The organism is Bradyrhizobium acaciae (genome assembly GCF_020889785.1).
Classification (GTDB): domain Bacteria; phylum Pseudomonadota; class Alphaproteobacteria; order Rhizobiales; family Xanthobacteraceae; genus Bradyrhizobium; species Bradyrhizobium acaciae.
This window is the reverse complement of record NZ_JACMYK010000052.1, coordinates 1-46,176: the sequence shown is the minus strand read 5'-3', so window position 1 is coordinate 46,176 and position 46,176 is coordinate 1. Positions and strand designations below refer to the sequence as shown.

General features: G+C 64.4%; 37 protein-coding genes and 3 pseudogenes. 21 read left to right on the top strand and 19 right to left on the bottom strand.

What is annotated here, in order from left to right:
- A pseudogene (locus H8A92_RS41040) lies at positions 1–68 on the bottom strand (heat-shock protein); the annotation flags it as partial.
- A 592-nt stretch (positions 69–660) separates the two neighbouring features.
- On the opposite strand from H8A92_RS41040, the gene H8A92_RS41035 reads away from it, so the two are divergent.
- Positions 661–984 (top strand): hypothetical protein, encoded by a 324-nt coding sequence (locus H8A92_RS41035; RefSeq protein WP_338026573.1) that lies wholly within the window; start codon positions 661–663, stop codon positions 982–984.
- Here H8A92_RS41035 and H8A92_RS20520 read toward each other — a convergent pair.
- The 3 genes from H8A92_RS20520 to H8A92_RS20510 form a co-directional block, all read right to left on the bottom strand.
- Positions 950–2,533, bottom strand: a complete 1,584-nt coding sequence (locus H8A92_RS20520) for a solute symporter family protein (protein ID WP_229197439.1) — start codon at positions 2,531–2,533, stop codon at positions 950–952. The two genes, H8A92_RS41035 and H8A92_RS20520, sit on opposite strands and share 35 nt — an antisense overlap.
- Before the next feature lie 13 nt (positions 2,534–2,546).
- Entirely contained in the window at positions 2,547–2,846 is a 300-nt protein-coding gene (locus H8A92_RS20515; RefSeq protein WP_229197438.1) for a DUF485 domain-containing protein, read from the bottom strand.
- 78 nt (positions 2,847–2,924) lie between these two features.
- Positions 2,925–3,875, bottom strand: a complete 951-nt coding sequence (locus H8A92_RS20510) for a LysR family transcriptional regulator (RefSeq protein ID WP_229197437.1) — start codon at positions 3,873–3,875, stop codon at positions 2,925–2,927.
- 160 nt (positions 3,876–4,035) lie between these two features.
- Between H8A92_RS20510 and H8A92_RS20505 the strand changes: the two genes are divergently transcribed.
- Both H8A92_RS20505 and H8A92_RS20500 read left to right on the top strand, forming a co-directional pair.
- Positions 4,036–5,100, top strand: a complete 1,065-nt coding sequence (locus H8A92_RS20505) for a carbon-nitrogen hydrolase family protein (protein WP_229197436.1) — start codon at positions 4,036–4,038, stop codon at positions 5,098–5,100.
- A gap of 139 nt (positions 5,101–5,239) precedes the next feature.
- Positions 5,240–6,034 carry an adenylate/guanylate cyclase domain-containing protein gene (locus H8A92_RS20500; protein WP_229197435.1) on the top strand — a complete coding sequence of 265 codons (795 nt, stop codon included), beginning with the start codon at positions 5,240–5,242 and terminating at the stop codon, positions 6,032–6,034.
- 120 nt (positions 6,035–6,154) lie between these two features.
- On the opposite strand, the pseudogene H8A92_RS20495 reads toward H8A92_RS20500, so the two are convergent.
- Both H8A92_RS20495 and H8A92_RS20490 read right to left on the bottom strand, forming a co-directional pair.
- Positions 6,155–8,088 (bottom strand): annotated as a pseudogene (locus H8A92_RS20495) (oleate hydratase); the annotation flags it as partial.
- 244 nt (positions 8,089–8,332) lie between these two features.
- Positions 8,333–8,617 (bottom strand): hypothetical protein, encoded by a 285-nt coding sequence (locus H8A92_RS20490; protein ID WP_229197434.1) that lies wholly within the window; start codon positions 8,615–8,617, stop codon positions 8,333–8,335.
- Positions 8,618–8,872: 255 nt separating this feature from the next.
- Here H8A92_RS20490 and glmS point away from each other — a divergent pair, with 255 nt between their 5' ends.
- Entirely contained in the window at positions 8,873–10,699 is a 1,827-nt protein-coding gene (gene glmS / locus H8A92_RS20485; protein ID WP_229197433.1) for a glutamine--fructose-6-phosphate transaminase (isomerizing), read from the top strand.
- Positions 10,700–10,795: 96 nt separating this feature from the next.
- Positions 10,796–11,584, top strand: a complete 789-nt coding sequence (locus tag H8A92_RS20480; protein WP_229197432.1) for a DUF502 domain-containing protein — start codon at positions 10,796–10,798, stop codon at positions 11,582–11,584.
- Positions 11,585–11,799: 215 nt separating this feature from the next.
- Here the strand turns inward: H8A92_RS20480 and recG are convergent, their stop codons facing one another.
- Entirely contained in the window at positions 11,800–13,908 is a 2,109-nt protein-coding gene (gene recG, locus H8A92_RS20475) for an ATP-dependent DNA helicase RecG (RefSeq protein WP_229197431.1), read from the bottom strand.
- A 144-nt stretch (positions 13,909–14,052) separates the two neighbouring features.
- Here recG and H8A92_RS20470 point away from each other — a divergent pair, with 144 nt between their 5' ends.
- Positions 14,053–14,343: an FAD assembly factor SdhE gene (locus H8A92_RS20470; protein WP_229197430.1), complete on the top strand. Its 291-nt coding sequence runs from the start codon at positions 14,053–14,055 to the stop codon at positions 14,341–14,343.
- The gene (mfd, locus tag H8A92_RS20465) at positions 14,340–17,858 is read left to right on the top strand and encodes a transcription-repair coupling factor (RefSeq protein WP_229197429.1); all 3,519 of its coding nucleotides are present in this window, start codon (positions 14,340–14,342) and stop codon (positions 17,856–17,858) included. The genes H8A92_RS20470 and mfd overlap by 4 nt, the downstream gene beginning before the upstream one ends.
- Before the next feature lie 785 nt (positions 17,859–18,643).
- On the opposite strand, the gene H8A92_RS20460 is transcribed toward mfd, so the two are convergent.
- From H8A92_RS20460 to H8A92_RS20450, 3 genes are all read right to left on the bottom strand, one after another.
- Positions 18,644–19,870: a GGDEF domain-containing protein gene (locus H8A92_RS20460; RefSeq protein ID WP_229197428.1), complete on the bottom strand. Its 1,227-nt coding sequence runs from the start codon at positions 19,868–19,870 to the stop codon at positions 18,644–18,646.
- A 107-nt stretch (positions 19,871–19,977) separates the two neighbouring features.
- The gene (locus H8A92_RS20455; protein ID WP_420831344.1) at positions 19,978–21,489 is read right to left on the bottom strand and encodes an AMP-binding protein; all 1,512 of its coding nucleotides are present in this window, start codon (positions 21,487–21,489) and stop codon (positions 19,978–19,980) included.
- An 83-nt stretch (positions 21,490–21,572) separates the two neighbouring features.
- Positions 21,573–23,306 (bottom strand): extracellular solute-binding protein, encoded by a 1,734-nt coding sequence (locus tag H8A92_RS20450; RefSeq protein ID WP_229197441.1) that lies wholly within the window; start codon positions 23,304–23,306, stop codon positions 21,573–21,575.
- A gap of 397 nt (positions 23,307–23,703) precedes the next feature.
- Here H8A92_RS20450 and H8A92_RS20445 point away from each other — a divergent pair, with 397 nt between their 5' ends.
- Together H8A92_RS20445 and H8A92_RS20440 are read left to right on the top strand one after the other, a co-directional pair.
- A complete protein-coding gene (locus tag H8A92_RS20445) occupies positions 23,704–24,534 on the top strand; it encodes an invasion associated locus B family protein (RefSeq protein ID WP_229197426.1) in 831 nt (276 codons plus the stop codon).
- 346 nt (positions 24,535–24,880) lie between these two features.
- Complete coding sequence (locus H8A92_RS20440; RefSeq protein ID WP_229197425.1) at positions 24,881–26,155, top strand: MFS transporter; 1,275 nt, start codon at positions 24,881–24,883, stop codon at positions 26,153–26,155.
- Between the two features lie 55 nt (positions 26,156–26,210).
- Here H8A92_RS20440 and hspQ read toward each other — a convergent pair whose 3' ends face one another.
- Positions 26,211–26,543 (bottom strand): heat shock protein HspQ, encoded by a 333-nt coding sequence (gene hspQ, locus H8A92_RS20435; RefSeq protein WP_021081543.1) that lies wholly within the window; start codon positions 26,541–26,543, stop codon positions 26,211–26,213.
- A 121-nt stretch (positions 26,544–26,664) separates the two neighbouring features.
- Between hspQ and H8A92_RS20430 the strand changes: the two genes are divergently transcribed.
- A complete protein-coding gene (locus H8A92_RS20430) occupies positions 26,665–27,618 on the top strand; it encodes an AEC family transporter (RefSeq protein ID WP_229197424.1) in 954 nt (317 codons plus the stop codon).
- 13 nt (positions 27,619–27,631) lie between these two features.
- On the opposite strand, the gene H8A92_RS20425 is transcribed toward H8A92_RS20430, so the two are convergent.
- The gene (locus H8A92_RS20425) at positions 27,632–28,816 is read right to left on the bottom strand and encodes a UbiH/UbiF family hydroxylase (protein ID WP_229197423.1); all 1,185 of its coding nucleotides are present in this window, start codon (positions 28,814–28,816) and stop codon (positions 27,632–27,634) included.
- 133 nt (positions 28,817–28,949) lie between these two features.
- Here H8A92_RS20425 and pcsA point away from each other — a divergent pair, with 133 nt between their 5' ends.
- The 3 genes from pcsA to H8A92_RS20410 all read left to right on the top strand — a co-directional run bounded on the left by pcsA (position 28,950) and on the right by H8A92_RS20410 (position 31,511).
- A complete protein-coding gene (pcsA, locus tag H8A92_RS20420) occupies positions 28,950–29,678 on the top strand; it encodes a phosphatidylcholine synthase (protein WP_163160281.1) in 729 nt (242 codons plus the stop codon).
- Entirely contained in the window at positions 29,675–30,400 is a 726-nt protein-coding gene (locus H8A92_RS20415; RefSeq protein ID WP_229197422.1) for a TerC family protein, read from the top strand. Before pcsA ends, H8A92_RS20415 begins: the two co-directional genes overlap by 4 nt.
- A gap of 136 nt (positions 30,401–30,536) precedes the next feature.
- The gene (locus tag H8A92_RS20410) at positions 30,537–31,511 is read left to right on the top strand and encodes a quinone oxidoreductase family protein (RefSeq protein WP_229197421.1); all 975 of its coding nucleotides are present in this window, start codon (positions 30,537–30,539) and stop codon (positions 31,509–31,511) included.
- 100 nt (positions 31,512–31,611) lie between these two features.
- On the opposite strand, the gene H8A92_RS20405 is transcribed toward H8A92_RS20410, so the two are convergent.
- Positions 31,612–32,808: an acetylornithine transaminase gene (locus tag H8A92_RS20405; protein WP_229197420.1), complete on the bottom strand. Its 1,197-nt coding sequence runs from the start codon at positions 32,806–32,808 to the stop codon at positions 31,612–31,614.
- Positions 32,809–33,422: 614 nt separating this feature from the next.
- On the opposite strand from H8A92_RS20405, the gene H8A92_RS20400 reads away from it, so the two are divergent.
- The 4 genes from H8A92_RS20400 to H8A92_RS20385 all read left to right on the top strand — a co-directional run bounded on the left by H8A92_RS20400 (position 33,423) and on the right by H8A92_RS20385 (position 37,213).
- Positions 33,423–33,803 carry a hypothetical protein gene (locus H8A92_RS20400; RefSeq protein ID WP_229197419.1) on the top strand — a complete coding sequence of 127 codons (381 nt, stop codon included), beginning with the start codon at positions 33,423–33,425 and terminating at the stop codon, positions 33,801–33,803.
- A 155-nt stretch (positions 33,804–33,958) separates the two neighbouring features.
- On the top strand, positions 33,959–34,789 hold the full coding sequence (locus H8A92_RS20395; protein ID WP_229197418.1) for an LssY C-terminal domain-containing protein: 831 nt from the start codon (positions 33,959–33,961) through the stop codon (positions 34,787–34,789).
- Between the two features lie 218 nt (positions 34,790–35,007).
- Positions 35,008–36,360, top strand: coding sequence for a transposase (locus H8A92_RS20390; protein ID WP_229197417.1), 1,353 nt, complete (start codon positions 35,008–35,010; stop codon positions 36,358–36,360).
- 634 nt (positions 36,361–36,994) lie between these two features.
- A complete protein-coding gene (locus H8A92_RS20385) occupies positions 36,995–37,213 on the top strand; it encodes a hypothetical protein (RefSeq protein WP_229197416.1) in 219 nt (72 codons plus the stop codon).
- 124 nt (positions 37,214–37,337) lie between these two features.
- Here the strand turns inward: H8A92_RS20385 and H8A92_RS20380 are convergent, their stop codons facing one another.
- Entirely contained in the window at positions 37,338–38,036 is a 699-nt protein-coding gene (locus H8A92_RS20380; protein ID WP_229197415.1) for a hotdog family protein, read from the bottom strand.
- A gap of 232 nt (positions 38,037–38,268) precedes the next feature.
- Entirely contained in the window at positions 38,269–39,594 is a 1,326-nt protein-coding gene (gene rimO, locus H8A92_RS20375) for a 30S ribosomal protein S12 methylthiotransferase RimO (protein WP_229197414.1), read from the bottom strand.
- Positions 39,595–39,713: 119 nt separating this feature from the next.
- Between rimO and H8A92_RS20370 the strand changes: the two genes are divergently transcribed.
- From H8A92_RS20370 to H8A92_RS20360, 3 genes are all read left to right on the top strand, one after another.
- Entirely contained in the window at positions 39,714–40,304 is a 591-nt protein-coding gene (locus H8A92_RS20370; RefSeq protein ID WP_229197413.1) for an ANTAR domain-containing response regulator, read from the top strand.
- A complete protein-coding gene (locus tag H8A92_RS20365) occupies positions 40,301–41,458 on the top strand; it encodes a CmpA/NrtA family ABC transporter substrate-binding protein (protein ID WP_229197412.1) in 1,158 nt (385 codons plus the stop codon). Before H8A92_RS20370 ends, H8A92_RS20365 begins: the two co-directional genes overlap by 4 nt.
- 264 nt (positions 41,459–41,722) lie before the next feature.
- Positions 41,723–41,875: a hypothetical protein gene (locus H8A92_RS20360; protein ID WP_229197411.1), complete on the top strand. Its 153-nt coding sequence runs from the start codon at positions 41,723–41,725 to the stop codon at positions 41,873–41,875.
- Between the two features lie 74 nt (positions 41,876–41,949).
- Here the strand turns inward: H8A92_RS20360 and H8A92_RS20355 are convergent, their stop codons facing one another.
- From H8A92_RS20355 to pxpB, 4 genes and pseudogenes are all read right to left on the bottom strand, one after another.
- Positions 41,950–42,372 carry a hypothetical protein gene (locus H8A92_RS20355; protein ID WP_229197410.1) on the bottom strand — a complete coding sequence of 141 codons (423 nt, stop codon included), beginning with the start codon at positions 42,370–42,372 and terminating at the stop codon, positions 41,950–41,952.
- 151 nt (positions 42,373–42,523) lie between these two features.
- The gene (locus tag H8A92_RS20350; protein WP_229197409.1) at positions 42,524–43,297 is read right to left on the bottom strand and encodes a LamB/YcsF family protein; all 774 of its coding nucleotides are present in this window, start codon (positions 43,295–43,297) and stop codon (positions 42,524–42,526) included.
- Between the two features lie 86 nt (positions 43,298–43,383).
- Positions 43,384–44,417: pseudogene (locus H8A92_RS20345) on the bottom strand (5-oxoprolinase subunit C family protein).
- Positions 44,414–45,145 (bottom strand): 5-oxoprolinase subunit PxpB, encoded by a 732-nt coding sequence (gene pxpB, locus H8A92_RS20340; protein ID WP_229197408.1) that lies wholly within the window; start codon positions 45,143–45,145, stop codon positions 44,414–44,416. The pseudogene H8A92_RS20345 and the gene pxpB overlap by 4 nt, the downstream one beginning before the upstream one ends.
- 213 nt (positions 45,146–45,358) lie before the next feature.
- Between pxpB and H8A92_RS20335 the strand changes: the two genes are divergently transcribed.
- Positions 45,359–46,057 carry a ribonuclease activity regulator RraA gene (locus H8A92_RS20335; protein ID WP_229197407.1) on the top strand — a complete coding sequence of 233 codons (699 nt, stop codon included), beginning with the start codon at positions 45,359–45,361 and terminating at the stop codon, positions 46,055–46,057.
- Positions 46,058–46,176: the final 119 nt, after the last annotated feature.

Genomic DNA, 46,176 nt, shown 5'->3' with positions numbered 1-46,176 from the left:
GCGAGGTCAAAGAGCCGATCAAAGCCAATGGCTGACCGGAACAGGGGAGAGAAGTCGTATGTGCGCATAGCCAAATCCTCCATAGAGCAAGATGGATATGAATGGCACCGGACACGACCGGTGCCCGTCTCGCCTGAGCCCGACTGGCGCCCAGGCGCTGGCCCGCAAGGGCCTAGCGAGCAAAAAATTAGAAAACCGGTTTTGGAAGTCAAGAAGTGTCGTGAAAAAAATGGCCTTCGCCGGTCGGGCGGGGAGCGACTGCCGGACCTGCCGGCGGGCTGGCAGCCGCGCCCCGTCGGGGGGCGAGCCGGCGTTACTGAAGCCGTGGCCGGAGACGAGTCCGACCCGGCGAGAGATAGCTCACAAGTCGGACGCATTGAGCTGCCATCACCGGCAGGCTCAGCATCGTCTGCAAGCGATCATCTGCAAAACGCTGCACCGGCGGAGGCGGCGTCCGGCCGACTTTACGGCTTGAATCACCGGGAGCGGGATTTCACCGAACCAAGAGCCAAGCCACGCTCGCGATCAGGGTCACGAAGGACACTGCCGCGGCGCAGACAAAGGCGACTTCCACTGCGTCGATATGCTGGTGGTTCGCCGGCATGTGGTCGCATCCTAGATGGGCACCCGTGGGCCTGATGACATCAGCCAGGCCGTCAAATGAGCCGTGGTCTCCTCGTGTCGCGCCTTCCTCAGCAATGCTTCTCGCTCTCGACTGGGCGGAAGTTCCTTAGCCCGTTTGCGCAGCTCCTTCGCTTCCTGGACGAGGCGTACTTCAAGTGGGAAAATCTGCTTAACCCGGCGTCGCCGCTTCATGGCTCTCCTCTCTCCGATGCTGACGTTCGCTGCCCTAAAACAGCAAAAATCCCAACAGAGAGAAAAGTTCCGATGCTGTTCGTTTCACAGACGGACTTCCGCGCCGGCTGGAACGCGATCGGGATTGCCGACTTCAAGCCGCGCTCTTCGCCCGGGCTGGCTCGTTGATATTCGGCTGCAGCGGCCCGAGGAGGATGCGCCGTTGCATTTCGTCAAAGGCGAGATCTGCGTTCTTCTCCGGCGTGAGCAGCGACATCAGGATCGCGACCACAAACGACAGCGGCATGCTGATGATCGCAGGATTGCGCAGCGACACGAACCACCATTCGTGCTCGATCGCGGCCAGCGGCTTGCCGAGAATGTCGACCTGAATGGTCGGCGACAGATAGATCAGCACCAGGGAGCTCATTGTGCCGACGAGGATGCTCGCCACGGCCGCCGGCGTCGTGAAGCGGCGCCAGGTGATGGCGAGCACGAGCGAGGGGAAATTCGCGGCGCAGGCGATCGAGAACGCAAGCCCCGCCATGAAGGCGACGTTCTGGCCCTCGAACGCGATGCCGAGAATGATGGCGAGGATGGAGATCATGACAGTCGCGACGCGCGCCACCTTGAGCTGTTCGGTCTCGGAAGCGGTGCCGTTCCGGATCACATTGGTCCAGACGTCGTGGCAGAGCGTGGCGACGCCCGACAGCGTCAACCCCGCGACGACGGCGAGCATGGTCGCGAACGCGACCGCACAGATGAAGCCGAAGAAGGCGTTGCCGCCGACGGCGAGAGCGAGCAGGGGCGCTGCCATGTTGCCGCCGCCTCCGGCCTTTGCCACCGTCTCCGGGCCGACCAGCACCATGGCGCCAAAGCCGATGATGAAGACCATGAGATGGAAGACGCCGATCAGGCCGGTGGCATAGAGGATCGACAGCCGCGCAGCCTTGGCGTCCTTCACCGTATAGGCCCGCATCAGCACATGCGGCATCGCGGCGGTGCCGAACATCAGGCCGAGCCCGAGCGATATCGCGTCCCACTGGCCGGAGACGACCTTCGACCCCGGCTGCAGGACCCTGGTGCCGTATTTCTCGGACGCCGCGGCGAACAGTTTCAGCGGATTCATGTCGAAATGGGTCAACACCAGAATGGCGAGCAGGATGCCGCCGCCCATCAGCAGCGCAGCCTTCACCACCTGCACCCAGGTCGTCGCCAGCATGCCGCCGAACAGCACATAGACCAGCATCATGCTGCCGACCACGACGACCGACCAGGTGTAGGGCAGGCCGAACAGCAGCTTGATCAGCGATCCCGTCGCGACCATCTGGGCGATCAGGTAGAACAGGATCACGGCGAGGGTTCCGACGGCGCCGGCAACGCGCACCGGGCGCTGGCGCAGGCGATACGCCACCACGTCGGCGAAGGTGAAGCGGCCGACGTTACGCAACGGCTCGACGATCAGGAACAGAATGATCGGCCAGCCGACCAGCCACCCGATCGAATAGATCATGCCGTCGAAGCCGTTCGAGGTGACGATGCCGGCAATTCCGAGCAGGGCGGCGGCGCTCAGGAAGTCCCCCGCGAGTGCCCAGCCATTCTGCCACGCCGTCACCTGGCCGCCTGCGGCAAAGAAGTGCTCGGTGGTGCGGGTGCGCCGCGCGGCCCAATAGGTGATCGCCAGCGTCAGTGCCATGAAGGCGAAGAAGAACCCGATCGAAAGCGTGCTGCTGCCCATCTTCTCTGCCTCTTTAGCGAAGGTTACGGATGCCGGCGTCGAACACACGGTTCGCCCACAGCACGTAGGTGAGACAGAGCGCGAAGGACGAGATGATGACGAGCGGCCCGAGCACAATGCAAAGCGACAGGCCGGGCACCAGGATGGTGCCGAGCAGCGGCTTATCGAAGGCGAACAGCCCCATGAAGCCGAAATAGATCGCGATCATCGCAGCGCTGAGGATGAGCGCGACGGTCAGCCGCTTCCTGGCCAGTTTCCTGGCCGATACGCCGCTCGACGCCGGATCGGCGTTGCCGGGAATAACCACGTTCATGCTGGCCCCCTCAAAATGACAGCGCGCTCTGCCTTGCGCCAATCGAACGAGCTTCAGCCGGGCCCCGACGGAAGGGAACTATGGATTTTTGCAATCTGCTGTGCGCGGCTGCGGCACGGCATCGGCCAGCGTGACCCGCATGTCGGGGTCCTGCTTCAGAAGGTTCTTCAGAAACGCGCGGACGGCGCGGATGCGCGGGGCAAATTGCAGGTCGCTGTGGACGTTGAGCCAGACCTCGCGAACGGTGGCGGCGAGGTCGGGCAGCACGGGGATGAGGTCGGGCCGGTCCCTGGTGGCAAAGCTCGGCAGCATCACGATGCCGAGGCCGCCCGCCGCGGCGTTCATCTGCGCGATCATGCTGTTGGAGTGGAAGGCGATTTTCGGCTCTTCGATGACGTCGGCGAGCCAGCGCACCGAATCGACCTGGACCAGATCCTCAATATAGGACACGAACCAATGGTCCTCGAGATCGCGGAGGCTTGCAGGCATGCTGTGATGGTCTAGGTAGTCCTGGCTCGCGAATAGCCCGAGCCGGAACTTGCCGATCCGCTCCGAGATCAGGCCCGGACCGGGGGGCCGGAAAAAGGACACGAACAGATCGGCTTCGCGCTTATGGACGTAAACCGTCTGGGCGGACGTGACGAGTTCGACGGAGAGTTGCGGCGCGGTGCGACGCAATTTGGCGAAGCGTTGCGCCAAATAGAGCGAGGCGATCCCCTCCATGGTGGCAAGCCGCACGGTCCCGACGAGCTGCTGGGTGTCGCTGGCACTGGCTTCTTCCCGAATGGCGATCACCGCGCTCTCGACCCGCTCGGCATGCCGCAACAACCGCTCGCCGACGTCGTTGAGCCTGAGCCCGGTGCGGTGGCGTTCGAACACCGCAATCCCGAGCGACGCTTCCATCTGGGCGATGCGGCGGCTGACGGTGGAATGATCCAGCCGCAGCCGTTTCGCTGTCTGGCTCAGATTGCCGGCGCGGGCGGCGCAGAGAAACACCCGCAAATCGTCCCAGTTGATCGTATCGAACATGACTTGCCTCCGGATTGCGGCTCTCGTCGGCAAAGCAATTCTCGTTCCAGCGCGCGGCGGCTCCGATCCTTCGCAACCGACCTTGCGACAATTCCCATGCATGGCGCCAGGGCAGGGATGATACCGCTTCGCTCCCATTGTCCTAGCCGGGATTTTCGTGATGCTCCCTCGTTTCAAGGCTGCTGCCGTTCACGCCGCGCCGGTCTTCCTCGACAGCCGGGCGACCACCGAAAAGGCGATCGCCATCATCCGCGAAGCAGCGAAGGCCGACGCCGAGCTGATCGCGTTTCCCGAAACCTACATTCCCGCCTTTCCGGTCTGGGCCGCGCTGTGGCCACCGATCGACAACCACGATTTGTTCGTGCGCATGGCGGAGCAATCCGTGCTGGTGGACGGACCGGAAGTGGCGCAACTTTGCGCCGAGGCGCGCGCGCTCGGCGTCACCGTCTCGATCGGTATCAGCGAGCGCTCGCCCGTCAGCATCGGGGGACTGTGGAATTCGAACCTGTTGATCGGCGAGACCGGAGAGATCCTGGTCCATCACCGCAAGCTGGTTCCGACCTTCTATGAGAAGCTGGTGTGGTCGTCGGGGGATGGCGCGGGCCTTGCGGTCGCTGAGACCCGGCAAGGCCGGATCGGCGGGTTGATCTGCGGCGAGAATACCAATCCCCTGGCCCGCTTCGCGCTGATGGCGCAGGGCGAACAGGTGCACATCTCGAGCTGGCCGCCGATGTGGCCCACAAGGCGCCCGGCAGGCGGCGGCAATTTCGACAACGTCGCTGCCAACCGCATCCGGGCCAGCGCCCACTGCTTCGAAGCCAAGGTATTCGGGATCGTGACCGCCGGCTACATGGACGAACCGATGCGCGCCTTCCTCATCGATCGGGATAGAACCATCGCCGACGTGATCGACCGGACGCCACGGGCCGCGAGCTTCTTCGTCGATCCGACGGGGGTCGTGTTCGGCGATGAATTGCAGGACCAGGAGGGGATCGCCTATGCGGAGATCGATCTCAATCGTTGCGTCGAGCCGAAGCAGTTTCACGACGTGGTCGGCTACTACAATCGCTTCGACGTCTTTGACTTGACGGTCGACCGCAGCCGGCTGATCCCGGCACGATTTCGCGATGAACAACCGCCAATGGCGAAAGCGCAGGGCGAGACAATTCCGTCCGTCGACGCTGACGTCGGATCGAACGGGCAGGGGCGCGATGGCCGAAGCTGATTAGAAGCCAGATATCGAACATCGCAGAGCCTGGCGCTTTTGATCGCCAGCAAACGAGCACCGTTGCCAATGCGGGAATGTATGGCTACGCTTTATCTCAGGTAAGCCCCCAAGCGCTCGTTCGATCGGCCGGACGCTCATGCCCAAATTCCTTCGCATCGGAGTCCATCAGTCGAACGTGTCCGGATACACGTCGAAGGCCTGGTGCATTCGGCGCGCCGGCTCGACGGTGTTCCTCAAATGGGGCGCCGTGGAGGTTCAGGGCGCTGGCACCGGGCGCAAGGTCTACTGGACGTTTCCACCGCAGGAAAAGACCATTCGCTGCCGCACAGTGCAGCGTGCCCAGGATTACACGAAGGCCGCCATCGCGCGGCGGCGCAGCCATCGCTATGAGCCGCTGACGGGAAATATCGCGAACCGGCGTCGAACCGCCGATCGCGGCTTGGAGCTCAAGCAGGCGCTCGCCACGATCCTCTATGTCGATATCGTCCGATCCACCGAAAAGGCCGCGCGGCTCGGCGACACGCGCTGGGCGACGGTGATGAATCACTACTACGTCGCCGTCCGCCGCGAGTTGAAGGCCTTGCGGGGCAAGGAAGTCGTGACGACGGGCGACGGACTGCTGGCGACGTTCCGGGCGCCGGCCGCCGGCATCCGTTGCGCGACCGCGATCCGCGAGTCCGTGCGCACGCTGGGGCTCGAGATCAGGGTGGGATTGCACGCAGGCGAGTACAAGGTGAGCGGTGCGGAGGTGATCGGTCTCGCGTTTCACATCGGTGCGCGCGTTGCGGCGAAGGCGCGTGCCGGAGAGGTGCTGGTCTCGAGCGCGGTCAGGGATCTGATGTCGAAGTCGGAAATCCGTTTCAAGGACCGCGGCGCGCACCAGCTCAAAGGCGTGCCGGAGCGATGGCGGCTCTACCGGGTCGAGCACTGAGGCGGCGCGGCAAGAAGGGACACCACGGTCGCCATTCGCGTACGGCTAGCCCGCGAGAGCAAAGCGATATGCGGGACTGGCGCCCCGGTTGTCGCCTTGCTCATCCGCACAGCGCATCAGCTATCCTCTCCGTGTCGCGATGCTCTCTCGAATCCGCTCCAGCCAGCCGATGACGGCGCCGAGTGCCTGATCGCCCTTTCCGAGAAGTCCCGCCAGTTCACGCTCGGCAGTGCCGCGCCTCGTGGCGTCGGGCTCCGGCAATGGCGGCAGGATGTGGGCGTAGTAGGTCTTGTCCAGCAACCGGTGCAGCAGGCGTTCGCCGGGGAACGGTTCGTTGTTGTTCAGCGCACGGGCACCTTTCAGGATCATGCGGATATCATATTGCGTGGGGCTGATGTCCGGCACCCGCTTGGGAAGGTCGAGAAGCGTGTAGACCGCGATCCGCGCGGTGCGCACCGAACTGTCCATTGTGAAGATGATGTCGTTCGAGGTTTCCACGAACTGCCCCATCAAGCCGAGATTGGTACAGCCGGCGGGAACGGGATGCGGTCGGTCGCCGGCGGCGCGTGGCATGAACATCGCGGTGATGTAGGGCATCAAGGCCAGGCGAGCCTTGGTGTTCGCCACCACTGCGTCCAGCTTGTCCTCGATGCCGAGGTGATAGCAAAGCTCCGCCAGGATTTCGCGGCCCGTGCAGGCCGGCATCGGCTTTTTGACGTAGTTGCCTTCCTTGTCCATCAGCAGCGCGTAGACCCAAACCACCAGGACATCCTTCGGCTGGGTCGGGAAGTGCGGTTGCCGGTTGCAGGTAAAGCTGAGCACCCAGTTAGAGTCGGTGAAGGTGATGATCCCGCCGGTGACCGTCTTGCCGGAATAGGGATCGTTGACCGAAAGCTCCTTCAGCCGGTCGACGAAGGGAGACGGCTTGCAGGTGAGTGTGACCGACTCCCACATCGACTTGTCGACATTGCCGTAGAATTTCTCGGGCTTGCCGAAGATCGGCGACTTCTTCGCGAGGTTCTTCCACAGCGTCCAGTCGCTTGCTTCACCCGGATCATGCTTGCCGCGCTGAAGAACCGGGGCATGGTCCATGTCGCCGTAGGCGGTGCCTTCGGTCATCGATCCCGTGAGCGCGAACACCAGGTCCTTCGTTCTGACCGGAATAGCGATGTCGACGCCACTTACCTTGACCTTGATGGCCGTGACCGTGCGCACAGCGCCTTCGACCTTGATGTCGAGATCGTAGGCGCGCGTGTCGAACTGCACCTTGACGCCTCGCTCGCGCAGATGCGTGACCAGCGGACGGACGAAGCTGTCGAACTGGTTGTATTTCGGGAAAATCAGCGCCGACATGTCGGTCAGCCCGTCGATCGCATCGAGGAAGCGATGCATGTAAAGCTTCATTTCGAGCAGGCTTTGCCAGTTCTCGAACGCAAACATCGAGCGCCACAGGTACCAGAAGTTGGTTTCGAGAAAGCCCGGGCTGAAATATTGCTCGATGGTGATGTCGTCGAGATCTTCCTTGCGCTTCAGCAGCAGGCGGATCAGTTCCCATTGCTGCGACTTCGACAGGCCGAGCGTCGAGAAGTCGCGGATCTGGCCGCGCTTGTGCATCAGCCGCGCTCTTGAGAAGTTCGGATCGTTGTCGTTGACGAGCCGGTATTCGTCGAGAACGCTGTAACCCTTGGGCAGCTCGAGCGCCTGGACGTCCTGGAACATGTCCCACAGATTGTCGTAGTTCCAGTTCATCTCGCGGCCGCGCGAATGATGTAGCCGTTCTCGGGATCGCCGGCGCCATCGAGCGAGCCGCCCTCGATGTGCATGGTGTCAAGGATGGTGATGTCCTCGCCCTTCATGCCGCCGTCGCGGATCATGTAGAAGGCCGCGGCCAGCCCGGCGATGCCGCTTCCGATGATCCAGGCCTTGCGGGGCTCGGCCGATCCGCTCAGCACCGGACGGTTGCGCATATAGGCGCCCATCATGTCGGGCGGAGGCAGGGTATCGTGCTTGCCCTTGTGCCAGTAGCGCGCCGTCGCGTCCGCCTCGACCTGGAAGGTGCTGCTGGAGGGATTGGGAGCATCAGTCGTGGCGGCCTCGCTGCATCGCGTTCGGAGGAGCGATCATAGCCCTTCGGCCTGTCAATTTCATGGCCCCTGGCGGTATTCGCGGAAGCTGCAACCTGAACGCGACCTGTTGTCCGGGGAGCCGTCGTAAAGCGGTCCCGTTTCCGTCGCGGCATATTGTCGGCGGTTCGCCGGCATGCCCGCCAGTCGGGTCGTAAGACGGCTGCGTCGCGACCTACCGCGCGCCGAGGATGTGCTGCCACAGCGTGCCGCCGAGCACCTTCCAGCCGAGATAGAAATACGCAACGATCAGTGCGAACAGCAGCAGCGCCGGGGCGCCGGTCAGGTGCTCGTACGCTGGCTGCTGCAGGTAGCGTTGAGCATCCTGTCCCAGAGCCTCCGCGTCGAGCAAGTTCCGGAATAGCGTCGTGTACTCGAAGGCTTGCCCCGTCCAAAAGACGAGTTGCCGGCCGCCGTGTGGCTCGGGGGCAATTTCGAGTGGCGAACGAATATCGATCATGCTGGACAATCATGACCGGCCGGGAGGCAAGGCCGCTGGTGTCGAACCTGCGTATCAGATGGGCCGCCGGAGTCCGCCGACGCGCTCTTGCCAAAATAGTTAGCCCCGATTAACCAGCCTTTCGCATCCACCTTGCCGTTTAAGACTGTCGCAATCGGCAATAATTATTGAGTATCTTGCGACCGGCGATTCCCGTTAAGGGACCGTGTCGCCGCTTTGGCAAATTTTCGGCGATTTTTGGGGACATTGAACCGCATGTGCGGCATCGTCGGCATTCTTGGACGCGCTCCGGTCGCGGAGCAACTGGTGGATTCGCTCAAGCGGCTCGAATATCGCGGCTATGATTCCGCAGGCGTCGCCACGCTGGAGAATGGCGTCGTGGCGCGGCGCCGCGCCGAGGGCAAGCTGAAGAATCTCGAGACCCGGCTGCAGGCAAAGCCGCTCGGCGGCCACACCGGCATCGGCCACACCCGCTGGGCCACCCACGGCCGGCCGACCGAGAACAACGCGCATCCGCACTCAACCGAACGCGTCGCCGTGGTGCATAACGGCATCATCGAGAATTTCCGCGAGCTGCGCGAGCATCTCGAGGCCAAGGGCGCGGTGTTCTCGACCGAGACCGACACCGAGGTCGTGGTGCATCTGGTCGACAATCTGCTCAAGGGCGGCGTCAAGCCGGTCGAGGCGGTGAGGGCGGTGCTGTCGGAGTTGCGCGGCGCGTTCGCGCTCGGCTTCATCTTCGCCGGCGAGGACGATCTGATGATCGGCGCCCGCAACGGCCCGCCGCTCGCGGTCGGGCACGGCGACGGCGAGATGTATCTCGGCTCGGATGCGATCGCGCTCGGGCCGTTCACCGACACGATCAGCTATCTCGAGGACGGCGACTGGGTGGTGCTGAACCGCAAGGGCGCCACCATCTTCGACAAGGACAACGCCATCGTCCATCGCGAGGCGATCAAGCACACGACGGCGACCGCGCTGGTCGACAAGGCGAATTATCGCCACTTCATGGCCAAGGAAATCCACGAGCAGCCCGAAGTGGTCGGGCATACGCTCGCCCGTTACGTCGACCTGGCGGCCGAGCGCGTCACCATGCCGGTCAAGCTGCCGTTCGACTTCAACGACATCCAGCGCATCTCGATCACGGCCTGCGGCACCGCGAGCTATGCCGGCTTCGTCGCGAAATACTGGCTGGAAAAGCTGGCCCGGCTGCCGGTCGAGCTCGATGTCGCCTCCGAGTTCCGCTACCGCGAGGCTCCCTTGCGCAAGGGCGACCTTGCCATCTTCATCTCGCAGTCCGGCGAGACCGCCGACACGCTGGCGGCGCTGCGCTACGCCAAGGCGCAGGGCGCGCATACGCTGTCGGTCGTCAACGTGCCGACCTCGACCATCGCGCGCGAGAGCGAGACCGTGTTGCAGACGCTCGCCGGTCCCGAGATCGGCGTCGCCTCGACCAAGGCGTTCACCTGCCAGCTGATGGTGCTGGCCTCGCTCGCGGTCGCCGCCGGCAAGGCGCGCGGCGAGCTCTCCGATGCCGACGAGGCCAAGCTGGTGCACGGCCTGGTCGAAATTCCGCGCCTGATGTCGGAAGCGCTCACCACCGAGCTGCAGATCGAGAAGCTGGCGCGCGAGATTTCGAAGTCGCGCGACGTGCTCTATCTCGGCCGCGGCACCAGCTATCCGCTGGCGCTGGAAGGCGCGCTGAAGCTGAAGGAAATCTCCTACATCCATGCCGAGGGCTATGCCGCCGGCGAGCTCAAGCATGGGCCGATCGCACTGATCGACGAGCACATGCCGGTCGTGGTGATCGCGCCCTACGACAAGGTGTTCGAGAAGACCGTCTCGAACATGCAGGAGGTCGCCGCCCGCGGCGGCAAGATCATCCTGATGACCGACGCCAAGGGCGCCGCGGAGGCGACCATCCAGTCGCTGGTGACGATCGTGATGCCGGACATGGGGGCGACCTTCGCGCCGATGGTCTATGCCGTTCCGGTGCAGCTGCTCGCCTATCATACCGCCGTGGTGATGGGCACCGACGTCGACCAGCCCCGGAATCTGGCCAAATCGGTCACGGTCGAATAGCCGCAAGCCGGGCCGTCACGCGGCCCCTTCAAAAGTGCGTCAGAATGGCTTAGCTGGGTGCTGACGTACGGCCGCTTCGACGACCCTGGAACCGCAATGACCTCCGATCAAGTGCCTCCTGACCCGTCTGGCGAACTGCATCCGGACCACCCGCGCGGGCTGATGGCGCGTTTTCGCACCTATTTCCTGACCGGCCTGGTGGTGGCCGGCCCGGTTGCGATCACCCTGTACCTGACCTGGTGGTTCGTGAACTGGGTCGACAATCTGGTCCGGCCGTTCGTGCCGACGGCCTACCGGCCGGAAACCTATCTGCCGTTCGGGCTGCCCGGTTCCGGCCTGATCGTTGCGGTCATCGCGCTGACGCTGCTCGGCTTCCTCACCGCCAATTTGATCGGGCGAACCCTGGTCGATCTCGGCGAGCGACTGCTCGGCCGGATCCCCGCGGTGCGTGCGATCTATCGCGGCCTCAAGCAGGTGTTCGAGACGCTGTTCTCCGGCAACGGCTCGAGCTTCCGCCGCGTCGGCCTGGTCGAATTTCCGTCGCCCGGCATGTGGTCGATCGTGCTGATCTCGCAGGCGCCCAATGCCGAGCTCGCCGCCAGCCTGCCCGGCGAGGAGGAGCATATCTCGGTGTTCCTGCCCTGCGCGCCGAACCCGACCACCGGCTTCTTCTTCTACGTGCCGAAGAGCAAGATCATAGAGATCGAGATGAGCACCGAGGATGCCGCGACGCTGATCATGTCGGCCGGCGTAGTGCAGCCAGGCTCCACCGATCAGAAGCGCGCGGCAGCGCTCGCCGGAATGGCCAATGCCGCGCGCATCGCCAACCAGGGTACGGCCAACCAGGCCACCTTGCGGCCGGCGGCGCCGGCCAAGGTCGAGTAGGAGCCGGCGCGCCCATGCGGCGTGTCTAGTTGTACCATCGCGCTATCGCACGTTATCCCCGCGCAAAGGCTTTGCCTTTGTCGCTGGAGGAGCGCGCTCTTGCGCGCGTCTCGAAGGATGAATCGGCCCCGCTGGTGGCCGTCGATCCTTCGAGACGCGCTTCGCGCTCCTCAGGATGACGGGAGGGACGGCGGCGTGTGGCGCGCTGAACTGTATCACCCCGCGCCGATCAGCGGCACGGCTTCGTCGCGTTCGTAGAGGTAGAGCAGGACGCGCAGCGCTTCGCCGCGCTCGCCCTTCAGCTTCGGATTGTCCTTCATGATCCGCAACGCCTCATCGCGGGCCTGGGTGATCAGCTGGCCGTGCACCTCGGAGCGCGCGATGCGGTAGCCGGGCAGGCCGCTCTGGCGGATGCCGAGCACGTCGCCTTCGCCGCGCAGTTTCAGATCTTCCTCGGCGATCCGGAAGCCGTCCGTGGTCTCGCGGATCACCTTGAGGCGCGCCTTCGACATCTCGCCGAGCGGTTCCTTGTAGAGCAGGAGGCAGGTCGAGGCCTCCGAGCCGCGGCCGATGCGGCCGCGCAGCTGATGCAGCTGCGCCAGCCCGAAGCGCTCGGCGTTCTCGATCACCATGATGGTCGCCGCCGGCACGTCGACGCCGACCTCGACGACGGTCGTTGCGACCAGGAGCCCGATCTCGTGGGCGGCGAACTGCGCCATCACGCGATCCTTCTCGGTGCCCTTCATCTGGCCGTGCACCAGCCCGACGCGATCGCCGAACCGCTTCTGCAAGCTCTCGAAACGTTCGGTAGCGTTGGTGAGATGCTCGGTGCCTTCGGCCTCTGACTCATCGACCAGCGGGCAGATCCAGTAGACCAGCTTGCCCGCGTCGAGCGCACGGCCGACACCGTCCATGACGTCCTCGATCCGGCTCATCGGCACCGCGCGGGTGTCGATCGGCTGGCGCCCGGCGGGCTTTTCGCGCAGCTCCGAGACGTCCATGTCGCCGAAGTAAGTCAGCACCAGCGTGCGCGGAATCGGCGTGGCACTCAGCACCAGCACGTCGACAGCTTCGCCCTTCGACGTCAGCGCGAGGCGCTCGCGCACGCCGAAGCGATGCTGCTCGTCGACCACGGCGAGCGCCAGTGCCTTGTAGATCACGTCGTCCTGGATCAGCGCGTGGGTGCCGACCAGGAGATCGATCTCGCCGGCCTCGAGCCGCGCCAGCAGTTCCCGGCGCTCCTTGCCCTTCTCGCGGCCGGTGAGGATGGCGACGCGCATCCCGGCGCTTTCGGCGAGCGGTGCGATGGTCTTGACGTGCTGGCGCGCCAGGATTTCGGTCGGCGCCATCAGCGCGGCCTGCTTGCCGGCCTCCGCGACGGCCGCGGCCGCCAGCAGCGCCACCACGGTCTTGCCGGAACCGACATCGCCCTGCACGAGGCGCAGCATGCGCACCGGTTGTTGCAGGTCCGCGATGATCGCGGCAACCGCCTCCTGCTGCGATTTGGTCAGCGCGTAGGGCAGGGCATCGATGATCTTCCTGCGCAGATGGCCGTCGCCGGCGTTGCGTACGCCCGCGGGCCGGCGCAGCGTGGCGCGGATCAGCGCCAGCGCGAGCTGGCCTGCGAGCAGCTCGTCGAACGCGAGCCGCGACCAGAACGGACCGTCGGGCAGGATGTCGGTCAGCTCGACCGGAACATGCACGCGGGTCAGCGCTTCCCGGATCGGCGGAAAGTTGCAGCGGCGCAGCACCTCGGGGCTGATCCACTCCGGCAAATCGGGCAGCTTGGTCAGCGCCTGCGCGATGGCGCGGCGGAGCGAGCCGATCGCAAGGCCCTCGGTCAGCGGATAGACCGGATCGATACCCGACAGCTTTGCAAAGCCGGCCTCATCGACGACGCGGTCGGGATGCACGATCTGCGGAATGCCGTCATACATCGCCAGCGTGCCGGAGACGTAGCGCTTCTCGCCGACCGGCAGCAGCTTCTCGACATAGCCGGGCTGGGCACGGAAGAAGGTCAGCACCACATCGCCGGTGTCGTCGCTGGCATAGACGAGGTAGGGGGCGCGCGAATTGCGCGGCGGCGGCGGGCGATGGCGATCGACTGTGACCTCCAGCGTCACCATGGTTCCGACCGCGGCGTCGCGGATCTTCGGCCGGGCGCGGCGATCGATCACGCTCGCCGGCAAATGCAGCAGCAGGTCGACCAGCCGCGGCGTCTCACTGCGGTCGAGCAGATACCGCAGCAGCTTGTCCTGCTTCGGGCCGACACCCGAAAGCGTCGTGACCTGGGCAAACAGCGGATTGAGCAGGCTGGGGCGCATCGGTGTCCTTTACACACGACTCACGTCATGCACGCAAGGAAACCCCAAAAGGCGGCGAATGAGGGCTGACAGCGGCCACCACCATCGCTATATCAAGCCCCGCCCGGCACGTCCGGGCTTTTGGCGTTCGAATGGATTTGGGACATGACGGGATCGACACGATCGAGCCAGGGGCTCGATGACCGCCGCAAGCGGCTTTTGTTTCGTTGCTGGCACCGCGGCACCCGAGAGATGGACCTGATCCTCGGCCGGTTTGCCGATGCCGAGATCGCCGGCCTGTCCGATCATGAGCTCGGCGAACTCGAGCATTTGATCGAGGTGCCTGACCCGGACCTCTATGCCGCGCTGACCGGCGACAAGGTGCTGCCTTCGGAATATGCGACCGCGCTGTTTGCCCGCATCAAGGCGTTCCGGGTCGCGGACCCCAGCGCATGAAGCAGCCGATGAAATCCCCGGCTGCGATGCTCGCGCCCGGCCGGGTGCTGACCATCGCCAACGTCGCCGAGGGCGCCGAGGGGCTTGTCATCTCCGATCTGGCGCGCGCCATCGCCGCGCAGCCGAAACGGTCGGCGGTCAGCCTTGCCGTGGTGTGTCGCGACGGCGCGCGGATGCAGCAACTCGCCCGTTCGCTGGAGTTCTTTGCGCCCGATATCGCCGTGATGCAGGTTCCGGCCTGGGACTGCCAGCCCTATGACCGGGTCTCGCCGCATTCCGGGATCCTGGCCCAGCGCCTGACCGCGCTGGCAAAACTGTCGCGCCTCGTCGGCAGCGACAAGCCGATGATCGTGCTGACCACGGTGAACGCCGCCGTGCAGCGGGTGCCGGCGCGCGACCAGGTCGCAGCGCAGGCGCTGTCGGTCGCGCCGGGCAATGTGGTGCCGATGGACTCGGTCGTCGCCTGGCTCGAGCACAACGGCTACACGCGGTCATCCACGGTGCGCGAGCCCGGCGAATACGCCGTACGCGGCGGCATCCTCGACCTGTTTCCGGCCGGCCTCGACCAACCGGTGCGCTTCGACTTCTTCGGCGACAGCCTGGAATCGATCCGCACCTTCGATGCCGAAACCCAGCGCACGCTGCTCGACATGCGCGGCCTCGACCTCGTGCCGGTCTCGGAATTCCAGCTCACGACTGAAACAATCCGGCGTTTCCGCATGGGCTACGTCGCAGCGTTCGGTGCACCGGAGCGCGACGACCAGCTCTATGAAGCAGTCTCCGAGGGCCGGCGTCATCCCGGCATGGAGCACTGGCTGCCGCTGTTCCAGGAGCGGATGGACACGCTGTTCGATTATCTCGACGGCGCCACGATTGCGATCGAGCCGCAGGGCGAGGACGCCGCGCGCGAACGCTTCACGCAGATATCGGACTATTACGACGCGCGGCGCGAGGCGCTGGAGCATCCGGGTAGCGGCGCGATCTACAAGCCGCTGCCGCCGGACAGGCTGTATTTGACCGAAGCCGAATGGACCAGGCTGCTCGGTGAGGTGCCGCTGGCACGGCTGACGCCGTTTGCAGTGCCGGAGGGCACCGCAGACATGTTCGACGCCGGCGCGCGGCAGGGGCGCAACTTCGCGCCGGAACGTGCCGACACCAACGTCAACGTGTTCGAGGCCGTGGTCGGCCATATCGGCGCGCTGCAGTCGCAGCGCAAGAAGGTCATCGTCGCGCTGTGGAGCGAAGGCTCGCGCGACCGCATGGGCGCGATGCTGCGCGACCACAAGCTGCTCAACACCACCAGCGTCAACACCTGGCGGATCGTGCAGGCAACCCCGCGCAACGAGACCATGCTGGCCGTGCTCGGCATGGAGTCCGGCTTCGAGACCGACGAATTCGCCGTCATCAGCGAGCAGGATATTCTCGGCGACCGCCTGGTGCGGCCGCGCAAGGCAAGCCGCAAGCTCGACAATTTCATCTCCGAAGTGACGAGCCTTGCGACCGGCGATCTCGTGGTTCACGTCGAGCACGGCATCGGCCGCTTCGTGGGCCTGCAGACGCTCGAAGTCTCCGGCGCGCCGCACGATTGTCTCGAGCTGCATTATGCGGCGGAAACAAAACTGTTCCTGCCGGTCGAGAACATCGAGCTGCTGTCGCGCTACGGCTCCGACAGCGCCAATGTCGAGCTCGATCGTCTCGGTGGCGGCGGCTGGCAGGCGCGCAAGGCCAAGCTCAAGAACCGCATCCGCGAGATCGCAGGCGAGCTGATCAAGATCGCCGCCGAGCGGCAGCTGCACGAGGCGCCGAAATTCCCGCTGCAACCGCATGTCTATGACGAGTTCTGCGCGCGCTTCCCCTATGAGGAGACCGAGGATCAGCTGGGGGCCATCACCTCGACCTTGAACGACCTCGAAATCGGCCGCCCGATGGATCGGCTGATCTGCGGCGACGTCGGCTTCGGCAAGACCGAGGTGGCGCTGCGTGCGGCCTTCGCCGTGGCGCTCGAGGGCAGGCAGGTCGCGGTCGTGGTGCCGACCACGCTGCTGGCACGCCAGCACTCGCGCACGTTCACCGAACGCTTCCGCGGTTTTCCGGTCAATGTCGCGCAGGCGTCGCGGCTGGTGTCGACCAAGGAGTTGAACCAGGTCAAGAAGGGGCTCACCGACGGCACGGTCGACATCGTCGTCGGCACCCATGCGCTGCTCGGCAAGACCATCAAGTTCAAGGACCTCGGCCTTCTGATCGTGGACGAGGAGCAGCATTTCGGTGTCAGCCACAAGGAGCGGCTGAAGCAGCTCCGCGCCCAGGTCCATGTGCTGACGCTGTCGGCAACGCCGATTCCGCGCACGCTGCAACTGGCGCTGACCGGCGTTCGCGAGCTCTCGATCATCGCCTCGCCGCCGGTCGATCGCCTCGCGGTGCGCACCTTCGTCGCGCCGCATGATCCCTTGATGATCCGCGAGGCGCTGCTGCGTGAGCGCTACCGCGGCGGTCAGGCGTTCTATGTCGTGCCGCGGATCGAGGATCTCGCCGGCGTCAAGGATTTCCTCGACAAGAACGTGCCGGAGATGAAGGTTGCGGTCGCCCACGGCCAGATGCCGCCGACCGTGATCGAGGACATCATGTCGGCGTTCTACGACGGCAAATACGACATCCTGCTCTCGACCACGATCGTCGAGTCCGGTCTCGACATCCCGAACGCCAACACCCTGATCGTGCACCGCGCCGACATGTTCGGCCTCGCCCAGCTCTATCAGCTGCGCGGCCGCGTCGGCCGCTCGAAGCTGCGCGCCTATGCGCTGTTCACGCTGCCGGCGCAGCAGAAGATCACCGCGCAGGCCGAGCGGCGGCTCAAGGTGCTGCAATCGCTGGAGACGCTGGGCGCCGGCTTCCAGCTCGCCTCGCACGACCTCGACATCCGCGGCGCCGGCAATTTGTTGGGCGAAGAGCAGTCCGGCCACATCAAGGAAGTCGGCTTCGAATTGTACCAGTCGATGCTGGAGGAGGCGATCGTCAACCTCAAGGCCGGCGTCGCCGAGCCCGCCGCCGACCGCTGGTCGCCGCAGATCACGATCGGCATGCCGGTCCTGATCCCCGAGGACTATGTCAACGACCTCAGCGTGCGGCTATCGCTCTATCGCCGCCTCGCCGGTCTCGACACCGACGAGGACATCGATGCGTTCGCCGCCGAGATGCGCGACCGCTTCGGCGTGCTGCCCGACGAAGTGCGCTATCTGTTCAAGGTCGCTGCGATCAAGGCCTATTGCCGCCGCGCCAATGTCGGCAAGGTCGATGCCGGGCCGAAGGGCGCCGTGATCGCGTTCCGCGACAACAGCTTCGCGCATCCGGAGCGGCTGGTGACGTTCATCCGCCAGCACGGCCAGGCCGCCAAGGTGCGGCCCGACATGAAGGTGGTGTTCTTCCAGGAGTGGGACACGCCGGAAGAGCGCCTCGCCGGCACCACGGAGATCCTGCGCCAGCTCGCCAATCTCGCGGAGAGCAAGAAGGCGGCGTGAGGGGCAACTCTCTCCGCGTCATTGCGAGCGAAGCGAAGCAATCCATATCACCGTGCGTGCGGACGCGTGGATTGCTTCGTCGCTTAGCTCCTCGCAATGACGTTGTGAATAGGTCGGAGGACCTACGACGCCGCGCGCTCCGTTGCTCCGCGTCCGAGCAGCGACTGGGCGGAATCACCCGGCATCGGCGTTACGACGCTGACGGCGGGCTCCGCGCGGGTGTCGCGGTGGCCGCTCTGGGTGCGGCGCATGACGCTCGCCAATCGCCGCGTGCCGGCCAGTGAGCCACAGGCCGCGGTGTGTCTATTCGGTGCGGCCGGACGGGGGCAGGGTCTGCGAGCGGGAGGCGCACCGTCGGGCTCGACGAGCGACTATACGGCGGCGCGGGCCCGAACTATTCTCAAATTGCTTTTTTTGCTGATTGGGTCCGAAGAGCTGGGAGGCGAGCATGAGAGCTCTGTTCGTCGCAGCGTTGCTTGCACTATCGGCGAGCAAGACTGCGGGTGCCTACTATTGTGAGGGCGGTCAACAGGCTGTTCCGCCAGCTGTCGCGGCCCGCATGGCGCTGCCGCTGTGCGGTGCGGCGGCCACGCAGCCATGGGGGCCAAACGGTTGTCAGCTCTGTGACCCGCGGAACGTCTATCCAAGTCCGTTTGCTCCGGATGCTGGGCTGCGACCAGTGTTCACCCGGGCCCCCGCCAAGCCGCCGTCCGGTTACTGATTGCACGACGATTTGCGGACGATACTCGAAAGATTTGCGGCCTCATAAGCTGGTGCCCAGCTTGTTACGACGCCGCCCGCTCCGGCATCCCAAACAGCCGTCCCAGCAGCGATAGCGCGGAATCGCCCGGCATCAGCGTTGCGACGCTGACGGCCGGCTCGGCTCTGGTGTCGCGGCGGCCGTTCTGGGTGTGGCGCATCACGCTCGCCAATCGCCGCGTGATCGCCTGCGCGTTGCGCAGGTCGGTCCCGGCGAACGCCACGACGAGCGAACGGTCGTCATGCACCGCGCCGAAGTCGGCCTGGCGCATCAATCGGCTGATGATCCGCGCGCCGTCGAATTGCGCGCGTGGCTGGGTGTTGTCGAAGGTGAACCGCGCCACCGAGAGCGCGCCGCCGCGCTCGGCGGTGTGGTAGACGGCGGTGGCGAAGTCGCGCTCGAACGCTGCCTTGGTGAGCAGGCCGGTGCGCGGATCGATCAGGCCCTTGGCGTCGATCGCCTTGAGCATGCGGCCAAGCCGCGCCTCGAAGGCGTGCTGGCGGATCATCGGCAACGCCATGTCGGCAACACGTGTCGGACCGGCCGTGACGATCTCGAGATTGGGCAGCTCGTAGCGCGGCGTCAGCTCGCCCGAGGCAACGATGACAGGCAATGGGCGGAAGCGGACATCCTCAGTCAGCACGGTCAGGAACGCATCCATCACGCGCGGCGTGAATCCCTCGGCCAGCACGATGCCGTCGATGTCGCGGCTTGAAAGATGCTTGGCGGCGGCCTCGATGCTGAGCGCGCCGACCACGCCGGCGCGTTCGCCGAGCGCGACCGACAGCGTCGGGTAGGCACCGCCGCGGCCGATCAGCAGCGTGGTGGCCTCGCCGACGGGATCGATGTCGGACATGGCGATCGGCGACGGTGGCACCAGGCGGCGCATCACGGTCGCATGCAGCGCGCGAACACGTAAGCATGCGTTGAGCCGGGCGACCAGGCGATCCGGCAAGCCCTTCTTCTGGAAGAACGCGATCGCGGTGTCGGGCAGGGTGGTCGCGGGATCGACTGCGATCAGCGGCAGATAGGGTGCGCGGGCGGCCGCACGCTTGGCCAGGCCCGACAGGGTGACGAAGTCGACGCCGTCGGCGGCTGCAATGACAGCTGCCGGCTTGACCTGCTCGATGGCCCGCCCGGCCTCGTTCCAGTCCGTGACCACGACCGGAAACAGCTTCGTCTCATCAAGAACGGCGGCGAACGGCGGCTTTGCCGACGCCGATACGATGAGGACCGGACCTTGTTGAGACATTCGAACGCTCGAAACCAATGCTTAAGATCAGCAAACGGCTGGGATGCTAGTTCGCATGGCTTAATGCGGCGTCAACACAATGCTAAGACTAACGCAATGATAAGATTTTAGCTCGTCGCGGTGCCGCTTCGGTCGCGAAATGCTTCGACCATCAATGGGTTAAGGCCAAGTTCTGTGAGGGCGTCGCGGGCGCGGGCATTGTCCTGGGCCCGCCCGGCCAGCCGGTGGCCGCTGAGGCGGTCCGGCAATGCCGTCAACAGCGCGCCCTGGCCGAGGCGGCGTGACCATTCCTGAAGCTCCTGGGCCAGGAACCGGTAGCCGCCGACGGTCATGACGCCCGAAGGCGGGGCGGTGATGTTGACGGCGCCGGTGACGCGATCGATCCGCGCAGCGTATTCCGTGTCGACGAAATCGCGCGGCGGCGGCGCAATCAGGCTGTCGCCCGGAGGTGGCGGCGGCGCATAGGCGGCGACCGGCACCATCGGGCCGCGCAGGCCGAGCGTGCCCTTCGGCGTCAGCAGGATCTCGCCGGCGATCGATGCACCGGGCGCTTCGCGCGGTGCGCTGTGCGGACCGGGCTTGATCGGGGCGGGCGATCCGTCTTCGGCCGTGCGGCGGGCGCCGAACAACCCGGCCTCGCCGAACAGATAGACGTCGGTCAGTGTCACGCGCCCAGAGGTCCAGTGCGCACTGGAGGCAACCTGCTCCGGCATGCGCCAGAGACCGATCACGTTGCGCAGGGTGGGCAGGCGCTCCGACAGGCCGCGCTCGTCGAGCCGCAGCGCGAGTTGCGCGGGCGCGATCAGCGTGTCGCAGCCGTGATCGTTGAATTGGGTCTCGAACGCTTCCTCGTCGAACGGGTGATGCAGGACGAGCGTTCCGCCCGACAGCAGCCAGGTCACCAGCGAGGCGCAGATGCCGGCAAACGACATCGGCGCGAACGCCGACAGGATGGTGGCACCTTGCGCCAGGTCGCTCTCCAGCGACATCGCGAGCCCGCCTGCGATCAGGCCGAAATGCGCCCGCGGCACCGGACGAAAGCCGTCGCTGGTGACATCGAAGGAGATCAGCGCCGGCTTGCGGCCATCCTGGATCATCGGGCGCGAGGTCCGGGAGTCCTGCAGGATCGCCTGGTCGAGCGATGCCATGCCTTCAGGCAGATCGGTCCCGAAGCCGCAGACGTGGCGGATCGAGAACGCTTCCGCCGCGGCGTTCATCGCGATGTCGGCATAGGAGACGCCGTCGATCCTGCCGCAGGTGACGATCGCCCGTGCCGCGGTGCGGTTGAGGACGGACGTCAGCTCGGCCTGCCGCCACAGCAGCGGCAACGGCACAACCACCAGCCCGACCCGATAGGCGGCGAGCACCGTCAGGGCGAATTCGATCGTGCCGGGAAGCTGAACCGCGATCACTGTATTGGCCGGCAATCCGCTCTCGATGAAATGGGCTGCGATCGCCGAGATTGCGCGGTCGGCCTGCGCATAGGTCAGTCGCTTGCGGGTCTGGCCGGTGATGCGCTGCTTGTTGAGTGGGTCGACCAGCGCCAGCGCCTCGGGCTGCCGCGCCAAAGTGCGCTTGAACAGCGTATCGAGCGTTGGCGAGGTGATCGACTGGTTCACAGGTTCAACGTCGGTTGCATCGCTTCGATTAGGCCGGGTCATGTCGCGTCGGGTCGCATCACCTGGCAGATCAGTATGGAAATTTACTTGGATTGCACGCTGGGCTTCTGCCACCAAGTCTCCGGCAGGTAGCCCGTCAACGCCGTGGTCGAAGGCCGTTCTATCCGATTCCAGCGCGCGATCCATTGCTCTCCCAAGTTAAATAGGGGGATAGCGTAGAAGCCCGACATCAAGGCCCGGTCCAGCGCCCGCACCGCCGAGACGAAGGCCGGCCGCTCCCGCGCCGCCAGCAGTGCCGCGATCATGGCGTCGATCGCCGGATCCCTGGCGCCCATGTAGTTTCGGGTGCCCGGCACATCGGCGGCCTGGCTGCCCCAGTAGAACCACTGCTCGTTGCCCGGCGACAGCGACTGGTCCCAGCGAATGGGGATCATGTCGAAGTCGTAGGCAACCCGGCGCTGCTCGAACTGTACCGCGTCGACCACCCGCACCGCGGCCTCGATGCCGGCGCGCTTGATGTCGCGCTGGTAGGCGAGGGCGATCCGTTCGTGCTCACGTGTCGTGACCAGGATCTCGATCCGGAGCGGCGTCCCCGTCGATCGCTGCTTCAGCACCGTGCCGTCGAGCGCGTAGCCCGCGTCGGACAGCAGCGCGAGCGCGTTGCGCAGAATCGTGCGGTCGCGCCCCGAGCCGTCGGTGACCGGCAGATGATACCGGCCGTCGAGGATGTCAGGCTGGATGTGCGACAGGTATGGCTTGAGCAGTTCGCGCTCGCGATCGTCGGCGGGACGGCCATAGGCCGACAAGTCCGAGCCGGCGAAGTAACCGCCGGCGCGCGAAAACAGCCCGAAATAATAGTTGCGGTTGATCCATTCGAAATCGAACAGCATCGCCAGCGCCTGACGTACCCTGGCGTCGGCGAGTTTCGGCCGCCGGCTGTTGAACACCAGGAATTCGGATGGCCTGGGTGTGCCGATCTTGATGACGTCGCGGATCACCTCGCCATTGCGCGCCGCCGGGAAGTCGTAGCCATCGTGCCAGCGCAGCGGCTCGGTCTCGGTCCGGAAATCGTGCAGGCCGCGCTTGAAGGCCTCGAACATCCCGTTGGCTTCGCGGTAGTAGTCGAGCCTGATCTCGTCGAAGTTCCAGAAGCCGCGGTTGATCGGCAGGTCGCGGCCCCAATAATTGGGGTCGCGCGTGAAGGTCACGCTGGCGCCGGGCTTCACCGCCGTCACACGGTAGGGGCCGGTCCCGATCGGCGGGGCCAGCGTCGTTTCCTCGAATTTTTCGGGGTCGATGGCGTGCCGCGGCAGGATCGGCATCAGGCCGAGAATCAGCGGCAATTCACGATCCGCCACGCCGCCGAAATCGAACCGGACCGTCAGCGGGTCGAGCGCCTCGGCCTTTGCAACTTTCGAATAATACTGGTGGTGCATCGGGCGGCCGTGGTCGCGCAACAGCGCCAGCGAGAACAGCACGTCGTCGGCCAGCACGGGCTGTCCGTCGGAAAAGCGGGCACGGGGATCGATGTGGAAGGTCGCATAGCTTCTGGCATCGTCGGTCTCGACGCTGCGCGCCAGCAGGCCGTACAGGGTGAACGGCTCGTCATTGCCACGCGCCATCAGGCTTTCGTAGACATAGCCGCGCTCATAGCCGTAGCCCCTGACCTGCGGGACCGCGACGCCCCTGACGATCAGGGGATTGAGGCTGTCGAAGGTGCCGATCACGCCCTGGATCAGCCGGCCGCCCTTGGGAGCGTCAGGATTGGCATAGGGCAGGTGGGTGAAGTCGGCGGGCAGCGCAGGGGCGCCGTGCATCGCGATGGCGTGGCTCTCGGCGCCGGCCGCAGCGGCAAGCCCGCCCGTCAGCGATGCCGAGATGAGTGCCAAGCCGAGTGCCAGGCCGAGCCGGATCGCGGCCAACGCGCCGCGCCCGACGCGCCCGGGAACAGGTGTGTGAGGCGCGGGATTTGATTCGCGAAACGTCACATCGGGAGGTTTATCACAGGCCGCTGAAACTCGCCGTCACACAGCCGCAAATGCGGTTGTCGGCATTGATCTTTCCGCGCGCCGCTGTATTGAAGGCGTGCAATTGGATCGGCGGGAACGCCAGTCACGTATCCGCCTCAATTGACTAGGAGACAGCCGCCCAAACGGCTATGGGTCGGCGCCTGCAGCGGTTTCGGGCGCTGCCGTTCAGAAAGGGTTTTCCGCAATGAATTTCCGTATCTTGGCCGCCCCGGTCCGGCCGCATGGGCGAATTGTTGCCCTGATGGCGGCGACGGCATTGTCTGCAGCGCTCCTGGTTCCTGCCGCTCAGGCCCAGCAGCCGGCAGCGCCGGCGCCTGCGGCACCGAAGGCAGCGCCCAAGGCGGCACCCAAGGCAGCTCCGAAGGCGGCTCCGGCAGCCCCGGCACCCGCAGCCCAGGCACCGGCCGCAGGTGCGCCGCCCGCTGCGGCCGCTGGCCAGCAGCCGCCGCAGGATCAGCAGATCCAGCTGATCTACGCCCCCTGGACCAAGTTCTGCCTGAAGGGCCAGGAAGCCAACGCCAAGCAGGTTTGCTTCACCGGCAAGGACGGCCGCATCGAGTCCGGCCAGCCCGTGATCGCCGCCGTGATCATCGAGCCGGAAGGCGAGCCGAAGAAGATCCTGCGCGTCACGCTGCCGCTCGGCATGCAGCTGGTTCACGGCACCCGCATCATCGTCGACGGCAACCCGCCGCAGCAGGCGCCCTATGTGATCTGCTTCCAAAACGGTTGCATGTCCGACTATGAAGCAACCCCCGAGCTGATCGCCAACATGAAGAAGGGCCAGAACCTCGTTGTTCAGGCGATCAATTCGAATGGCGCGCCGCTGACGTTGCCGCTGCCGCTCAACACCGAATTCGCCAAGGCCTTTGACGGCCCGCCGACCGATCCGAAGGTGTTCGAGGAGAACTCGAAGAAGCTGCAGGAAGAGTTGCAGAAGCGCGCCGAAGAGCAGCGCAAGAAGCTGGAAGGCGCAGGCGGCGCGACGCCGGCTCCGGCCAACCCGGCGGCCAAGTAAGCTTCGATCAGACTTTCGATCGAGCGTTCAAGAAAACGCGAGATCGTCGCAGTCAAAAGGCGCCCGCAAGGGCGCCTTTTTTGTCATGCGATACGGACTGGCTGATGGCAGCCTGCTGCGCTGGTGACAGTGCCCGTCGTGTGCGATGTTCGTTGAAGGGCATTGCGATTGCGTCGTGCGTTGAGCGCGTGTCGTCGGTGCCTTGCCCGGACAAGTCCGGCGTCGAAGCACAATCATAAATCCGATACGGGAGGCCAGACGAAAGCGCGGAACGCGCCTTCGATACGCAAACGCGCGTGGTTCTTCGTGATCGCTGGCCGCCATTCGCAGTCATGGAAGTCGCGCAATGTCCCAGCAAGTGAGCACGCAGCGTCGGGAACCGCTCTCCCGGCCTACAGAGTCGCCGGTCGCGGCTCCTGCGGTCGATGCTGGTATCCGCGTCAACCAGGACAACGTCCCTGGTGCCTTTCATCCCGGCATCGTGCATCTGGCGCTGGCAATGGGCGGGTTCGCGATCGGCATCGCCGAATTCGCCACCATGAGCCTGCTGCCGTTCTTCGCCCACGATCTCGACGTCAGCGAGCCCCAGGCCGGCCACGCGATCAGCGCTTACGCCCTCGGTGTCGTGGTGGGTGCGCCCGTGATCGCCGTGCTGTCGGCGCGCATGACGCGGCGGACGCTGCTGATCGCGCTGATGGGCTTCTTCGCGATGATGAACGGCCTCTCCGGGCTCGCGCCCGACTATCACACCATGCTGGCGCTGCGCTTCCTCGCTGGGCTGCCGCACGGCGCCTATTTCGGCATCGCCATGCTGGTCGCGGCCTCGCTGGTGCCGATGGACAAGCGCACGGCCGCCGTCGGCCGCGTGATTCTCGGCCTGACGATCGCGACCACGATCGGTGTACCGCTGGCCAACGGGGTGGGGCAGGTGATCGGCTGGCGCTGGGCCTTCGCGATCGTCGCCGGCCTCGCGCTATTGACCGCAATCCTGGTGCTGATCTTCGCGCCGCGTGACGTGGCCAACACCAACGCGAGCCCGTTGCGTGAGTTGTCGGCGCTCGGGCGCAAGCATGTCTGGCTGACGCTCGGGATCGGCGCGATCGGCTTCGGCGGGCTGTTCTCGGTCTACACCTATCTCGCCTCGACCATGCTGGCGGTGACACATACGTCACTCGCGCTGGTGCCGGTGACGCTGTGCGTGTTCGGCGCCGGCCTCACCGCCGGCAACATCATCGTGCCGCGCTTCGCCGACCGCGCGCTGATGGCGACCGCGGGTGGGCTCTTGCTGTGGTCGGCCGCGACGCTGGCGCTGTATCCGCTGGCGGCGACGAATTTCTGGACGCTGAGCGCCGACGTGTTCCTGATCGGGCTCGGCGGGGCGCTCGCCACCGTGCTTCAAACGCGGCTGATGGATGTCGCGGGCGAGGCGCAGAGCCTCGCTGCGGCGCTCAATCACTCCGCCTTCAACGTCGCCAATGCGCTCGGCCCGTGGCTCGGCGGAATGGCGGTTGCGGCGGGCTATGGCTGGACGTCGACCGGCCTCGTCGGCGCGGGCCTGGCGCTGGCCGGCTTTGTGGTCTGGGCGATCGCGGCGGCGCTCGCCAAACAAGAGGGCGTGTGAGCAGGTGAGATGCGCCAGCGCGAACGCCGTGGCAGTTGCGGAGCGACGCCGCGCGTCAGTTCAGCGAGGGATTGCGCGGACGGTAGCCGCCCGACTTGTCCTTGATGAAGATCTCAGCCACCTGCGAATGCCGGATCGGCTCGCCGGACTCGTCGGGCAGGAGGTTCTGCTCCGAAACATAGGCGACGTACTCGGTCTCCGAGTTTTCCGCGAGCAGATGGTAGAACGGCTGGTCCTTGTGGGGCCGCATGTCCTCGGGGATCGACAGCCACCATTCCTCGGTGTTGTTGAACTCCGGGTCGATATCAAAAATCACGCCCCGGAAGGAGAACACCCGGTGACGGACGATCTGCCCGATCTGGAATTTGGCGGTGCGCGCTTTAATCATGGTTCGTCGATAGACCAACATTGTGGCCGATGCTAGGGGCTAAGCTGCGAATTAACCTGCAGTTTACCGATTCCAGCCCTGCAAAAACGATCCGAAATCCGGCCGAGAAACTACTTTCAGAATGATCGATATCCTCAATCTGGCGTTGCCGTATTTCGGCTTGATCTTCATCGGTTACGCGTGTGGAAAAGCCAAGGGTTTGCCCGAGAGCGGGCTGGCCTGGATGAATTTCTTCCTGCTTTACGTTTCGTTGCCGGCGTTGCTGTTCGGGATCATGTCCAAGACGCCGTTTGCCGAGCTGAACAACCCGCCATTCCTGATCGCCACCACGCTCGGAACCGTGCTCGCGTTCTCCCTGGCGATGGTCGTGGGCAAGCTGATGGGGGGCTTGACGCTGCGCGAGGCGACACTGGCCGGCCTGTCGGGTGCCTACGGCAATATCGGCTATATGGGCCCTGGGCTGGCGCTCGCCGTGCTCGGCGCCAAGGCGGCAGCGCCGACCGCGCTGATCTTCTGCTGCGACAGCATCTTCCTGTTCTCGATCGTGCCGCTGCTGATCGAACTCACCGACCGCGACCATCCCTCGCTGCTGCACGCATTCGGCGTGGTGCTCAAGCAGATCGTGCAGAACCCGCTGATCATGTCGGCCGTGTTCGGCGCGCTGGTCGCCGCGTTTCATATTCCAATTCCAGTCGCGCTCGACCGCACCATCCAGTTCCTGCAGAACGCCGCCGCGCCGATGGCGCTGTTCGCGCTCGGCGTCACCGTGGCGCTGCGGCCGTTCGAGCGGGTGCCGTGGGAGGTGCCGGGCGTGGTCGCGATCAAGCTGTTGATCCACCCGCTGCTGGCGTTCGGACTGATGCTGCTGTTCGGGCCGTTCGCGCAGCCCTGGGCCGCGACCGCGGTGCTGATGGCCTCGCTGCCGCCGGCGCTCAACGTGTTCGTGATCGCGCGGCAGAACGACACCTGGATCGAGCCGGCCTCGGTCGCGGTGCTGATCGGCACCTTCGCCTCGGTGGTCACGCTGACCAGCGTGATGTGGTTCATCCAGAGCGGACGGCTGGTGTTTCCCTAAGCGAACATGAGGCTCAGCGCCGCCATGACGGCGCGAGGCCCTCGCGCATCGCCAACCGCCGCAGCGGGCCGAAGGCGCCGAGCAGGTGCAGGCCTGCGGCACGCGCGGTCTGCACGCCCAGGAAATCGCTGAGAAGCGAGCGGTTGGCGATGTCGATCGCCCAGGTCCGGCTGGCAACGTCGGGACGCCGCGCCGCTTGATAGCGTGACAACACCTGGCGCGCGCCGGGATCCTCGCCGCGGCCGATCGCCTGGCCTGTGATCTCGGCGATATCGGCGGCGTCGCGCAGCCCCATGTTGAGGCCCTGCGCGCCGATCGGCGGCAGCACATGGGCGGATTCCCCGACCAGCGCGATCCGGTCTTGTGCAAACTGCCGCGGCCGCTCGATCGCCAGCGGAAACACGTGACGGCCGCCCTGCACCTCGACGCGGCCGAGGATGGAATGCGACTGCCGTTCGGCCGCGACGGACAATTCCTCGTCGCTGAGCGCCTTGAGCCGCTCGGCCTCCTTGGGCGAGGAGACCCAGACCACGCTGCTCCTGTTGCCGGCGAGCGGCACGAACACGCAAGGGCCGTGCTCGGTGTGAAACTCGGTCGAGATGTTGTTGTGCGGCCGGCTGTGCGTGATGTTGAAGGTGAGGGCGGACTGCCCGAGCGCGCGGCTCGTCACCTCGATGCCGGCGGCCTCGCGGGACAGTGAATTACGCCCGTCGGCGCCGACCACGAGTCGTGCCCGGAGCGACTGGCCCTGCCGCGTCACCACGGTGACATCGGCATCGCCGGGCTGCACCGAGGCCGCCTCGTCGTCGAACCGGGTCAGCGCGGCCATCTCGCCGGCGCGGTCCTCGAGCGCTGCGACCAGCGAGCGATTGTCGATGTTGAAGCCGAACTGCTCGCGGCCGATCTCGTCCGACGTGAACCGGACCTCGGGTGCGCGGATCAGGCGGCCGGTGTCGTCGACGAGGCGCATGGTCTTCAGCGCTGCCGCCTTGTCGCTGCAGCGCCGCCAGACGTCGAGCCGCTCCAGGATCTCGGTCGAGGCGCCGAGCAGCGCGGTGGTCCGGTTGTCGGCATAGGGCGCGCGGCGCGCCAGCAGCGCGGTCCGCGCGCCGGCGTCGGCAAGCGCAATGGCAGCCGTCAATCCGGCCGGGCCGCCGCCTATTACGATAACGTCATAATCCTGCGAGCTGTCGGTCATATCAGGACATTTGACATGCTTGGCCCGATTTTCAAGCCATCGGTAACCACCAAGAGTTTCCAACGCCTTGCGCGGCAGAACGCCGCAAGACTGCATATGCAAAGGGGGCCGATTCCTGATAGCACTTCGGCAGATGGAGCACTCGAGCCAGCCGGATGCGTTGCCAGAACGGATGCGGACCGCCGCATTCTCCGTTCATATTTTCACGGCACTCGGCGCCGGCGTCGCGCTGCTGGCAATGCTCGAAGCCGTGCGCGAGCACTGGGCCAACATGTTCGCCTGGCTAGGGGTCGCGCTGATCATCGACGGGATCGACGGCCCGCTGGCGCGCCGGCTCGACGTGGTGCGGTTGCAGCCGAACTGGTCGGGCGAGGTGCTCGACCTGGTGGTCGATTTCGTCACCTATGTATTCGTGCCGGCCTATGCGATCACTGCGAGCGGCATGCTGCTGCCGCTGGCCGCGCCGATCCTCGGCATCGGCATCGTGGTTTCCAGCGCGCTGTATTTCGCCGACCGTCGCATGAAGGCCGACGACAACCATTTCCGCGGCTTTCCGGCGCTGTGGAATGCGGCGGCGTTCTATCTGTTCCTGCTGCATCTGCCGCCGGTGCTGTCGACCATCGTCGTCGCGGCCCTGATCGTGCTGACCTTCGCGCCGTTCCACGTGCTGCACCCGTTCCGCGTGGTGCGGCTGCGCTGGCTGACGCTGTGGCTGCTTTTCGCCTGGGCGGTGCTCGGCGCGTACACGCTCGCCAATGATTTCGTGGTCGCTCCCTCGATCACTTTCGGTCTCTGCGCCATCGCCGTCTACATCGTCGGCAGCGACACCGTGATCCGCCGGATGAAAGCCTTCAGAGCATGATGCAATTGATCACCAGCCCGGAAGCCTGGGCTGCGTTGTTGACCCTGACTGCGCTCGAGATCGTGCTCGGCATCGACAACGTCATCTTCCTCTCGGTGATCGTCTCGCGGATCCCGCAACCGCAAGCCAACCGCGCGCGGCAGATCGGCCTGCTGCTGGCGCTGGTGTTCCGTATCCTGTTGCTGTCGATCCTGGTCTGGCTGATCGGGCTGACCCAGCCGGTGATCGTTGTTCAGGACGTCTCGCTGTCCTGGCGGGACGTCATCCTGATCGGCGGCGGCCTGTTCCTGATCGCCAAGGCGACCCATGAGATCCACGGCGAGGTCGAGGCGCGTGAGGGGGAGGCCGCCGACAAGCCGAATGCCAGCGCGTTCTTCTGGGTGATCGTGCAGATCATCATCATCGACCTGGTGTTCTCGCTGGATTCGATCATCACCGCGATCGGCATGGCGCAGGACATCGAGATCATGATCGCGGCGGTCGTGATCGCCTGTGCGATCATGTACATCTCGTCGGGGCCGGTGGCGCGGTTCGTCGCGGAGCATCCGACCACCAAGATGCTGGCGCTGGCCTTCCTGGTGCTGATCGGCGTGGCGCTGGTGGCCGACGGTTTCAAATTCCACATTCCGCGCGGCTACATCTACTTCGCCATCGCGTTCTCGGCCGCCGTCGAGGCATTCAACGTCATGGCCAAGCGCAACCGCAGGAAGCCGGCGCGGTAAGCATGATTCGGAAAAGTGCGAAGCGGTTTTCCGAAAAGATCATGCATCTAGTCTAGGGTTCCGGCCCGCTTGGTTGACAAGGCGGCGCCGATGGCATTCGCTCGCTTGACGCGAGATTTCTGAGGGGAGCGACGACATGACCAAGGCTGTGCGCGTGCACAAGGTTGGGGGCCCGGAAGTCCTGACCTATGAGGACGTCGAGGTCGGCCCGCCGGGCAACGGTGAGGTTCGTATCCGCCAGCACGCGGTCGGGCTGAACTTCATCGACGTCTATTTCCGCACCGGCCTCTACAAGGCGCCGAGCCTGCCGTTCATCGCCGGCAACGAGGCCGCAGGCGAGGTTTTGGCTGTCGGTCCGGGGGTGACCAATTTCCACCCCGGCGATCGAGTCGCCTACTACTACAACCTCGGCGGTTATGCGTCCGAGCGCGTCATCCCGGCCGACAAGCTCGTCAAGCTGCCCGACCATATCACCTACGAGCAGGGCGCCGTGCTGATGCTCAAGGGGCTCACGGTCTGGTACCTCTTGCACAAGACCTTCAAGGTCGAGCAGGGCCACCGCGTGCTGATCCACGCCGCGGCCGGCGGCATCGGGCTGCTGGCCTGCCAATGGGCGCGGGCGCTCGGCGCGCATGTCATCGGCACCGTCGGCTCGAAGGCGAAGGCGGATCTCGCGCTTGCCAATGGTTGCGACCACGTCATCCTCTACAACGAGGAGAACTTCGTCGAGCGCGTCAAGCAGATCAGCCGCGGCGAACTCTGCGATGTCGTCTATGACGGCGTCGGCAAGACCACGTTCCCAGGATCGCTGTCCTGCCTGCGGCCGCGCGGCCTGTTCGTCAGCTTCGGCAATGCGTCGGGCCCGGTCCCGCCGTTCCCGCTCGCCGAACTGAACAACCACGGCTCGCTGTTTGCGACACGGCCCAAGCTCAACGACTATGTCGGCACCCGCAAGGAATTGCTCGAAGGCGCCGACACGCTGTTCGCCGCCGTGATCAACGGCAAGCTGCACGTGCCGATCAACCACGCCTATGCGCTGAAGGACGCGGCGAAGGCGCATATCGACCTAGAGAGCCGGGCGACGACAGGCGCGGCGATTCTCAGGCCGTAATTTCTCGCCGTCATTGCGAGGAGCGAGGCGACGAAGCAATCCATTGTCCCGCATATGCGGAGGGATGGATTGTTTCGCTTCGCTCGCAATGACTGGTGCGTTACGCCACCCGCCTGGCCGCGCCGACCTTCGTCAGCACCGTATCCAGGCAATCGATCATCGCCGAGATTTCCTCCCGCGTGACGTTGAGCGCCGGCATGAAGCGCAGCGTGTCCGGCTGCGGCGAGTTCACCAGCACGCCGGCCGCAAACGCCTCGGCGACGACGGCCGCGCCGATCGGCATCTTGAGGTCGAGCGCCAGCAGCAGGCCGCGGCCCCTGATCCCGCCGAGCCCATGCCGCGCCGACAGCCGCTGCAATTCGCGCTCGAGCAGCTGCCCGGTGTCGGCGACCGATTTCAGGAAATCGGGCCGGCCGATCTGATCGAGTACGGCGAGGCCCGCGGCGCACATCAACGGATTGCCGTTGAAGGTGCCGCCCTGATCGCCGTGATCGAAGCACGAGGCATGCTCGGTCGCGAGTAGCGCCGCCAGCGGCACGCCGCCGCCGATGCCTTTGCCGAGCGTCATGATGTCGGGCTCGACTCCGGCATGCTCATAGCCGAACAACTTTCCGGTCCGGCCCATGCCGGTCTGGATCTCGTCGACGATCAGCAGCAGGCCGCGCTGCTGGGTCAGCGCCCGCAACTCCCCGAGGAATTCATCGGTGGCGGGCCAGACGCCGGCTTCGCCCTGGATCGGCTCCAGCATCACCGCGACCGTCGATGGCGAGATCAACTTCCGCACCGACTCGATGTCGTTCAGCCGCGCTTTCCGGAAGCCCGAGACCTTCGGCTCGAACAGCGGCTCGAACGCCTTCTTGCCCGAGGCCGACATGGTCGCGAGCGTGCGGCCGTGGAAGCCGCCCTCGAAGGTGATGATCTCGTGCGCGCCGTTCTTGTATTTCGCGCCGTATTTCCGTGCGAGCTTGATCGCGCCTTCGTTGGCCTCGGCGCCTGAGTTGGCGAAGAACACCTGGTCGAAGCAGCTGTTGTCGACCAGCGCCTTTGCCAGCTTCAGGCTCGGCTCGTTGTAGAATGCCGGGCTCGGCGTCAGCAGCCGTCTGGCCTGCGCGGCCAGCGCGTCGGCCACGGCCGGCGGCGAATGGCCGAGGGCGTTGACGGCCCAGCCTTGCACGAAATCGAGATAGCGGTTGCGGTTGGCGTCCCAGAGGTACGAGCCCGCGCCGCGCACGAACACAACCTGCGGGCGGGCGGTGATATCCATCAGCGCGTCGAACGGTTGGGTAGCGTTGATCATGTCGATCTCCTCTGGGGGCGGTGTAGGGAATGGGGGACAGGCCGAAAAGCGAGAAGGCCGCGCTTTGGGGGCGCGGCCTTCTCGAAAACCCTGGCTGATGTCAGCTAATCAGCGATGGCGTCGGACACGGCGCAGCCCAGCATCGTCGCGGGTGCGACGACGGCAGATGGCGCGGCGGTGGGTCCGGTTCAGCTTCATGGCGCAGGCCCATACAGCCGAAGCGGCGTCGGTGTCAAGCGGGAGGTGATACCGCACGCAATCGGCTCGCGGAGCGTGTTAGGCTGCGACGAGGCAATCCTGGAGGTGGCGCCGTGATCAAGCTGCTGATCGAAAGAGACCTTCCGGCCAATTTTCGACGTGACCGATGACGTGCAGGCGGCGCGTCACGCGCGACCCATTGCGGCCCTCAGCCAACAGTCGCCGCTTCCTCTGGAATACCCGCCGCCGAGTAGTATTCGAGGGGCGACGAAACAAAATCTGCCGGCATGAAACCATTTTCCGGCCTTCACGAAGGCATGGTGAAACAATCGGGCGGTTAAAAATAGCCTTGGAAGCGATGGGCAAAGGGGAACTGCAAAAAGAACAACGATCGCCGTGGGGCGCGGAACAAGGGCATGTCACAGATTCGCAAAGGTTTTTTAGTCGCTCTCGCGACTGCATTGACGATCGGCGCCGTGCAATTCGCTTCAGGTCACGACCTCGGCGACCGCTGGCACGCGGGCTCTGAGCAGCCAGGTCAGATCGTCAACCGAGCCGGCAAGGCAGATCACCTTGCTGCCCCTAAGTCGTTCGCAGTCCAGACGAAAACGGTTTCTGTGCGCTTGAACGATCAAGCCGATACATCGGTCCTGATCCGTGTTCCGTCTGCGCAAGCCCGTATCACCAAGACGCCGCTGTGGAATCAGAGCCGTAAGCCGACAGTCGCCTGCGAGCCCATGGTCAGCACGCTCACGGAAGTCGCAAGGCTCCTGCAGCCTGGCCGTTGCGTGACCTGATCGGCTCAATCCGCTTTCCTGATTGGCGGTGCGAGCCAAGTTCGGCGCTGACAGCCTATATCCGCAATCTTATTGACGGAGCCGAGCCACTGGCGTCGAAGACCTGCCAAATCCTCAGCTGTTGGACCGACGGGATTTCAACGAGGCCGTGCAAGATGAGATTGCTCAAGCTTCTTGTGCAGCGTTTGCTCATCTTTGGATTGGGAATCTTCTGTGTTTGGTTGATTGTCTTCGTTGTTTTTGAAACTGCGGACCGCAGGCTACCTTGGATCCTGGCAGTCAGTGCCACCTACGGAATCGCCGCATATCTCGTTCTGCCACGTGCGATTCGGATGGGCTTGAAGATTCTGCAAAGCAAACGTGTGCCGAGTTACACGATTACGGGCGACGGACTGCCTGGAGATCCCGTGAACGTCGTGCTCGTCGGTACGCTCCAGCAGCTTCGCGGGGCCTTCGCAGCGCTCGGCTGGTCGGAAGCAGATCGGCTTAGTCTAGCCAGTTCATGGGGCATGGTCCGAGCCTTTGTGCTCAATACTCCATACCCCACCGCCCCGTTCAGCACCCTCTATCTTTTCGGGCGGGGCCAGGACATCGGTTTTCAAAAGGCGATCGATAACAGCCCGCGGAAGCGCCACCACGTAAGGTTCTGGGCCTTGAGTCAAACGCGTGCCCAGGCAACTTGGGGAACAGCAGATTTCTGGCTAAACACCGAACGCCCGCCGGAAAACGAATGCGTTCTTTGGATAGGAGCTGGCACCAGGGACACCGGCCTATCCCTCACTCGTCTTTCATTTCAAATCACCCACGCCACAGATTCGGATACGAATGCAGAGCGCGATTATATTATCGGTGAGTTGAAGAGGATTCGAACCATCCAAGCGGTGAAAGTTTATCAGGCCGGCGAAAATCTTCTCGCCGAACGCGTCAATCACTACATTACCGATGGCGAGATCACGTTGGCGATTCTGGTTGGAAACGAAGATTGACGCCAACGCCAGGGTTTTCTGCTATCCCCCAAACTGTCCAGCTACGCGAGCCCGGTTTCGCGGTTTCAAGAAAATAACCGTGGTGGGCCGCGTCCTCCCCGCGATGATTCCGCTATCGACATCCATGTCTGTTGTTGGTCGATTTTGTTGAAAAAGGCCGCAGTTGCGACTCAGAGATACCAGTGATTCAGTCTGTTTAATTGGCAGGACTGAACATCATGATGGGACATCGGCAAGTCGAACAGGCTGCTTTGTTCTATGAGTTCTCGCTCGAGAGGCATGTCCCTTCCGACCACTTGCTTCGCTCGATCGATAGATTTGTCGATCTTGAACAGATTAGGCAGGACCTGGCGCCGTTCTACAGTAAGATCGGCCGGCCTTCGATCGATCCCGAGCTGATGATACGGATGCTTCTGATCGGCTATTGCTTCGGCATCCGATCGGAGCGGCGTCTGTGCGATGAGGTTCACCTCAATTTGGCCTACCGGTGGTTCTGCCGGCTCGGCCTGGACGTTGCGGTGCCGGATCACTCAACGTTCTCCAAGAACAGACATGGTCGCTTCCGAGAAAGCGATCTCTTCCGTCGCGTGTTCGAGAACGTCTTGCACCGTTGTATCGAGGAGCGGCTGGTCGGCGGTGAAGGATTTGCCGTGGATGCGAGCCTGATCAAGGCCGACGCCAATCGGCAAAAGGGGATTGAAGGCGATAAGGGACTCCCACCGGAGGCGACAGGCCGAGCGATAAGCGAGTACCTGGTCGTCCTCGACGATGCCGCTTTCGGAGCAGCGACCGAGGTCACCCCGAAGTTCGTGTCGCCCGCCGATCCGGCGGCACGCTGGACCGGCGCGCACGGCGGCCAAGCCTTCTTCGCCTACTCGACAAACTACCTGGTCGACGTCGAGAACGCGATCATCGTCGATGTCGAGGCAACCACGGCAATCCGGCAGGCGGAGGTGTTGGCTGCCAAGCGCATGATTGAGCGCTCGCTCGAACGGTTCGACCTTTACCCCACCCGGCTCCTCGGCGACAGCGGCTATGGCTCGGCCGAGATGCTCGGCTGGCTGGTTTACGAGCACGGGATCGAGCCGCACGTGACGGTGTTCGACAAGTCGGCCCGCGCGGACGGGACCTTTTCGCGCGAGGACTTCACCTATGACCACACCAGCGACATCTATACCTGCCCCGCCGGCAAGATGCTGACCACAACCGGAACACTGGTGAACGATGGCGCAACGATGCTCTACCGGGCGAGCAAGCACGATTGCACCGGCTGCGCCTTGAAGGCTCGCTGCTGCCCCAAGGACTTTGTCCGCAAAGTGTCTCGCTCGATCTACGAGGGCGCTCGCGACATGGCGCGCGAGATAGCACGATCATGGGAGGGCCGTACTTCACGCCGGTTGCGGAAGAAGATCGAGATGCTGTTTGCGCACCTCAAGCGCATTCTCAAGCTCGACCGTTTACGATTACGAGGCCCAAACGGCGCACGCGACGAGTTCACCCTCGCAGCCACCGCACAGAACCTTCGGAAGATGGCCAAGCTGATCGCGATGCCTACAGCAAGGCCCGCATAGGGACCACCCCGATCTCATCCCCGCCCAACCATTACAACAGAATACTGCCAGCCTTTTTCAACGGAATCGGCCCGTTTGAGACGTCCAGTCGTGCTCGCCAAAGGTCGGCTTATCAGGGAAGACCGGAAGCAGCGGGCGTAGTGTCAAGCCGACCCGATTGACCCAAAGCGGGCGTTTGCGCCTTTGAATTTCATTTTTGAGAAACGAACGGATTGTACAACCTTATGCTGCAAAAGGGAGAGGCGAATGCTTTGCTTCGAGGTTTGGAGGAATGGTGAAAAACTAACGACAGCGGGTGTGTCCGAAGGCGTAATATCCGTCATTTTGCACTGGGTAGGCAAAGGGCCGGACGCTTCATCAAACGCCGCTTCGTCAGCGCAAGCGATCCCGGGGATTAAGTGTGTAGTCGGTGGAATTGAGGGCGCGGCTACTTCGGTCGACTGGTACGAAACGGATCAGTTGAAGATCGGCGACGAACTCAGGGTACGCTTAATATCGTCCGATCAATCCGATCCACCAATTCGATCACAGACGGCCCCGCGTGGTAGCCCGGATTGGATGAAAAGACACCGCCCGGAATAATTTCTAATATTATTGGAGGGAAGTTCAGGAAAAGTAGGAGGGATTTCGACAAATGGCTGGAAAGCGATCCAACGCGGATGAAACGTCGGCAGATGTTCGCGACATGCCATTGTCGTGGTTCAATGCCGAAATCAAGCGCTGCCTACACGGGTATGAGACTGGCGGAAGTAGCCAAGGGCGCAAAGCCTTCTTCAAGCGTTTAATCTGGACCGAAGCAGAACGCGAAAAGAACCACGGCATCGCGGCTCCACGCCGCCGATTTGGACGGTGACTTCCGTTTCTGGCCCATGTCGACCAATGCGCCCGACCACCTACCTGTCCGCTCCGAGAGGTAGACCGGACCTTACCGAGATTGGGCCAAACCGTCGAGTTTGACCCGAAGCCGACCATCGTTGCTATCGCATCGAATAGCCGCGCACTATGCCCGACAGGGCATTAGGTAACGTGACGGGCTGTCCACTATGGATCGCGTTGAGATCATTCTTGCAAAGGAGAAAAATCCGCTCCGAAGGATCGAACTGGTTGCTTTTTGCGTGCCTCTTGAAGCCTTCTATTGCATAGCCAGTACCATAAGCTTCACCGGTATCGGACGATCCGGTGTAACGCCTCCAATGCAGGCGCGGCTGTCTTGTGGTGAGGCACTCGCCAAGAAAAATGCCGAGATCGAATATGACATTGAGACCTCTTAATTCGCCAATCCACGGTGTCTTCATCTGGTAGAACATTTGCCCCACGGTCCAGTCTCTCAGGCTCGGGACAAGCGCGAAGGAATTTTGGGGAAACCAATGCGACAAACTCGCAAGGCCCGCGTCATCAAAGTCGGCGCTCACACCGAGTTTAGCCAGAAACAATTTCAGCGAGGCCACACGTGAAGCGCGCTGTTCCATAAAATAAGCAAAGTTTTCGTCGGCCCGTGCAACAAATTCAGGGATCGTTTTGAGATAGGCTTCCTCGGACTGGTCGAGAGTGCGTCGCAGAAAGTTCGGACCCTGACGGTGCGGCGGTTGGTAGAGTGGGTAGTCGGCGATGACCGGCAACAGCAATTGCCGTTGCTCAGCCAACTGTTTCGGCTCGCGCTTCAACCAACCAAACATTGTTTGTTCCCAGAGGCGACAGAGATGCTTGGCCGAGCATACGCACCATTTTCCCTCTATCAAGTCACGCAATTCTCAGGGGGAGCGAAATACTCGTATCGGGTGCTCTCAATGTCCGCTGCTGGCCCATCGCGACATTTGCTGCGCTTGCGCAAAGGAGGTCGGTATCGGAGCGAAGCGGATTTCACCGCCGGTTTATGAATGCACGGCCGAGTGCAGCAGCGTATTCGCGTCAGAATCCGGCGACGCTGCCGTGCAGGTCGTACTGGTCGGAGCGCTCGATCTTGGCGGTGACGATCTCGCCGACCTTGAGCGGGCGGCGGCTGGTGAGATAGACGGCGCCGTCGATCTCAGGCGCGTCCGCCTTTGACCGGCCTTTGGCCACCGTCGGGCCGACCTCGTCGATGATCACCTGCTGGCGGGTGCCGACTTTGTGCTTCAGGCGCCGGGCCGAGATCTTCTGCTGCCGCGCCATCAGCGCGTTCCAGCGCTCGTGTTTGACCTCGTCGGGCACGGCATTGGCAATCGCGTTCGACGTGGCGCCGGCGACCGGCTCGTATTTGAAGCAGCCGAGGCGGTCGATGCCAGCTTCATCGAGCCAGTCGAGCAGATAGGCGAAGTCGGCATCGGTCTCGCCGGGGAATCCGACGATGAAGGTTGAGCGCAGCGTCAACTCGGGGCATTGCTCGCGCCATTTCTGGATCCGCGCCAGCGTCTTCTCCTGTGCGGCCGGACGCTTCATCGCGCGCAGCACATCGGGGCTCGCATGCTGGAACGGGATGTCGAGATAGGGCAGCACCTTGCCCTCGGTCATCAGGCCGATGACCTCGTCGACATGCGGGTAGGGATAGACATATTGCAGCCGCACCCAGGCGCCGAGCTCGCCGAGCTCCTTGGCGAGGTCGAAGAATTTCGCGCGCACGCTGCGATCCTGCCACGGGCTCTCGGCGTATTTCAGGTCGACGCCATAGGCCGAGGTGTCCTGCGAGATGACGAGCAGTTCCTTGACGCCGGCCTTCACCAGCTTCTCGGCTTCGCGCAGCACGTCATTGGCCGGCCGCGACACCAGGTCGCCGCGCAGCTTCGGAATGATGCAGAAGCTGCAGCGGTTGTTGCAGCCTTCGGAAATCTTCAAATAGGCGTAGTGCCGCGGCGTCAGCTTGACGCCCTGCGGCGGCACCAGGTCGAGATGCGGGTTGTGCGCCGGCGGCAGCGCGCGATGCACGGCGTCCAGCACGCTCTCATATTGCTGCGGTCCGGTGATCGAGAGCACGCCGGGATAGGCGCTCTCGATCTGCTCAGGCTCCGCGCCCATGCAGCCGGTGACGATGACCTTGCCGTTCTCGGCCATGGCCTCGCCGATTGCGGCGAGCGATTCCTGCTTGGCGCTGTCGAGGAAGCCGCAGGTGTTGACGATCACGATGTCGGCGCCGTCATGCTTGCGCGCGAGCTCATAGCCCTCCGCGCGCAGCCTCGTGATGATGCGCTCGGAATCGACCAGCGCCTTGGGGCATCCCAAGGACACGAAGCTCACTTTCGGCGCGGCGGCCTCTTGCATATCGTCCCAAATCTGCCTGATTGATGGGCAGGAGCTAGTCCCAATTGCCGAGAATTACAACCCTTTCCCGGGCCTTCCGGCATGATATGGATGCGGTTGCCGGGGCTTAAGAGTTGTCGATGAGCGCAGAATCGTCTCCCAAGATCGTCATCGTCGACGAGAGCCCGATCCGTGCGGCCATCCTCGAGGAGGGACTGCGGGAGGCGGGCTACACGGACGTGGTCCATATCAGCGAGATGCAGAGCCTGCTCTCGCGGATCTATGCGCTCGACCCCGAGATCATCGTCATCGACCTCGAGAACCCCAGCCGCGACGTGCTGGAACAGATGTTCCAGGTCAGCCGTGCCGTGCGCCGGCCGATCGCGATGTTCGTCGACCAGAGCGACGCCGCCTCGATCCAGGCGTCGGTGGAGGCGGGCGTCTCCGCCTACATCGTCGACGGCCTCAAGAAGGAGCGGATGAAGCCGATCCTCGATCTCTGCGTCTCCCGCTTCAAAGCCTTCGCCAAGCTGCAGGACGAGCTCGACCGCACCAAGCATGCGCTGGAGGAGCGCAAGGTGATCGACCGCGCCAAGGGCATCCTGATGAAGGTGAAGGGGCTGACCGAGGAGGAGGCCTACGTGCTGATGCGTTCGACCGCGATGCGCGAGAAGAAGAAGATCGGCGAGATCGCGCAATCGATCCTAACGGCGTCGGAGCTGCTCAAATGACCACACCCTTGCGCATCGGGTTCATTCCGCTGGTCGACGCCGCCGCATTGATCGTCGCCGTCGACAAGGGATTTGCCGCGACTGAGGGCCTCGACATCACGCTGGTGCGCGAGGTGTCGTGGTCGAATGTTCGCGACAAGCTCAACATCGGCCTGTTCGATGCCGCGCATCTGCTGGCGCCGGTGGCGATCGCATCACACCTCGGGCTCGGCCACGTCAAGGTGCCGATCGCAGCACCCTTCAATCTCGGGCTCAACGGCAACGCCATCACGGTGTCGCCGGCGCTGCACGCAGCGCTGATGGCGGAAATCGACGGCGACCGCTTCGATCCGATGGCGACCTCGCAGGCGCTCGCCCGCGTGGTTGCAAAACGGCGCAAGAGCGGGGCGGAGCCGCTGACCTTCGGCATGACCTTCCCGTTCTCGACCCACAATTATCAATTGCGGTTCTGGATGGCTGCCGGCGGCGTCGATCCCGACGAGGACGTGCAGCTCGTGGTGCTGCCGCCGCCCTACATGGTCGACAGTCTCGCCAACGGTCAGGTCGACGCGTTCTGCGTCGGCGCGCCCTGGAATTCGATCGCGGTCGATCTCGGCGTCGGCCACATCCTGCACTTCGTCTCCGACATCCTGCTCAGCGCGGTCGAAAAGGTGCTGGCCGTGCGCGAGAGCTGGTCGGAGAAGCATCCCGATGTCGTCGTGGCGCTGGTCCGTGCGCATCTGCGCGCTGCTGATTTCATCGAGCAGCCGGAGAACCGGCCCGAGGTCGCGCGGATGCTGGCGCAGCCCGAGCGGCTCGGCGTCGATGCCAGCGTCATCCAGCGCACGCTCGATGGCCGGCTGAAGATCTCGCCGGACGGCACGATGCGCGAGAGCAATCGCTATCTGCTGGTCGGGCGTGAGGCAGCCGCGCGGCCGGACCCGGGGCAGGCGGCCTGGCTCTACGCGCAGATGGTTCGCTGGGGCCAGACGCCGTACCGACCGGAGGCGTTGAAGGCTGCCATGGCGGTGTTCCGGCCAGACCTCTACGACGCTGCGTCAGGCCACCCGGCAGGCCCCTCCCACGCCATCGGCGCGTTCGCAGGCCCACCGTTCGATCCGGCCGACGTTCCGGGCCATCTGGCGGCGTTCAAGATCCGGCGCTGGAAGCCCTGAATGCGGCTGCGGCCGCGCCCAGATATACACCTCGGACTACTTTGCATGGGGTTGTTTTCGAGATTTTCGGTTGTTGTGGGATTGGTGCGGGTTCCCGACGCCTCGAATTGCGACGAATAAGATTCTCGGACCAACCCGCGAGGAAGAATATTCCTCTGGGAACCGGGTTCCCCGAGGGGGCGGCATCGCTATTTTTGCCACCCGCTTGAATTGCCGCGCGAACGATATTCCATATGCCCGAGAATGGGGCGTTGGAGATCGACCATGCGCGAACTATCGGCGGAAGCCCGCCTGCACTTTTACGCGCGACAAATATCCAGGAAGTCCGGGACCGGAATTCAGACTGCGGCGCTTTACAGCGCGTTTGCGGTGATCGCCGCCATCGTGTTCGGCACGCTGTCCGTCCACCCGTTCTGAGGCCCTGAAAGAACTGCAAAGCCGCCGCCCGATGTCCTCAGGCGGCGGCTTTGTGTCAGCTGGATGCTGATAGATCAGTAGCCGTAGCCGCGACCATACCCGTAGCCGAAACCGTAACCGCCGCCGCAGGTGCTGCAGGTCTGCTGAACAGGCGCGTAGTAGGAATAGCCCGGCGAGACCATCTGGGTGCGCTCCTGGGTGGCGTATTGCGGCGGGATGCGCTCATAGTCGACGCCTTCGGGCGCGACCATCACGGTCTTCGGCACCATCACGGTACGATACTGCGCCGGCGTGCGATGCGCGATGACGCGGCCCGGCGACACCATCACGGTTTCCTGCACCGTGCGATATTGCGGCGGCACGGTCTGCACCTGATAGCAGGTCGTGCAGGGCTGGGGCGGCGGCGTATAGCAGCTGTAGCAGCCGGCGGACGCTGCGCTTGTGAAGGCGGCCGTAGCAACCGCGGCAATGGCAAGGGAGAGGCTGGTGCGGAACATGCTTTCGTACCCAATTTCCTGAGAGGACAATCAAAGGCTCGGAAGCTGCACCTAGCAATCAAACGGCAAGTTTGGGTTTAAGAAGGTTCTTAACGGAATCTAAAGGGACCGGCGCTGCGGCCGGCCCTTGCTGATGAGATGTGTTCGCTTCTCAGTGCGCAGTCTTGAACGGCGCAACCGCAATGCCCGCCTGCTTCAGCGCCTCGCGCAGGCCGCGCGCGATCTCGACGGCGCCGTGCGTGTCGCCATGGATGCAGACGGTATCGGTCTGCATCTTGATCACCTTGCCGGTGACCGAGACGACAGCGCCGTCCTGCACCATGCGCACCACGCGTTCGGCGATCGCCTTCGGATCGTGCAGCACCGCGCCGGGCTTCTTGCGCGACACCAGATTGCCGTCGTCCTCGTAGGCACGGTCGGCAAACACTTCATGCGCCATCCGCAGATTGGCGGCTTCACCCGCGCGCACCAGTTTCGAGTTGGCGAGCACCACGAAGATCAGATTGCGATCGACGGCCTTGATCGCATTGGCGATCGCCTTGGCCGTCATGTCGTCCTCGCAGGCGACGTTGGACAGCGCGCCATGCGCCTTCACATGGGTGACCTTGTGGCCGGCCGCAGTCGCGATCGCCTGCAGTGCGCCGATCTGATAGGCGACAAGGTTCTCGATTTCCGACGATGTCAGCCCGGGCACCGGGCGGCGGCCAAAGCCGTGCAGATCGCGGTAGCCGGGATGGGCGCCGACGCTGACGCCGCGCGCCTTCGCGAGCTCGACCGTCTTGCGCATAATGTCGGCGTCGCCGGCATGGTAACCGCAGGCGACGTTGACCGAAGTCGCAAGCTCGATCATCGCGGCGTCATTGCCCATTTCCCAGGGCCCAAAACTTTCGCCGAGATCGCAATTGAGGTCGATGGTTGAGGTCATGACGATCGATCCGTTTGTTGCTGTTGGCTCTTTTGTTTGAGCATGATCTTTTCGGAAAACCGCTTCACACTTTTCCGGATCATGCTCTAGGGTACCGCGACTTGCCAGGTCACGGCGTCGATGGCGCTGACCGCCTGGCCTGCAACATTAGCATCCTTCAGCGCCTCGACGTTGAGGCCAAAGTCCTCGATGCCGCGGAGACGATCGGGCAGGGAACGCAGCAGCGCGTGAAACTTGATCGCCTCGGCTTGCGCTTCCGCGATCGTCACCGCCTTGAAGCGGAACGGCCGGCGGCCGAGATCTGCGCGAAGCGGCCGAAATCCGCCGTGATCACGGTTGCGATCTTCGGATAGCCGCCGCTGGTGCCGCGATCCGGCATCAGCACGATCGGCTGGCCGTTGCCCGGCACCTGGATGCTGCCGTTCACGGTGCCGTCGGAGACGATGTTGTGGCCGTCGAGGTGCTTGATGGCGGGACCTTCGAGGCGGTAGCCCATGCGGTCGCTGGTGGCCGAGATCTTCCACTCGCTGTCGGTGAGCAGCCTCTTGCTTTCATCGGCGAACTCGTCGTCCTGCGGGCCGAACACGATCCGGATCGGCGCGTCGTTCGAGGCCGGCAATTCGATGCGGCGCTCGGCTATGCCGCTCGCGGCCTGCGTCTTCAACTCGTCGCCGCTTTGCAGCGGCCGCGGGTAGGGGCTGCCGAGCCCTGCGCGGGCGTTGACCGCGAGGCTGCCGAACATCGGTTCGCCCTCGATGCCGTGCTCGATCGCGAGATAGCTGAACGAGCCGCCGCGGGCGAAGCCGAGATTGAGCGTCTCGCCTTCGGCGAGCGTCGCCGAACTGTCGAACGCGACCGGCCGGCCGCCGATATCCGCATTGCGTGAGGCGCCGGCGAGCCCGACCCGCACCGCACCGCCGCGCGCGGTGAAGCTGGCGCCGAACGGGCCGATTTCGACGGCGGCGGCAAGCAGCTCATTGCCGACCAGCGTGTTTGCCGCAGCCAGCGACAGCCGATCCATCGCGCCGCTCGGCACCAGGCCATAGCGTTGCGAGCCCGGACGCCCGCCGTCCTGTACCGAGCTTGCCGGGCCGATCGAGGTGACGACGAGCTTGCTCATGGCCGCACCAGTTCTGCGACGAACTCGCCGGCATCGGCGGCGCGGTCCTGTTCCGCAAAGGTCTTGGCATCGACCGCCGTGAAGGTGATGGCGTCGCCCGGCTCCAGCAGGAAGGTCGGATCGCGATGCAATTGGTAGGTTCTCACCGGGGTACGGCCGAGCAGGTGCCAGCCGCTCGGGCCGGCCAGGCATTGCACGCCGGTCTGGATGCCGCCGATCGAGATCGTGCCGGCGGGAGTCAGGAGCCGCGGGTCCTTGCGCCGGGGCATGTGCAGGAACGTCTCTAGCCCGCTGAGATAAGACCAGCCCGGCGTGAAGCCGATCATGGCGACGCGATAGTCGCCGGCGACGTGGCGTGCCACGATCTCGTCCGGAGTGGTTCCGAGCGCCTTCGCGACGTCCTCAAGATCGATGCCGTGCTCGCCGCCATAGGCGACGGGAATGCGCCAGCGCCGCGTGCCGGTCTCGGTCGGCGGCGCCTTGGCGGCGCGCGCGAGCAGTTGCTCGCCGAGCGCGTCGAAGCCGATCTGCACGGGATCGTAATGCACCAGCAGCGAGCGATAGGTCGGCACGGTCTCGGTGACGCCGGCGATCGGCTCGGCCGCGATCACGCGGTCGAGTGCCAGCACGCGCCGGTTGGCGGCGTTGTCGATGGTGCGGCTGAATTCCACCGTGATGGCGCTGTCGCCACTCGGCAAAAGGCGGGGAGGACTTAAGGGTTCGGCCATTGGATCAAGCGGGCTTCGTCGGCCATCAAGCTAGCGTGTTTCGATCCAAAACGGAATTCGCTTCGTGCAAAATGATACAGCAACTTCAATAAATTAATCGGCATGCCGGCGATAAATTTAGATGATCGCAGCATTTTCGCGCAGCCCTTGACGCAGCGCCTTCGCCCGGCAACATGCGCCGGTCTTTTCCTCCCATCGGAGCAAGCTTTCCAGATGTCACTGTCCACCGAGGCGATCGCGACGCTGTCGCACGTGTCCACCGCCACCATCACCACCGTCCTGCTCAAGAAGGGCCTGCGAAACATCTGGATGCGCGGCACCAAGCCGCTGAAGCCTGGGCAGAAGCGGCTGGTCGGACCCGCCTTCACGTTGCGCTTCGTGCCGGCTCGCGAGGACCTGGCGACGCCGGAATCCTGGTCGTCGCCGATCTCGACCCGCACCGCGATCGAGGCGATGCCGACGGGCTGCATCGCCGTGGTCGATGCCATGGGCATCACCGACGCCGGCATTTTCGGCGACATCCTCTGCGCGCGCATGGTCAAACGCGGGGTTGCGGCGCTGATCACCGATGGCGTGGTGCGTGACCTCGAGGGTGTGCTCGGCACCGGCCTGCCGGTCTGGTGCGACGGCTACGCGGCGCCGCCGTCGGTCGCCGGCCTGACCTTCGTCGGCTGGGGCGAACCGATCGGGTGCGGCGGCGTTGCCGTGTTTCCGAATGACGTCGTCGTGGCCGACCAGGACGGCGCGGTGCTGATCCCGCAGGCCTTCCTCGACCATGTGCTGGCCGAGGGACCCGAGCAGGAGCGGATGGAAGCCTGGATCGTCAACGAGGTGAACAATGGCGCCCAGCTACCCGGCCTCTATCCGATGAATGCCGAGACCAAGGCGCGTTACGCCGCAAGCAAGAAATAACGTCAAGAGAGCGAGGTAACCCCATGGATATCCACGTTTCCGGCTCGCGGCCGACCCGTCGCGCGCCGAAGGAGAACTTCACCGGCAGCGTGCTGCAGGACCCGATCAACATGGCGCCG

What these genes read in the sequence shown, in the direction of transcription:
- H8A92_RS41035 (WP_338026573.1), top strand. Translation starts at nt 661, where the DNA reads ATGAGCCGTGGTCTCCTCGTGTCGCGCCTTCCTCAGCAATGCTTCTCG.
- H8A92_RS20520 (WP_229197439.1), bottom strand. Translation starts at nt 2,533, where the DNA reads ATGGGCAGCAGCACGCTTTCGATCGGGTTCTTCTTCGCCTTCATGGCA.
- H8A92_RS20515 (WP_229197438.1), bottom strand. Translation starts at nt 2,846, where the DNA reads ATGAACGTGGTTATTCCCGGCAACGCCGATCCGGCGTCGAGCGGCGTA.
- H8A92_RS20510 (WP_229197437.1), bottom strand. Translation starts at nt 3,875, where the DNA reads ATGTTCGATACGATCAACTGGGACGATTTGCGGGTGTTTCTCTGCGCC.
- H8A92_RS20505 (WP_229197436.1), top strand. Translation starts at nt 4,036, where the DNA reads ATGCTCCCTCGTTTCAAGGCTGCTGCCGTTCACGCCGCGCCGGTCTTC.
- H8A92_RS20500 (WP_229197435.1), top strand. Translation starts at nt 5,240, where the DNA reads ATGCCCAAATTCCTTCGCATCGGAGTCCATCAGTCGAACGTGTCCGGA.
- H8A92_RS20490 (WP_229197434.1), bottom strand. Translation starts at nt 8,617, where the DNA reads ATGATCGATATTCGTTCGCCACTCGAAATTGCCCCCGAGCCACACGGC.
- glmS (WP_229197433.1), top strand. Translation starts at nt 8,873, where the DNA reads ATGTGCGGCATCGTCGGCATTCTTGGACGCGCTCCGGTCGCGGAGCAA.
- H8A92_RS20480 (WP_229197432.1), top strand. Translation starts at nt 10,796, where the DNA reads ATGACCTCCGATCAAGTGCCTCCTGACCCGTCTGGCGAACTGCATCCG.
- recG (WP_229197431.1), bottom strand. Translation starts at nt 13,908, where the DNA reads ATGCGCCCCAGCCTGCTCAATCCGCTGTTTGCCCAGGTCACGACGCTT.
- H8A92_RS20470 (WP_229197430.1), top strand. Translation starts at nt 14,053, where the DNA reads ATGACGGGATCGACACGATCGAGCCAGGGGCTCGATGACCGCCGCAAG.
- mfd (WP_229197429.1), top strand. Translation starts at nt 14,340, where the DNA reads ATGAAGCAGCCGATGAAATCCCCGGCTGCGATGCTCGCGCCCGGCCGG.
- H8A92_RS20460 (WP_229197428.1), bottom strand. Translation starts at nt 19,870, where the DNA reads ATGTCTCAACAAGGTCCGGTCCTCATCGTATCGGCGTCGGCAAAGCCG.
- H8A92_RS20450 (WP_229197441.1), bottom strand. Translation starts at nt 23,306, where the DNA reads ATGCACGGCGCCCCTGCGCTGCCCGCCGACTTCACCCACCTGCCCTAT.
- H8A92_RS20445 (WP_229197426.1), top strand. Translation starts at nt 23,704, where the DNA reads ATGAATTTCCGTATCTTGGCCGCCCCGGTCCGGCCGCATGGGCGAATT.
- H8A92_RS20440 (WP_229197425.1), top strand. Translation starts at nt 24,881, where the DNA reads ATGTCCCAGCAAGTGAGCACGCAGCGTCGGGAACCGCTCTCCCGGCCT.
- hspQ (WP_021081543.1), bottom strand. Translation starts at nt 26,543, where the DNA reads ATGATTAAAGCGCGCACCGCCAAATTCCAGATCGGGCAGATCGTCCGT.
- H8A92_RS20430 (WP_229197424.1), top strand. Translation starts at nt 26,665, where the DNA reads ATGATCGATATCCTCAATCTGGCGTTGCCGTATTTCGGCTTGATCTTC.
- H8A92_RS20425 (WP_229197423.1), bottom strand. Translation starts at nt 28,816, where the DNA reads ATGACCGACAGCTCGCAGGATTATGACGTTATCGTAATAGGCGGCGGC.
- pcsA (WP_163160281.1), top strand. Translation starts at nt 28,950, where the DNA reads ATGGAGCACTCGAGCCAGCCGGATGCGTTGCCAGAACGGATGCGGACC.
- H8A92_RS20415 (WP_229197422.1), top strand. Translation starts at nt 29,675, where the DNA reads ATGATGCAATTGATCACCAGCCCGGAAGCCTGGGCTGCGTTGTTGACC.
- H8A92_RS20410 (WP_229197421.1), top strand. Translation starts at nt 30,537, where the DNA reads ATGACCAAGGCTGTGCGCGTGCACAAGGTTGGGGGCCCGGAAGTCCTG.
- H8A92_RS20405 (WP_229197420.1), bottom strand. Translation starts at nt 32,808, where the DNA reads ATGATCAACGCTACCCAACCGTTCGACGCGCTGATGGATATCACCGCC.
- H8A92_RS20400 (WP_229197419.1), top strand. Translation starts at nt 33,423, where the DNA reads ATGTCACAGATTCGCAAAGGTTTTTTAGTCGCTCTCGCGACTGCATTG.
- H8A92_RS20395 (WP_229197418.1), top strand. Translation starts at nt 33,959, where the DNA reads ATGAGATTGCTCAAGCTTCTTGTGCAGCGTTTGCTCATCTTTGGATTG.
- H8A92_RS20390 (WP_229197417.1), top strand. Translation starts at nt 35,008, where the DNA reads ATGATGGGACATCGGCAAGTCGAACAGGCTGCTTTGTTCTATGAGTTC.
- H8A92_RS20385 (WP_229197416.1), top strand. Translation starts at nt 36,995, where the DNA reads ATGGCTGGAAAGCGATCCAACGCGGATGAAACGTCGGCAGATGTTCGC.
- H8A92_RS20380 (WP_229197415.1), bottom strand. Translation starts at nt 38,036, where the DNA reads ATGTTTGGTTGGTTGAAGCGCGAGCCGAAACAGTTGGCTGAGCAACGG.
- rimO (WP_229197414.1), bottom strand. Translation starts at nt 39,594, where the DNA reads ATGCAAGAGGCCGCCGCGCCGAAAGTGAGCTTCGTGTCCTTGGGATGC.
- H8A92_RS20370 (WP_229197413.1), top strand. Translation starts at nt 39,714, where the DNA reads ATGAGCGCAGAATCGTCTCCCAAGATCGTCATCGTCGACGAGAGCCCG.
- H8A92_RS20365 (WP_229197412.1), top strand. Translation starts at nt 40,301, where the DNA reads ATGACCACACCCTTGCGCATCGGGTTCATTCCGCTGGTCGACGCCGCC.
- H8A92_RS20360 (WP_229197411.1), top strand. Translation starts at nt 41,723, where the DNA reads ATGCGCGAACTATCGGCGGAAGCCCGCCTGCACTTTTACGCGCGACAA.
- H8A92_RS20355 (WP_229197410.1), bottom strand. Translation starts at nt 42,372, where the DNA reads ATGTTCCGCACCAGCCTCTCCCTTGCCATTGCCGCGGTTGCTACGGCC.
- H8A92_RS20350 (WP_229197409.1), bottom strand. Translation starts at nt 43,297, where the DNA reads ATGACCTCAACCATCGACCTCAATTGCGATCTCGGCGAAAGTTTTGGG.
- pxpB (WP_229197408.1), bottom strand. Translation starts at nt 45,145, where the DNA reads ATGGCCGAACCCTTAAGTCCTCCCCGCCTTTTGCCGAGTGGCGACAGC.
- H8A92_RS20335 (WP_229197407.1), top strand. Translation starts at nt 45,359, where the DNA reads ATGTCACTGTCCACCGAGGCGATCGCGACGCTGTCGCACGTGTCCACC.